The organism is Streptomyces sp. NPDC002144 (assembly GCF_053593695.1).
In genome coordinates, this window is record NZ_JBSFDB010000002.1 from 111,859 (window position 1) to 166,895 (window position 55,037).

Sequence of the window (55,037 nt, forward strand, 5' to 3'; positions counted from 1 at the left end):
CTGGGCGAGGCCGAGCGGATCCTGGCGCAGGTGCGGGCGGCGCACGAGGCGGTCGCGGCCGTGCAGGGAGTGCTGCGGGGCACGCTGTCGGTGGGGACCGAGCAGTGCATCGCGGGGGTGCATGTGGCACGGCTGCTGGCGGCGTTCCGGCACCGGCATCCTGACGTGGAGATCCGGCTGCGGCAGGCGGGCTCGGGGGAACTCGCCGAGGAGGTCGCGGCGGGACGGCTGGACCTGGCCTTCGCCTACCGTACGCAGGCGGACACCGACCAGCTGCGCTCGGTGTCGCTGACGGCCGAGCCGATGACCGTGCTGTGCCATCCCAGCCACCGCCTGGCGAGGGACGGCGCGGCGGTGACCCCGGACGATCTGGGGTGTGAGGTGTTCGTGGACTTCCAGCCCGACTGGGGCCCGCGCCGCACCACCGACGCGGCCTTCGCGGCGGCGGGTGTACGGCGCACGGTGGCGCTGGAGGTCAACGACGTGCACAGCCTGCTGGACCTGGTGGACGAGAACCTCGGCGTGGCCGTCGTCCCCCGGCACTTCCGGCACAAGCGCGAGGCGCTGACCGCCCTGCCCGTGAAGGGCACGGGCGAGACGGTCTACGAGACGGTGGCCCTGCTGCCGCCCGCCCAGGCGACCAGTCCGGCGGCGCGGGCACTGATGGCGCTTCTGGAACAGGCGACACAGGACGGCGTGTGATGCGCGATGGTGGAGTCATGCATGCAAAGGACATCCTCATCGACGGCCACAGCCGCATCCGGGAAGAAGTCCACGCCGTCGTCGAGGGGCTCGGCCCGGACGAGCTCAACGCCCGCCCCTCGCACGACGCCAACTCCGTCAGCTGGCTGATCTGGCATCTGACCCGCGTCCAGGACGACCACGTCGCCGACGCCTTCGGGCTGGAGCAGGTCTGGCTCACCCAGGACTGGTTCAAGCGCTTCGGCCTGGACCTGCCCCGCCACGACACCGGCTACGGGCACAGCTCCACGAGGGTCGGCAAGGTCCGGGTGGACTCCGGCGAGCTGCTGACCGGCTATTACGACGCCGTGCACGAACAGACCCTGGCCGTTCTCGGTGACCTGGCCTCGGGCGACCTGGACCGCGTCGTCGACGAACGCTGGGAGCCGCCCGTCACCCTGGGCGTCCGCCTGGTCAGCGTCCTGTCCGACGATCTGCAGCACGTCGGACAGGCCGCCTATGTGCGCGGGCTGCTTCAGAGCGCTGCCGCGTAGCCCGGCAGGACGACGTCCTCGATGAGGGCCTTGCGCTCGTCGAACGGGATGAACGCGCTCTTGACGGCGTTCACCGTGACGGTGCGCAGGTCCTCGGCCGTCCAGCCCGCCTCCTCCACCAGCAGGGACATCTCCCGGGTCATCGTCGTGCCCGAGACCAGACGGTTGTCGGTGTTGAGGGTGACCCGGAAGCCCAGGTCCTTCAGGGCCGTGATCGGGTGCTCGGCGATCGACGTGGCCGCACCCGTCTGGAGGTTGGAGGTCGGGCACATCTCCAGCGCGATGCGGCGGTCGCGCACCCAGCCCGCGAGCCGGCCGAGCTTGCCGTCGACGATGTCCTCGGTGAGCCGCACTCCGTGGCCGATGCGCTGCGCGCCGCACACCTGTACGGCCTGGTGGATGCTGGGCAGTCCGTGCGCCTCGCCGGCGTGGATGGTGAAGGGCACGCTCTCGCGGCGCAGGTGCTCGAAGGCGTCGAGGTGGTCGGCGGGCGGGAAGCCGTCCTCGGCGCCGGCGATGTCGAAGCCGACGACACCGGCGTCCCGGAACGCGACGGCCAGGTCGGCCGCCTCGCGGACCCGGTCGAACATCCGCATGCCGCACAGCAGGGTGCCCACCCGGACGGGGGTACCGGCGGCGGCGGCCTTCGCCATGCCGGCCGCGAGCCCCTCCTGGACGGTCTCGACGACCTCGCTGAGCGCCAGCCCGCCCCGGGTGTTCAGCTCGGGGGCGTAGCGCACCTCCGCGTAGACGACCCCGTCGGCCGCCAGGTCGAGCACGTACTCCTCGGCGACGCGCAGCAGGCCCTCGCGGGTCTGCATGACGGCCAGGGTGTGCTCGAAGGTGGCTATGTAACGCACCAGGTCACCGGAGTTGGCGGCCTCGAAGTACCAGGCGGCCAGCTCGTCGGGGTCGGTGGTGGGCAGGGTGTGACCGACCGCGGCCGCGAGTTCCACCACGGTGGCGGGGCGCAGGCCACCGTCCAGGTGGTCGTGCAGGACGGCCTTGGGGAGGCGGCGGATCACATCGACGTCTACGCGCGTAGCGGTCATGGCGGGCGCTTTCTACGACAGGCGGTTCTGGGGGGCGTGGGTTACTCGGCGGGCTGGAGCAGGTCCCAGCGGTTTCCGTACAGGTCCTGGAAGACGGCGACCGAGCCGTAGGGCTCGTGCCGCGGCTCCTCCAGGAAGGTCACGCCGCCGGCGAGCATCCGGGCGTGGTCACGGGCGAAGTCGTCGGTGTGCAGGAAGAAGCCGACCCGTCCGCCGGTCTGGTCGCCGACCCGGTCACGCTGCGCCTCGCCCTTCGCGCGGGCGAGCAGCAGGCCGGTGCCGTGGGCGTCGGCGCCGGGAGCGACGACCACCCACCGGGAGCCGTCGGGGCGCGGTGCGTCCTCGACGAGCCGGAATCCGAGGGCCTCGGTGTAGAAGCGGATCGCCTCGTCATAGTCGTCGACGACGAGGGTGACCAGGGCGATGCGACTCATCGGGGCCTTTCGGGGTGAGCGGTTGACGGGTGAGGTTATACGTAAAACCCGGGGAACGCCAGTCGGCGCCGGAAAGACCCTCCGGCCGTCCCGGCCCGCCTTCGCAGGACGGGCCGGGAGGCACCGGTGCGGCGGGCGGTCAGTCGCTCTGTCCGCGCAGGGCGCCCAGCCGGCGCAGTTCCTCGTCCGTCAGCCGCAACGCGCCCGCGGCGACGTTCTCGACGAGGTGGTCGGGGTTGCTCGTACCGGGGATGGCGAGGACGTGCGGGCCCTGGTGCAGGGTCCAGGCGAGCCGGACCTGAGCGGGACTGACGCCATGGGCCTCGGCGACGGCGCGCACCGCGGTGTCGTGGTGATCGGCGGCGGCGCGCGGACCGCTCTTGCCGGCGACGGCGTAGAACGGCACGAAGGCGATGCCCTGCTCGCCGCAGAGGCGCAGGACTTCGTCGGTGACCGGGTTCGGGTCGTCCAGCGCGTACCGGTTCTGCACGCTCACCACGGGCGCGATGGCCTGCGCCTCGGCCAGGTGGCGGGGCTCGACGTCGGACAGGCCCAGGTGCCTGATGAGGCCCGCCTCCCGCAGTTCGGCCAGGGCGCCGAAGTGCTCGGCGACGGACTCCTGCCGCATCCGGCGCAGATAGACCAGGTCGAGGTGGTCGCGGCCGAGCTGGCGCAGGTTCTCCTCGACGTGGCCGCGCAGTTGGTCGGGCCGGGCGGAGGTGCCCCACTCGCCGTAATAGTCGCGGAAGGGTCCGACCTTCACGGCGATGAGGAGGTCGTCCGGGTACGGGGCCAGGGCGCTGTTGATGATCTCGTTGGCGGAGCGCAGCTGGGAGAAGTAGAAGGCGGCGGTGTCGATGTGGTTGACGCCGAGCTCGATCGCCCTGCGCAGGACGGCGATCGAGCGGTCCCGGTCGCTGGGGGTGCCGAGGTGGAAGGCGGCGCTGCCCGTCAGCCGCATGGCTCCGAAGCCGATGCGGTTGACGGTCAGGCCGGCGAGCTTCCAGGTGCCCGCGGCGTCCGCGGTGATCGTTTCGGAGGTCATCGGCGGAGTCTCGCACAGCCACTGTGCTCCGCCGATCGTTTTACGGATACGTGTAGGAGTTGAGGGCGTCGACCGCCGAGGCGGGGTTGCCCAGGTCGTAGCGGTCCACGGCGAGGAAGTTGGGCTTCTTGCGGGCGGCCGGCTGGCAGAACCGCTGGGCGCGGTCGGCGAGTTTGGTGTTGTCCGTGCCGGCCGTGCCGGCGACGGCGGCGTCCCGGAAGTGGTTCATGACGAACAGGGGGCGGAAGCCGCTCTCCGTGCGGGTCAGCGGGACGTTGGTGTTCGCGTCGTACCAGCGGCTGTAGCAGGACCAGTCGGAGGAGCCAACGCCGGAGCCCATGGACCAGTAGTTCTCGACGGTCCACTCACGCTGGTACATCACGCCGAAGCTGTCCCGGGTGAGGCCGGCCGACTCGTCGGAGGAGCGGCTGTGATCGGTGAAGATCAGCAGCCGCTGGTTCGCGGCGATGAGGTCGGCGAGTCGGGGCCAGCCGTGCTGCCGGACGCCGGTGCGGTCGGGGCGGTACAGGACGTCGTACAGGCCGCTGACCCGGCTGAGTTCGGACCGCAGGACGCCCGGATCGACGTAGTCCTCGAGGAAGACGGTGACGACCTGGTCGGGGTGGGTCTTGAGGAAGTCGACCATGCGCTGGAGGTCGACCCAGAGGGCGACGGGCCTGCTGACCAGGGTGCAGCTGTCGTGGCAGAGGATCGCGCCGTCCGGGGTCTGGTGGATGTCCAGCATGAACCCCCGTACGCCGTCGGCGAGTTGCTGGTTGATGCCGCGCGCCTGATTGGGGAAGAAGTTGACGAACGGTGGCGCGAAACCGCCGTCGACGCCGTTGGCGTAGGCGTTGTGGGCGGTGAGGAACGTGACCTGGTCCAGGGTGCGTTGGTCCTGGGGCGGCATGGGCGCGGTCGGTGTGGTGACCGGGGTGAGGTACCAGCCGGACAGGTCGCCGGAGGCTCCGCCGGCCAGCGGGGCGGGGTAGTTGGCCCCGGAGGGCTTGGCGGCGACCGTCAAGTAGCGGTCCGTACCGGGTGCCTTGAGGGTGTACTGGTCTGTGCCGGTGGGGGCGATCTCCCACGCCGCGTCCGGGCTCGCGCAGGTGAGGGTTCTGGCCTGGTCGCCGGAGCGGCCGAGACAGCTGCCGACGGTGTCGGTGCTCTCCAGGAGGTACGACGATCCGCTCGCCGTCAGTCTCCACTGCTGGCGGTCCTCGTTGCCCTTGGGTCTGTGCTGTTCGACGGTTCCGGCGTTGTCGGCGGCGTTCAGCCCGGTCGTCGCGCTCTGGACGTAGTAGAGGCCGGGTGCCGGAGCCACCGCCGTCGCGTGGGCCGGGGGTGCCACGACCGTGGCGACGAGCGCCGCGGCCGTGGCGAGCAGGGCGTGGGGGGTGCGCATGGTGGTGCCCTTCGTCCGAGGTGAGCATCGGGTGATCAGGTGCATGACACCATGACGCGGGGGCCGCCGTCAGCAGGAGAGGTTGCCGCCGGGTGACACTCCGAGGATCTGAGTGAAGCGCCGGTAGGCGTCCACCCGGCTCTGCACCTGCGCGGGGTTCTTGCCGTCGCACTCCAGCGAGCCGTTGATGGAGCGGATGGTCTGTCCGAAGCCGGCGCCGTTGACCATGGCGTTGTGCGGGGTCATGGTGCCGGGTCCGGACTGTGTGTTCCAGTACCACAGGCCGGTCTTCCAGGCGACGGCCGAGCTGTTCTCCACCTGCCAGGGGTTGTTGAGCAGGTCGATGCCGAGCGCGTCGCCGGCCGCCTTGTAGTTGAAGTTCCAGCTGAGCTGGATGGGGCCGCGCCCGTAGTAGGCGGCCTGGCCGGCCGGGCAGCCGTAGGACTGGCTCCAGTCGCAGTAGTGCGGGTAGTTGGCGGTGTTCTGCTCGACGACGTACACCAGGCCGCCGGTCTCGTGGCTGACGTTGGCCAGGAAGGCGGCGGCCTCCTGCTTCCTCACCGTGTCGCTGCCGGTGTTGGCGAAGCCGGGGTAGGCCCCGAGCGCCGCGGTCAGTCCGCTGTAGGTGTAGAAGGAATTCCGGTTCGGGAACATCTGGTTGAACTGCGCCTCGCCGACCACGAAGCCGGCGGCGGAGGCCGTGGGGGCCGGCTGGAGCACCAGGGCGGCGCTTCCGAGGGCGAGCGAGGACAGGAGTGCGGCGATACGACGCCTCGACACGATCGGCTCCTTCGCGGAACACGGCCGTACCCGGTGAGGGGTACGGCCGCGGTGGGGGGTTGTGGAGCCACACTCAACTCCTTTGGTCTGTACCAGTCAAGGGTGTAGACCAGTCAACCCTGTTCCCGTTCCGGACGGTGCGCGCACGTGACGAACCCCGGTGCGAAGACACCGGGGTTCGTGGGGCTGTGATGGGCCGTCAGGCGAGCAGCCTGCGCTTCTGTTCCTCGAACTCGGCTTCGGTCAGGACGCCTTGGGCCTTCAGGTCGCCGAGCTGCTTGAGCTGGTCGATCTTGTTCGTCATGTCGTCGGCCACGGGTGTGGTGGGCGGGGGCGGAGTCGCCTGGTAGCCCTGCTGGGGTGCCTGGGGCTCCTGGTAGGCGCCCTGTTGCTGGGCCTGCGCCGCCCATCGGCCCTGCTGGCGGCGTGACACCCGATTGGAGACCGCGGTCGCCGTGCCCGCGACCACGGCGGTACGCGCAACTCCGCGAAGTAGACCTGGCATGGCAATCGCCTCTTACCCGAAGTCGATGGAAGACACCATGTCCATTGCACCATCACCCTCATCGGGCGGCATCTCGGCATGGCGTATGACGTGCGCGTTCCACGATTCCGCGCTGCTCACCTCAGGACGCCGCCTCGGCGGCTTCGAGGGCGGCGAGGACGGCCTGCACGTTCAGGCGTCCGGAGGCGACGAGCTGCGCGCCGCCGCGCCGCAGGGCGGTCGCGAAGGGTGCCGCCCACACGTTCTCGTAGACGAGCAGACCGGCCGAGTTGCCCGGCTCCACGGCCGCGGCCGCCTCTTCCAGGTCGTCCTGGCCCAGCAGGTCGGAGCTGGCGCCTTCGAACACGGCGAGGTCGAGATGACCGTCACCGGTGAGGTCGGCGATCTCCAGGGCGGTCACCGAGCCGTCCTCGTCCTTCCTGATGAACCTCAGGTCCAGGATGCGGATGATGCCCCGGTCCACGAGATCGACGAGCAGCGGGAAGGCCTCGCCCGTCATGCGGTTGCCGGGGAACTCCACGACCACGTAGTCGATGGGTCCCATGTCGTCGAACTGCTCGCTCATGGTGGTCACCTCTGGCAGGCCTGGACTCCCCCTGGTTGCCATTGCATCACCGGACATGGACCGGCGCACCTCGTGCCCGCGTCACTCCTCCGGGCCCTCCCGGCTCGCCCGGTGACCTCTCCCGGGATCTCCTCGGAGGCATGACGAGCAGCGACACGCCCCCGTCGGACCGCCCGAACGACGGTGAGCTGGAGGAACTGCGGCGCCGGGTCAGTGAACTGGAGAGCACCCGGCGCGAGCCGAAGCACCGGCTGCGGGCGCTCGGTTCGACCCTGCTGATCATTCTGGCGTCCCTGCTGGCCCTGCTCGCGGTGATCGCGGTGTGGGCGAACAGCATCATCCGGGACACCGACCGCTACGTCGCCACCGTGGCGCCCCTCGCGTCGAACCCGGACGTGCAGCAGGCGGTGACCAACCGGGTCACGGACGCCGTACTGCAACGGGTCGACGTGGACGGTCTCGTCAAGCAACTGAGCGACGCGGCGGCGCAGAAGGGCGTGCCGCCGAAGGTCGCGACCCTGGTCGGCAACCTGGACGGACCGATCACCAACGGCCTGAAGACACTGGTGAGCACCACGGTGCAGCGGGTGGTCTCCAGTCCCGCCTTCGAGACGGTCTGGAAGAACGCCAACCGTCGGGCCCACAGCGCCGTGAACAAGGCGCTCACCGGCAACAGCGACAGCGTCGTCCAGTTGAAGGACAACGCGGTCGCCATCGACGTGGGGCCGATCGTGGACCAGGTGAAGGAGCGCCTCGTCGCCTCGGGTCTGGGGGTCGCGGCGAACATCCCCTCGGTCCACACGGACTTCGTCGTGGTGCAGGGCAAGGACATCGGCAAGGTCAAGACGTATCTGCGCATCCTGCAGATCGTCGGCGACTGGCTGCCGATCATCGCGGTCCTCGTCGCCGCCGCGGGCGTGTTCCTGGCGTTCCACCGCCGACGGGCGCTGATCGGGGCCGCGATCGGGTTCTTCCTCGCGATGGTGCTGCTGGGTGTGACGCTCACTGTCTTCCGCGCGGTGTATCTGGACCATCTGCCGCCGGGCACCAACTCCGCTGCCGCGGGCGCCGTGTACGACGCGCTGGTGCGGTTCCTGCGCTCCAGCGTGCGGGCGGTGGGGGCGCTGGCCCTGGTCACGGCCATCGGCGCGTTCTTCATCGGCCCGTCCCGCCCCGCCGTCTTCACCCGGAACTTCTTCAGCAGGAGCATCGGCGCCGGGCGGGACGCGTCCCTCTCGGCGGGGCTGCGGCTGGGCCCGGTGGGCCGGTTCGTGCACCGCTTCAAGAAGTGGATCGGAGCGGCGATCCTGGCGGTGGCCGCGATCGTTCTGTTCACCTGGAGCTATCCGACCACGGCGGTGGTGCTCTGGACCGCCGTGATCGTGCTGGCCGTCTTCGCCATCCGCGAGTTCCTGGACGTCAGGACGTCAGGACGTCAGCTGACCGATGCTCCTGCTCACCAGGAACAGCCCGGCCACTAGTGCCACGGCCACGAGCGCCTGTTCCTGGTGGGTCTCGATCCAGGTGCGCAGCTTCCCGAGGCGCACCCTGGCCGCGTCCGGGGCGAACGTCGTGTAGACCTCCATCGCCAGCAGACTGCTCGTGGCGAGCAGGCAGTACCCGAACAGGGCCACATACGAGGAGGTCTGGGACAGGTCGGCGCCGACCACCGTCGCGGCGCCGGCCGCCACGAGCCCCCAGGGCTGGAGCAGCGGAGCCATCCCCGCCGCGCCCCACAGCGACAGCCGGTCGAGCCGCGACATCAACCCGCCGCCGGACGACTTGTGGCGGTGCCGGGTCCGCTCATGGTTGCCGTGCCGCGACCGGTGCCGGTACCAGCCGTACCCGACGAGCCCCACGCCGATGGCGAGCTTGACGGCGGAGGAGGCGGTGGAGGGCGGGGATCTGGGAGCGGGAGGTTTGCCGCCGGTGGTGAGCAGGACGACGGCCAGGACGGCCACGAAACAGGCGAGCCAGGCCAGGATGAAGACCAGGCCCTTCAGGATTCCGCGATCAGCCGACAGCACCAGGACGAACGCGGTCACCGACAGGGGGAACACGGCGATCGCGAGGCCGATGAACACCAGGTCAAGCACCATCGCGGCCCCCGCGCGATCCTGTCCGCCCGGACAGGGAACGGCTTTCGCCCATGACCTCAGTCTCGCCGCTGGGCGCACGGCACACCATTCGTCGACGGCGGGGCGGCTCACACGATCGCGTGGCCTCGCTTCTCGTTCGCCGCTGCTCACGCCGTTCTTGTCGACCCGTTCGGCCCTTCGGGGTGCGCCTGCCTGGGCCAAGCGGTCCCAGTGAGGGCACCCTGGCAGCATGCAGTCAGGGACAGGGACCGGAGAAAACAGCCCGGACCGCCCGTCGCGCCGGGCATCGCGCCGCAAACGTCTCGCCTCGACGCGGGCCCGGCTGATGGGACTGCGGACCCGGGCCGAGACCCGCTTCCCGGTGATCACGCATCTGCTGTCGCATCTGATCTCGGTGAACGTGCTCGACTCGGCGACCCGGCTGGCGGCCCAGACGTTCCTCACGGCTGTCCCGCTGCTGTTCGTGGTGGCGTCCATCGCCCCGCCGGCCCTGCGCGACCAGCTCGTCGACTCCCTGCACGACGCCTTCGGACTGTCCGGAAGCGCGAACGCCGAACTCAGCAAGGCCGTCCAGGGCACCGGTGCCCCGTCCGACGAGCTTCGGCAGACCACCGGTGTGGTCGGCGGACTGATGGTGCTCGTCTCGGCCACCGCGTGCAGCCGTGCCATGCAACGGCTGTGCCAGCGCGCCTGGAGCCTGCCCAAGGCGGGTGCACGGGTGGCTGCCTGGCGCTGGGTCGTCTGGCTCGCGGCCTGGCTGCTGATGTTCGCGCTGCAGGGGAGCCTGCGCAACGGCTTCGGCCTCGGTCTGTGGCTCGGTGTGCCCCTGCTGCTGGTCGCGGAGGTCGCCATCTGGTGGTGGACGCAGCATCTGCTGCTGGTGGCGCGTGTGCCCTGGCGGCCCCTGCTGCCGGGCGCGCTGCTGACCGGAACGGCCCTGGCCGTCCTCACCTCCGCCGCGCCCCTGTACGTGCCCAGGGCGCTCAACCACAGCCTGGACAAGTACGGCTCGCTGGGCGCCGTCTTCACCCTGCTGTCCTGGCTCATCACGCTCTGCGTGGTCGCGACCCTGTGCGTCACCGCCGGCGCCGTCATCGCCCGCGAACCCTGGGCGGCCCGCCGTCTGGGCACGCCCGGGCTGCCGGACGCGCCGCCCGACGACACGTAGAAGGCCGTTCCGAGGAGACAGCGCGTCAGTGGGCCGGCTGCTCGGCCGGCTGCTCGCCGACCGCTGGCAGGCTCGGGCCCTGCGGCAGCATCTGGACGACCACGAACGACACGACGGCGGCCAGCACGACGAGGGCCACCGTCTCCACGTTGCCCAGCAGCAGCACGACCAGGACGACGCCGCTCACCGGCAGCCGCAGGGCCGCGGTCACCGTGGCCGCCATCCCGACCGCCATCGCCGGAACCAGCCCCAGTCCGGGCAGAGGTGCCAGCAGCACCCCGGCCGCCCCGCCCAGGAACAGGGCGGGGAACACGGGGCCACCGCGCAGGCTGCCCAGACACAGCGAGTAGGCCAGACCCTTGAAGGCGAGTACGGCGATGAGCGCGCCCACCGACCAGGCATGGGGATCCTGTGCCAGCCGGGCCAGCGTGTCCTCACCGGACAGGGCCGCCTCGGCCGGTGAGCGTCCCGTGGCGAGTGCGTAGAGCGTGATGCAGACCGCGGCGCCGAGCGCGCAGAGGGTCGTGTTCCGTACCGTCCGGGTCGCCACGAAACGGGCCGCGAACCGTCCGCCCACGAAGATCGAGTAGATGAGGAACGCGAGGGCGGGGGCCAGCACCAGCACCCACAGCACGTCACCCCAGTCGAGGGGCGGCGGCTTGGGCAGGCCGATGTTCAGGCTTCCCGTCTCAAGGCCGGTCCAGTGGACGAATCCGGTGAAGATCAGGTCTCCCACGCCGCTGGCCAGCAGGGCCGGCAGCATCACCGCGAACAGTTGCGGCCCGCCCACCCCGGCGACCTCCATCAGCAGCACCGCGCCCACGATCGGGTTCCCGAAGAGCGCGGAGATGGCGGCCGCCGCCCCCGCCGCGCCCAGCAGCGCCGTACTCGCCTGGTTCTGCGGAGCTCGGACCAGGCCCGCGAAGAGCAGGGCGAGTCCGCCGCCCATCGCGATCAGCGGGGCCTCGGGTCCCAGCACGACACCGAGCGGAAGCCCGACAAGGGCGGCGATCAGGACACCCGGCAGCGCCCTGCTGGAGACGCCGCCGGAGTGCAGGCCCCCCGCCGGAAGGTGTCCGCCGCGCCCGGGAAACCGGGCGACCACCAGGCCGACGACGAGACCGGCCACCGTCAGCAGCGGAAGCGCCCACCACCAGGGCGCCTGTTTCCAGCCCAGGTCCTTGGGCCAGGTCGTCCAGAGCAGTTCCTCCAGCTGGCGCAGGGCCACCAGGAACCAGAACGCGATCAGGGCCACCGGAACGCCGATCAGTCCGCAGAACACCAGGGCCTTGCGGTACTCCGGCCGGCCCAGCATGGTCCTCAGCAGATCGGCTTCCGGAGGCTGGCTGCGCTCCGCGGCCTCCGAGCGGCCCTCCGACGTCGTTCCGGCGATGGGTCCTCCCGAGTTCGGCGCCACGCGCGGTGGCCGCTCCAACTATCGGAACATATCGGGACGAACATACCCGCGGGGGACAGCCCGGGCCACAGGTCCTAGCCCGTCCTGGCCCGTCCTGGCCCGTCCTGGCCTTAGTCGGGCTCACCGGCTCCGGTATAGGCGGCGATGGTGCGGTCCGCCGCCGCGCGCGCCGTCTTCTCGTCCTCGCCGCCCGCGAGGTTCGCCGCGTACCAGGCCTCGCTGCTGTCCGTCATGAACCGACGGCCCTCGTCCGAGCCCATCCAGCCCATGAACTTCCTCGGGTCGACGGGAGCGCCGCCGCTGCCCAGGTGCAGGGACAGGCCCCGGACCATCAGGTCCCAGCCGACGCCCACCGCACCCGGGCCGAACTCCGCCCACTTCGTGTCGTCGACGTCGGCGATGTGGTCGAGTTCGAAGCGTGTGCCGCCGCCGTCCTCCGGTGTCAGACGGAGTTCGATCCAGCTGACCTCTCCGCCGTACTCCCAGGTCGCCGTGAAGCCGCGTGGCGGGTCGCACCGCTCGATCACGCCGCCGGCGTTGCCCTCGAGCTGGTAGCGGCCGCCGAGGCGCAGCTCCCCCGACACCGGCAGCAGCCAGCGCGGGATGCGCTCGGCGTTCGTACAGGCGTCCCACACGTCCTCCAGCGGGGCGCCGTAGGACCGGGCCACGGTCACCACGCGGGCCTCGCCCTCCCGGAAGGCGCGCCGGCCGACCTGCCGGTGTACGTCGTTGATGTCGTGGGTCACGTCGGTCATGAGGTGCTCCTCGGGGTCTCGTCGGCGCCACCGAGCCGGCGCGCGCGCCTGCCGCGGGCCAGTTCGGTGGCGAGGGCGTCCAGGTGCGGGGTCCAGAAGCGGCGGAAGCGGTCGAGCCAGGCGTCTATGTCCTGCAGCGGCTCGGTGTTGACCGCGTAGAGCCGTCGGGCTCCTTCGGGGCGCACGGTCGCGAACCCGTTGTCCCGCAACACCTTCAGGTGCTGCGACACGCCGGGCTGCGAGATCCCGAACTCCTCCCCTATGACCTCGCACACCGCTCCGGAGGTCATCTCGCCGTCGGCCAGCAGTTCCAGGATCCGTCGGCGCACCGGGTCGCCGAGCACATCGAAGGCGTGCATGCGGCCAATGTATCAGCGATCGCTTATATAAGCAGCAGCCGATATCCGGTTTCAGCTCAGCGGCTTGCTCAGCACCGCCTTGCGGTGGCTGAAGGTCTCGATGGAGTAGCGGCCGTGATAGCTGCCCATGCCGCTCTCCCCCACCCCGCCGAAGGGCAGGTCCGAGACGGTGAGATGGGCGAGCGGCAAGCCGTGGCCAAGGCCGCCGGAGGAGGTCTCGGCGGCGATCCGGGCGCGGGTCTCCCCGGACCGGGAGAACACGTACAGGGCGAGGGGCTTGTCGCGGTCGTTGATGAAGTCGATCGCCTTGTCGAGGTCCGGCACGGTGATCACGGGCAGGATCGGCCCGAAGATCTCCTCCCGCATCAACGGCGATGCCGGGTCGACGTCGGCCAGCACGGTCGGCGCGATGTACTTGACCGTACGGTCGTGGTCGCCGCCCACGACGACGCGGCCAGAGTCCAGCAGGCCCGCGAGCCGGTCGAAGTGGCGTTCGTTGACGATGCGGCCGTACTCGCCGGAGGCCTTCGGGTCGGTGCCGTACAGGGCCTCGACCGCACGGCGGAGCGCGGGTTCCAGCGCGGCGGCCGTCTCCGGATCGGTGAGCACGTAGTCGGGGGCGACGCAGGTCTGGCCCGCGTTCAGGAACTTGCCGCGGGCCAGGCGGTCGGCGACGACCTCGAGGTCGGTGTCGCGGTCGACGAACGCCGGGGACTTGCCGCCGAGTTCGAGGGTGACCGGGGTGAGGTGTTCGGCGGCGGCGCGCATGACGACGCGGCCGACGGTGCCGTTGCCGGTGTAGAAGATGTGGTCGAAGCGCTCGGCGAGCAGGGCCGTGGTCTCGGGGACGCCGCCCTCGACGACGGCGACCGCGTCGGTGTCGAGGTAGGCGGGCAGGAGCCGGGCGATCGCGGCCGAGGTGGCGGGGGCCAGTTCGCTGGGCTTGGCGACCACCGCGTTGCCGGCGGCCAGCGCGCCGACCAGCGGGGCGAGCAGCAGCTGGGCCGGATAGTTCCAGGGGGCAATGACCAGGACGACACCGAGCGGGTCGTACTGCGTCCAGGCGCTCGCGTCGGCGCCGAGGTGGGCCGGGACCGGGGCGGGCTCGGGGCGCAGCCAGCCGGCGAGGTGGGCCAGGGTGTGGTCGATCTCGCGGATCGTGAAGTCGATCTCGGTGCGATGCGCCTCGGCGGCGCTCTTGCCGAGGTCGGCGTGGAGGGCCGCGGCCAGGTCGGGCCCGTTCTCCGTGAGCAGCCGGCGCAGCAGGCCGAGCTGGGCGGTGCGCCACTCGACGGGCTTGGTGCGGCCGGTGCGGAAGGTGGCGCGCAGCCGCGCGACGATCTCGGCGGGCTGCTCGGGGGTGGGGTGGTTCACGGTGCCTCGCTGCTGGTGTACGGCCTTGCGGCCCGGTCAGGTGTATATGCCAACCTTTCATACACCAAAATAAATTCCGCCCGCGAGACGGCTCCCTCCCGTCACGTCCGCAGGAGTTCCCGCCGACGCCGTTCCAAGTAGGCACGCTCGGCGGGGCTCTCGGCCCGCTCGACGGCCGCCTCGTACGCCCGCACCGCCTCGGTGTCGCGGCCCAGCCGGCGCAGCAGGTCGGCGCGGACCGCGTGGAAGACGTGGTACGCGTCGAGGTCGAGGGCGTCGACCAGTTCCAGCGCCCGGCGCGGGCCCTCGGTCTCGGCCACCGCGACCGCCCGGTTCAGCGCCACGACCGGGCTCGGGGTGAAGGCCGTGAGCTGGTCGTACAGCCTGAGGATCTGCCCCCAGTCGGTGGCCTCCGCGGTGGCCGCGTCACTGTGCACGGCCTGGATGGCGGCCTGGATCTGGTAGGGGCCGGGCCGGTCGCGGCGCAGACAGCGTCGGACGAGGGACTGCCCCTCGGCGATCATCTCCCGGTTCCAGCGGGCGCGGTCCTGTTCGGGCAGCGGCACCAGCTCGCCGTGCTCGTCCTGGCGGGCGTCCCGGCGGGAGTCGACGAGGAGCATCAGCGCGAGCAGGCCGACGGCCTCCGGCTCGTCCGGCATCAGGTCGACGAGCAGCCGGCCGAGCCGCAGCGCCTCCGACGTCAGTTCGGGTGTGCCCTCGTACCCCTGGTTGAAGATCAGGTAGACGACGGCCAGGACGCCCTGCAGCCGGTCCGGGAGGTCGGCGTCCCGGGGCACGCGGTAGGGGATCCGCGCGTCGCGGATCTTGGCCTTGGCGCGGACGATCCGCTGGGCCATGGTCGGCTCGGGCACCAGGAAGGCACGGGCGATCTGGGGTGTGGTCAGGCCGCCGAGCAGGCGCAGGGTGAGGGCGACCCGGGCCTGCGGGGCGAGCGCGGGATGGCAGCAGGTGAAGATCAGACGGAGCCGGTCGTCGCGCACGGGGCCCTCCTCGGCCGGTGCGTCGGGCGTGTGCAGCAGGGCGGCCTCGGCGTGCCGTGCGTCGCGCTTCGCCTCCCGGCGCAGCCGGTCGAGTGCGCGGTTTCTGGCGGTGGTGATGATCCAGCCGGCCGGGCTCGGCGGCACGCCGGTCCGCGGCCAGGTGCCGAGCGCCGTGGCGAACGCGTCCTGCACCGCTTCCTCGGCGAGGTCGATGTCGCCGAGGAAGCGGACGAGGACGGAGACCGCGCGCCCGTACTCGGCGCGGAAGACGGCCTCGACGTCGGCGGGCTGTGGCATCAGCCGTCGGCCTGGTGCAGGAACGGCCGCACCTCGATGGGCAGGGTGGTGGCGCGGGTCGCCTTCCTGCCCCACTCCAGGGCCGCGTCCAGGTCGGGCGCCTTGATGAGGCAGATGCCGCCCAGGTACTCCTTGCCCTCGGCGTACGGCCCGTCGGTGATCAGCACCTCGCCGTCCTTGGGGCGCAGCACGGTCGCCGTCTCGGGCCCGTGCAGCCCGCCCGCGAACACCCAGGCGCCGGCCTCGCGCAGCTCGGTGTGGAAGGTGTCGAGGTTGCGGCGGATCTCCGCCATGGCCTCGGGCCCGGGCGGCGTGCCGTCGGCCGGCGTGATCACGCTGAGCAGGTAGTACTGCATGACGTCCTCCTCGGGGTCGTGTCCTTCTCTCACCTCCTACACGAACGCCACTCCCCCGGATCGACACCGCGCACGACGAGATCGGGAGAATCTTTTCCATGACCACGGCACCGCACCCGGCCACCGCACCCCACCCGCTCGTCACCACCGCCCGCACCCTCGCCGGCACCCTCCTCGCCCCGCGGGCGGCGCGGGTCGACCAGGAGGGCGTGCCGGCGGGGCACATCGAGGCGATCAAGCGCTCGGGCCTGCTGGGCGTGAGCGCGCCGCGGGAGTACGGCGGTGCGGGAGCCCCCGACGCGGTGGCGCGGGAGATCATGGAGATCCTCGCCGGGGCCTGCTGCTCGACCTGGTTCGTCCAGACCCAGCACCACACACCGGTGAAACTGCTGACGCAGTCCGAACTGCCGGTCAGGGAGCGGCTGTTGCGGCCACTGGCCACCGGGGAGCTGCTGGCGGGCATCGCCTTCGCGCACGTGCGTGCCTTTCCTCGCGTCCCGGTCCGCGCGAGCGCCGAGCGCGGCGGCTGGCGCTTCGAGGGGACGGTGCCCTGGTACACGGGCTGGGGCCTGAACGACGTGATGCTGCTCGCCGGGGTGACCGGCACGGACGAGGTCGTGTTCGCCTTCACCGAGGCGCGCGAGCAGCCGGGGCTGCGCCCGTCACCGCCCATGCGGCTGGCGGCGCTCACCGCCGCCCGTACCGTCTCCCTGGAGCTGGACGGGCTGTGGCTGCCCGAGGAGTCGGTGGTACTGCGCACCCCGCAGGAGAAGTTCGCCCTGGTGGACCGGCCGCGCAACACCAACGCCTCCCCCGCCGTCTTCGGTGTGGCGTACGCCGCGCTGCGGGTACTGGAGGAGGCCGGGGAAGCGGAGACGGCACGACCTCTGCGCGGGCGCCTCGATGAGGTGCGACGACAGGTGTACGCCCTGGCCGAACACCCGGTCCCGCACGAGCGCGTCGAGGAACGCCTGGCACTCAAGACACGGTCGTACGACCTGATGCGCGCGGCGACGACCGCGGCGATCGTGGCGGGCGGCGGGCGCGCCATGGATCTGGCCGGGACCGCCCAACGCCTCGCCCGTGAGGGGATGTTCCTCCTCGTGCAGGGGCAGACGGCCGAGGTGCGCCGGGCCCATCTCGACGCCCTGGCCGCGCCGTGGGCCGACTGAGCTGTTCACTGGACATTCAGTCGGCGGCCACTTTCTCCGGCGCCGGATGAGCAGACTCGTTTCATGGCGATCGCACAGTCAATCGACAAGAACCCCGCCGAGCTCAAAGACGTCCCCGGCTGGTTCCCTCCGCTGGACCAGCTCCTGTTCACCTGGTTCCTGGAGCGGCAGGAAAAGGGCGGCTTCCGGGGCGATCTGGTGGAACTCGGCGTGTACATGGGCAAGAGCGCGATCCTGCTCGGCCAACACCGGCAGGACGGCGAGGAGTTCACGGTCTGCGACCTCTTCGGGGGTGAGGCGCCGGACGGCGCCAACCAGGCGGAGACGGCGAAGTCGTACTCCTCCCTCACCCGGCAGGCCTTCGAGCGCAACTACCTCTCGTTCCACGACACCCTGCCCCGGGTGCTGGAGGCCCCGTCCTCCGTGATTTCGGCGGAGGTGAAACCGGGCACCTGCCGCTTCGTCCACATCGACGCCTCCCACCTGTACGAGCACGTACGCGACGACATCGGGGCCGCCCGCGAGCTGCTGCTGCCGGAGGGCATCGTCGTCCTCGACGACTTCCGCTCCGAGCACACCCCCGGCGTCTCGGTCGCCACCTGGGAGGCCGTGCTCAACCGCGGGCTGCGCCCGATATGCCTCAGCACCCAGAAGCTGTACGGCACGTGGGGCGATCCTGAGCCGGTTCAGGAGGAGCTGCTGGCGATGCTGGAGGAGCGGACGGACATCGGTCTGAGCGTGCAGGACGCGGCCGGGCACCGGCTGGTGCGCACCCGCGCCAACAAGGGCATGCAGGCACCGCCCTTCCCGCACTCGCGGCACTACACGCCGCCGGAGCCGCAGCAGCCGGCGCCTCCCGCCCCGTCCTCGGTGCCCGCTCCCCGGCGCCCGCGCTCCCGTGCCCGGCGCATAGGCGTGGACCTGATGCCCCCGATCCTCACGAGGACGGTGCGCCGGGCCCTGGCCAACCGCTCCCGGTAGGGCGCCTCAGCTCGCGAACGGCACCTGGGCCGACGCTGCCGTCGGGCCGCCGAACGGGTGCCGCCACAGTCCCTGGGCGGCGAGGCGGGGCAGGACCCCCTCGCCGAACCAGTACGCCTCCTCCAGGTGCGGGTAACCGGAGAGGACGAACTCGTCGATGCCCAGGGCGTGGTACTCCTTGATCCGCTCGGCGACCTCGTCATGGCTGCCGACCAGGGCGGTGCCCGCGCCGCCGCGTACCAGGCCGATGCCGGCCCAGAGGTTGGGGTGGATCTCCAGGCCGTCCCTGCTGCCGCCGTCGTGCAGGGCGAGCATCCGCTGCTGCCCCTCGGACTCGCTGCGGGCGAGTCCGGCCTGGACGCTCCTCACCGTCTCGGGGTCGAATCCGTCCAGCAGGCGGTTGGCCTCCGCCCACGCCTGCTCGGCGGTGTCGCGGGTGATGACATGCAGCCGGATCCCGAAACGCAGGGTGCGCCCCTCCTGCGCCGCGAGCCCCCGGATCCAGGCGATCTTCTCGGCGACCTGCGCGGGCGGCTCGCCCCAGGTGAGGTAGGCGTCGGCATACTGCGCGGCGACCTGTCCGGCGATCGGCGAGGAGCCGCCGAAGTACACCTCGGGGACGGGATCGGGCAGCCGGGCCAGCCTGGCGTCCTCGACCCGAAGGTGCTCACCGTGCAGGTCGACGGTCTTGCCCTCCCACAACTCCCGTACGATCTGGAGGAATTCGCCGGTACGTCGGTACCGGGCGTCCTTGTCGAGGAAGTCCCCGTAGGCCCGCTGCTCGTGGCTCTCGCCGCCGGTGACGACGTTCAGCAGCAGCCGTCCGCCGGAGAGCCGCTGGAAGGTGGACGCCATCTGCGCGGCCAGTGTCGGCGAGACGAAGCCGGGCCGGAAGGCGACCAGGAACTTCAGACGGTCACTCGCCTGGGCGACCATCGCGGTGGTCAGCCACGCGTCCTCGCACCAGGCACCGGTCGGCGTGAGCGCACCGACGAAGCCCAAGTCCTCGGCGGCACGGGCGATCTGACTCAGATAGGCGACCGTCGGCGGCCGGTCCCGACCGGAGGCGGTCGCCGGCGTGCCGTGGCCGCCACCGACCACATGGCGGCTGTCGCCGTTGGTGGGCAGGAACCAGTGGAAGGTGAGGGACACGGGATCTCCGATCAGGCTGCGTGAGGAACGGCGGCCGATGGCGGGGGTCAGCTCGCCGCGGCCAGCACGCGGGGGCTGCCCAGGGCCGTCGAGAACTGGTCGACCACTTGGGTGAGCGCCTCGGTAGCGGGGGGTGCGACCGTCAGTGAGCCGTCCTCGTGCACGGTGATGTCCTTGTCGAGGGTGAACCAGCCCTGCACGATGTGGGCTGCGCCCATGGAGGACAGAACCGGCCGGAGCGCGTAGTCGATGGCCAGGACATGGGCGGTGGAGCCGCCGGTGGCCAGCGGCAGCACGGTCTTGCCGGCCAGCGCGTACTGCGGGAGCAGGTCGAGGAGCGCCTTGAGCACGCCGGAGTACGACGCCTTGTAGACCGGGGTGGCGACGACGACCCCGTCGGCCCGCTCGAACAACTCGCTCGCCTCGACGATGGCGGGGTGCCGGAAGTCCGCGCCCAGCAGAGCCTCGGCCGGCACGGTGCGCACGTCGAGCGGGATCACCTCGTGGCCCTGGGCGGTCAGCCGCTGGTCCAGGTGGCGCAGCAGTCGGTTGGTTCGGGAGGAGGCGGAGGGGCTGCCGGAGACGGACAGGACGGTGGCCATGGGTCCTCTTTCGGGGATGCGCGGGGGGCGCAGGGATGTGCACTCTCGGGAGCGGAGGCCGAATGTTTCCGGGCACGCCGAATTCGAGAAGGCCGCCTTTTCGGCGCAGGCGCGAGCGCGGTGAATTCAGACGTGGGAAGACAGAAAAACGCGGCGGATCAAGAAATCGATCAGGCCGCGAAGCAACAGGAGGCGCTGGAGACGCGTGCGAGGTCGACGTGGCGTCGCCGCGTGAGGTCCAGTCGCATCTTCATGTCGACGATCGTGGCAGCCGGTGCCGAGAAGCGTCAAGGAAAGCCGTGGTGATCTCGCATCGCGGACCCGAGACCTTTCCGGTTTCCGGTACGGCCACGTCGTAGGCCCCGTGGGCCTTTCGTTGGGCCGTTCGACCCTGCGATGAGGTCATTGGGCCGGGTGTGCCAGGCGCATCTGCGAGGAAAATGGGATGCTGAGCGATGGGGAGCGCTGCCCATGACCTGACTCGCAGTGGTGGTGAGCGCCGTGGCTGCTACCGAGGACCAACCGGTTTCGACCGGCCAGTGCGTCGATCCGCTCGGGGACCCATTCCTGCGTACACGTTTCGCCCTGCCCGCGAGACCTGGCACCTTCCTGCCGCGACACCGGCTCAACCAGCACCTGGACCGGGCACTGCGCACGCCGCTGGCCATGGTCAACGGTCCGGCCGGTGCCGGCAAGACGCTCCTGGTCGCGGACTGGGCGGCCGGTCTGGAGCAGCCGGTCGCCTGGCTCACGGTCGAGGCGGAGGGCAAACGGCCGGGCATGTTCTGGGCGTACTTCCTCCAGGCCGTGCGCGCCAGCGGCAGACACCTGCCCGACGGGCTCGGCGGTCCCACCGACGCGGACCACGTGGACCAGCGGGTGCTGTCGGCGATCGCCGAGGACCTGGACGCCGCCGGTCCGGCCCTGACCGTCGTGCTGGACGAGTACGAGCGCGTGACCGCGCCGGAGATCGCGGACCAGCTGGAGTTCGTCCTCCGGCATGCCGGGCAGGGGCTGCATCTGATCCTCGTCACCCGCACCGAGCCCATGCTCTCGCTGCACCGGTACCGGGCGGCGGGCGAGCTGACGGAGATCCGCGACGCCGAGCTGGCCTTCACCCCCGAGGAGACCGTCGCGCTCCTGGACCGGCACGGTCTGACACTGTCGGTCGCCGCCGCCCGGGCCCTGGTGGAGCGCACGCGCGGCTGGGCCGCCGGGCTGCGCCTGTGTGCCCTGGCCGCGCGCGAGTGCCCGGACCCGGCGGCCTACCTGAAGGAGTTCGAGGCGGACCGCAGCACCATCGCCGACTACCTGCTCGGCGAGGTGCTCAAACGGCAGCCGGAACAGACGCAGGACCTGCTGCTGCGCGTCAGCGTGCTGGACCGCTTCTGTCCCGATCTGGTGAACTCTCTGACCGGCCGCAACGACGCCGAACGCATCCTGACCGACCTGCACCGGGACAACGCGTTCGTGGAGCAGCTCGGGCACTCCTGGTTCCGTCTGCACCCGCTGTTCGGGGAGATCCTGCGGACCTATCTGCGCGTACACCGTCCCGGTCTGGAATCCGAGCTCCACCTGAGAGCCGCGCGGTGGCTGCGCCGGGCGGGCTCGCTTCCGGAGACCCTCGCGCACGGGGCCGCCGCCGGTGACTGGGACTTCACCGCCGGCGCCCTCGTCGACGACCTGGCCATCGGGCAGTTCTTCACCGGCCTGGGCTCCGACGACCTGACGGGGCTCTTCTCCGACATGGGGCCCGAGGCCACCAGCCCCGCCACCGACCTCGTACGGGCCGCCCGTGACCTGTCCCGCAGCGACTTCCGGCACGGCCTGGCCCATCTGCGCGACGCGGAGGCCAAGCCGGCGACCGGCGCCGGCGATCCTGCGGCCGTCCAGCTCAGCCGCGCACTGCTGGAGGCGCTCGCGGCCCGGCTGACCGGCTCGCCCGAGCTGGCGGAGCGGGCCGCCGAGACGGCCGAGGAAGCGCGGCCGGAACTTCCCCCGCACCTCTTGGACAAGCACCCCGAGCTTCCCGCCCTGCTGCTGACCCACCTCGGTTCGGCACGTCTGTGGGCGGGGAGGTTCGAGGACGCCCGAGCCGCGCTGTCCCAGGTGGTGGGCTCTCCCGGCAAGGCCTCCACCGTGCTGGCACGGGAGGAGTCGATGGGGCACCTGGCGCTGATCGACTATCTCAACGGCTGGCCGGCCCGGGCCGAGCACAAGGCCCTGGAGGCGGTGAGCGAGACGGAGCGCTACGGCCTCTCCCCGCCGTCCGGCTCCGGGATCGGGCAGGTGGTTCTGGCCGCCGTGGCCATCGACCGCAACGAACTGGGCCGGGCCAGGGCCCTCCTCGAGGAGGCCGCCGAGCTCTCCGTCGCGCCGCACGACCCGGTGACGGCCGCCGGACGGGCCATCGTGACGGCCCGGCTCCAGCTCGCCCAGGGCAATGCCCCGGCCGCCGTCGAGGCGGCGGACCCGGACGTCGCCGCCGCCGTGGCCTCGCCGTGGGCGGACAGCCACGAGACGCTGGTGACGTCGGCCGCCTACCTGGCCGAAGGCCGGCCCGAGCAGGCCGCCGACGTCCTGCGGCAGCTCACCGACGACCAGCCGTCGTGCGCCGTGGAAGCCGCTCGTATCCAGCTGGCCGTGGGCAACGAGGAGGCGGCCGTCGACCTTCTCGACTGTGTCCCCGCGGCCGGCCGGCCCGGCCCGGCGGTGACCGTCCGGGCGACTCTGGTCAGAGCCCAGGCCGCGGATGCCGCCGGGGACGCCGACGCCGCCCATCGGCTCGTCGCCCAGGCCCTCCTCGACGCCCGGCGCGAGCAGTTGCGGCGCCCCTTCCTGGACGCCGGGCGGTGGATCCGCCCGCTCCTGGTCACGGCACCGCTGAGCGAGCTGGCGGCGGGGTGGCTCACCCCCGGTGCCTCGACGCACCTGGGGTCGGCCGGGACTCAGCCGCTCCCCCTGCCGATCGTCGTGGAGGAGCTCACCACACGGGAACTCGAAGTCCTTCAGCGACTGGCCCAGATGATGTCGACCCAGGAGATCGCCGCGGACCTGTTCGTGTCGGTGAACACGGTCAAGACCCACCTCAAGAGCCTGTACCGGAAGCTGGCGGTCAACCGCCGCAGCGTCGCGGTACGCCGTGGCCGGGAGATGGGACTGCTGTGACCGGGCCTTCCTCGGACGAGCGGCGATCGGGACGACGGTTCACCTGTGCAGGGTGAGGCCGGGTGGGCCGAACGGCCGGACGATCTCAGTACGGGGCGCAGACCGCCGCACCAGGTCGCTCGCGGGAGCAAAGCCCATGCGCTACGAGATCCGGGTCGAGGGAAACATGTCGGAGACGCTGGCCAAGGCCTTTCCGGAGCTGGACCACGTCCTCATGTCGGGCCAGACGGTCCTGTTCGGTTCCGTCGTCGACGAGGCCCAGCTGTACGGGCTGCTGGCCCGCTGCCAGTCGCTGGGCCTGCGCGTCCTGGAGATGCGGCAGACGCCCGAGTGAGCGAGCCCGGCTCACAGCTCCGACGCGGTGATCCGGCCGGAGCGAGCCGCGGCCCGCAGCGCCTCGAAGTCCCGCTCGTTCCGGTCGGCGTAGGACTGCGCGAACTCGGCAAGCGCCCGGTCGAAGCGGTCGCTGCCGCCGAGGTACGCGGCGATGGCGACGGGGTCGCCGGACCGGGCGTGGGCCCGTGCCAGACTGGCGCCGCACAGTCGGCCGAAGAGGTTCAGCAGATCCGGGTCCATGGTCTGGGGCCTGGGGATGCCCTTCCACTCGTGCAGCTGTCGCACATGGAAGTCCCGGCCCTTGCCGTCCAGATCCACCGCGTGCGTCCAGCCCAGGAGGATGTCGCTCGTCGCCTGGATCAGCCGCTGCCCGTTGACCACCCGGCGGCCCTGGTTGTCGTAGCGGTCGCCGCCCATCTGAGCGGCCAGCACCGACTCCCGCGCCTCCTTGGCCTGCAGCAGCAGGGGATCGTCGTCGTTCCCGCCGAGCAGGAGCAGCATCCAGCAGCGGGTGCCGACGCCGGCGACGCCCGCCGTCTTCCGGGCGATGTCGACCAGGTGGTAGCGGCGCAACAGATGCCGGCGCTCGGGAGGCAGGGTGCGGGCGTATCCCTCCACCACGAGCCGCAGCATCTTCTCCTCCTCGTCACCCGACGAAGCGGACGCCAGGTCCCTCAGCGGAGTGATCAGCGGTGGGTCCGGAGTGATGCGACGGCCCTCGACCGTCGTGCGGGTGAGCTTCTCGAACGCCTGCAGGTGCGTGCGGGTGCGGGCCGGCGCCACGGCCCGGGCGGTCTGGCGCCCGGTGTCCTTGTCCGTCGCGGAGGCGAGCAGCCTGCGCAGCCGGTCCACGTCGTCCCGGGCGTACCAGACGTCGAGGGTGCGCATGTCGGCGAAGTCGCGCACCCGCTCCCGGTAGGCCCGCACGCAGGACCGTACGACCCGGTTCTGCTGCCTGAGGGAGAAGCCGTTCTCCCGGCCCGCGATCACCAGGCCGGCGGTCAGACGTTTGACGTCCCACTCGAACGGTCCGGGGAAGGTCTCGTCGAAGTCCTCTATGTCGAAGACCGGATGGCGTTCCGGTGAGACGAACAGCCGGAAGTTCAGGGGGTGCGCGTCACCGCAGAGCTGCACTCCCAGACCCGTGTTGGGGGTGGGCCCGAGGTCCGCGGCCATCACCGCCGCTGCGCCGCGGTAGAAGCACAACGGCGACTGAAGCATGCGGCCGTGGCGAACCGGCACCAACTCCGGCACCCAGGAAGCCGACTGACGTTCCATCATATCGACGGGATCGAACCGGTCGGGGTCGGCCTCGAACCACCCGTGGCACGAACGCGACGCGCGGACGCGGGCGTGCCGACCGATCGCGGCCCGCTCGGCGGTCGACAGGGCTGCGCTGAAGTTCGGTACGGTCATGGCCCGGCCTCCCTGAGATCGCTCGTTCCGCTGCGCGGCGTCGCGGCCTCCAGCCCACCGGCACGGCGACGCCGCCCGGATCACCCGGAACGGGTGACCCGGCCGCCGGTGCGGCGCAGGACCCTTGCCCTGAGGTCCCCGCACACCGCCCCGTCGGCGGTCCGGTGCCGACCCGCCCGACCCACGCGAGGAGGAGCCATGACCGTTCCGCGTGGTACGGCACCGCGTACCGGACCGCAGCTGAGTCCCGACGGGGCGGTCCGCGGGCAGGCGGACGGCACCGAGCGGGCCCTGGAGCAGCTCGGCCGCTCCTGGACCTGGATCCTGGGGTCCGCGGTCGCGACGCTCGTACCGGGCCTGCTGGTGCTGGTCTGGCCGGACGAGACCCTGCATGTCCTGGCCGTCCTCGTCGGCCTGTACCTGCTGGTGAACGGGGCGTTCCGATTCGTGGCGCTGTTCGCCGGGCAGGGGATCGGCGAGCGGATCGCCGGACTGCTCATCGCCGTGCTGTACGTGCTGGCCGGAGTGCTGTGCCTGCGCAACCCGCTGCAGACCGTGACCGCGCTCTCGCTGGTCGTCGGGGTCCTCTGGCTCGTGTCCGGGATCCTCACCCTCTACACGGCGATCACCGCCGAGGACCTGCCGCACCGCGGCTTCGTCCTGGGCGCGGCGGTGCTCGGCATCCTCGCCGGGGTCGTGGTCCTCGCCCTGCCGACCGAGTCGGCCCGCGCGCTGACCCGGCTGCTGGGTCTGTGGCTCGTCCTGCTGGGCCTGATGGAGCTGGTGCTCGCCCTCGCCTGGCGGGCGGCTCTGCGCAGGTCGGGCGTCATGGGCGGCCCGGGCCCCTCGTCGGCGACCTGACGCCCCCTGTTCACCCGCACCGGGTGAGGCCGTCCGCTTCTTGCCGTGGGCACGCTGAGAAGGCAGAGAAAGGCGGCCGTGCGGCCGCCCGGGACGGAGGAGAGCCATGAGCACGCCGACGTACCTCGCGTACGACTATCCGCTGCTGAGCGTCTTCTGGTCCATGCTGGTGTTCTTCCTGTGGATCATGTGGTTCGTCCTGCTCTTCCGGATCGTCGTCGACATCTTCCGCGACGACGACATGGGCGGCTGGGCGAAGGCCGGCTGGCTGGCGCTCGTCATCCTCCTGCCCTTCCTCGGGGTGTTCGTCTATGTGATCGCCCGCGGCAAGAGCATGGGCCGCCGTGAGGTGGCACAGGCACAGGCGCAGCAACGGGAGTTCGACTCCTACATCCGCAGGACCGCCGGAAGCGGCGGCGGGTCGAGCAGCGTGGACGAACTCGCCAGGCTGTCGGAGATCCGCGCCCGCGGCGACATCACCGACCAGGAGTACGCCAGGGCCAAGGACCTGGTGCTCAGTGGAACGAGGTACTCAGGATGACCGCCACGCACACCGCACACGCTCCCTCGACGAAGCAGAACTGGGCCGCCGGCCTGACGGCCTTCGCCGCCGTCATGCTGACGATCGCCGGCCTCCTCGCCATCTTCCGTGGGATCATGGCGATCGCCGAGGACGACGTCTTCGTCAACACCCGTAACTACGTCTTCCAGTTCGACCTCACAGGCTGGGGCTGGGTCCACCTCGCCCTCGGCGTGGTCGCCGTGATCGTCAGCATGGGACTGTTCGTGACGTCCACCTGGGCGCGTGTCGCAGGCGTGGGCGTCGCGGCCCTCGTCATCATCGCCAACTTCCTCTCGCTGCCGTACTACCCGGTGTGGTCGGTCGTGATGATCGCGATATCGGGGTTCATCATCTGGGCCCTGTGCGTGGTCCGGCGGGACGACACCTCCGCGATGTGACGGACGGGTGCGGACATGGGTCGGCACCGCGGCTCGGGCGCGAGCACGAGGCCTGCGGCGGACCCGCCCTCGGGCAGTGTCCTCAGGGCACGGGTCGCGCTGCTCGCCCTGCTGGGCAGCGTGCTCGTGCCGCTGATCGTCGCCGGTCTGCGCAGCGTGCTGTGGGTGCTGGTCGGCCTCGCCGGCCTGGCGCTCGCCGCCGTCGGCGTGTGGTGGACGCTGGCCCACACCGGTGTGCTGCGTGTCCTCGGGGTCGTGCTGTCGGTGACCGCGCCCCTGGCCGTGCTCGCGCTGTACGCGTCCTCCGGCATGCTGGGTCCCGCCCTGCTGTCGCTGGCCCTGTGGGCCCTGGCCGTCGCCGCGGCGCACACCGCGCTGGCACCCTCGCACACCGCCCGGCAGCCCAGGACGGCCGAGACCCCGCACAGCCCCTGGATCCTGATGAACCCGCGTTCCGGCGGGGGCAAGGTGGACCGGTTCCATCTCGCCGAGAAGGCGCGGGCGGCGGGCGCCCGGGTGGTGCTGCTCGAGCCGGGGCAGGACGTCGTGGAGCTCGCGCGCCGGGCCGTGGCCGAGGGGGCCGATCTGCTGGCCGTGGCGGGCGGGGACGGCACCCAGGCGCTGGTGGCCGAGGTGGCGGCGCATCACGACGTGCCGTTCGCCGTGATCCCCGCCGGCACCCGCAACCACTTCGCCCTCGACCTCGGTCTGGACCGGGAGGATCCCGCCGCGAGCCTGGAGGCACTCACCGACGGCGTGGAGCTCCGCGTCGACCTCGGGTTCGCCGCCGACCGGGTGTTCGTCAACAACGCCTCCTTCGGGACCTACGCGTCCGTGGTCGCCGACCCCGCCTACCGGGACGCCAAGGTGCACACCGCCCTGCAGACCCTTCCCGAACTCCTCACCGGCAAGGACGCGCCCGCGCTGCGCATGCGGGCCGGGGGCTCCGAGGCGGAGGGCCTGCAGGCGCTCCTGGTCAGCAACAACCCCTACCGGCGCGCGGTCGACTCGGCCCATCCGGGACGCCGGGAACGGCTTGACTCGGGACGGCTCGGCGTACTGTGCGTCCGCGTCGGCAACACCGCTCAGGCGGCCCGTCTGGTGCGCGGCCCGCGGTCCGGGTCGGTCCTGCGGCTGAACGCCGAGGAAGTCGTGGTCGATGCGGACTCGGACGCCGTGGCGGTCGGCATCGACGGGGAGTACGTCACGCTGCCGGCACCGGTGGTGTGCCGGTCCGCCCCCGCGGCACTGCGGGTGGTCGTGCCGCGTCACCGGCCCGGAGTGCCGGCGTCCGGCGGCCCCGCGGACTGGCCACGGGTGGCGAGGCTCGGGTTGGGCCGCCTCGCCCCGCACCGCCGACAGGGCGCACCCGCCACCTGACCCGAATCGGCCCGAGCGGCACGCCGGTTCGGTGTACGACTCGGGCCAACCCCCCTGACAACACGGGGAGCCGCGCCACAAGGGCCGACCGTACGGTCGCCCGACGGCCCCGCACACTCACCCCACGCGCCAAGGCCCGAACCGGGCCGCCCCGCACCGCACCACCGACGCGGCGCACCCGCCACCTCACCCGAATCGACCCAAGCGGCACGCCGGTTCGACGCCCCCCGGGCCAAACCCCCTGACAACACAGGGAGCCGCGCCACAAAGGCCGACCGTACGATCCCCGACGGCCCCGCACACTAACCCCGCCTGCCCCAGGCCCCGGGCCGCCCCGCCCCGCACCGCCGACGGGGCGCCCCGCCACCTGACCCGAATCGGCCCGAGCGGTACGCCGGTTCGGCGTACGGCTCGGGCCAAGCTCCCTGACAGCGCGGGGAGTTGTGTCACAGAGGCCGGTCGTGCGGTCGCCCGGCGGGCTCCTGCGCGGCGGTCAGGTCGTCGACGGTCTGGGTCGTCGCGAGGAGTTCGGCCGCCACCGGGGCGAGGGCTTCGGGCGTGAGGAACCCTTCCGCGAGGGGGAGGCCGCCCGCTTCACGGACGGCTTCGCGCAGGTGCTTGGCCCACAGGTGTTCCAGCAGGACGAACCCGGCCGAGGTGCCCGGAAGCAGTTCCCGGGTGAGAGACCTGAGGTCGTCCGGGGTGAACCCGACGTCCTTCGGTGCGGGGCCGTCCGCCTCCTGCCCCGCGCCGGCCTCCGCCCACGTCGCCTCCTCGAAGTGCGGGGCCAGCCCCAGCAGCGCCTCGATCATCTCGCCCATGCCCTCGGCCCGGTAGTCGAGTCCGACGGTGTCCCCTTCGCCGTCCTTCTGCAGGAACAGCACGTCGAGGACACGGATCTGCCCGCTGCTCTCCAGCGCTCCGAGCTCTTCGAGGACACGGCCCTCGAACTGCGCGTCCGGACCGAACCCGAGGGTCACCAGTTGCACGGGCCCGAGTGTCGTCATGGCGTCTCTCCTCTCCCCCGCCCGGGACTCATCAAGCCCGATCGGCCCCGCCCGCGCCTCACCCTCCGGAGGTGAGCCCGCCCGGGCCGCCGAGGCGGGGGCCGGTGCTGCCGTACCAGTCGTGTACGACGGTGGTGCCGACGACGAGGTCCTGGAGGGAGGCGCCGCGTCGGCTGACCGGGATCCACAGCAGCCCCAGGGGCACGAGCGCGCACAGCACGGCACGCAGGAGGGCCCTGCCCGGAGACATCCGTCGCCCCGAACGGCCGGTCACCCGCAGGCCCATCATCTGGTCCCCGACCGTGCGACCGCCGAGGAACCAACTGCCCGCGAGATAGGCGACGAAGAGGACGTAACCGAGGACGGCGGTGACCACGGGATCGGGGTCGGGGAACGAGAACGGAGGTCCCGTCAGCAGGAACCGCGCCGTCGCATAGCCGAGTTCGAGCAGGAGCAGGAGCGCGAGCAGGACGAGGACGTCCACGGCGGCGGCCACCGTACGCGACACGATCCCGGCCGGCAGTCCCTGGACGACCGGCAGGCCCCGCGGGCGCGTCGCCGCTGTCACAGCGCCTCCGCCCGGGGAACGGGCCCGGCGGCGGGCCGGTCGGTGGAATCCGTGTCCGCTCTGCGCAGCAGCCGGTCCGCGATGCGCTGCACGAGCCGGTCGGCGCGCGCGTTCTGTTCCCGGAACGCGTCCAGCGTCTCCGCCGTGATGCTTCCGCCCGTGTCCCGCACCACCCGGCCGATGTCCATTTCCTCCAGGACCAGTTCGGTGTACGTGACCAGGTCGACCCGGGCGAGCACCGCGTCGATGTCGATCCGGGAGGCGACACGATCGACGTCGAGCCGGGAGGCGACACGGTCGACGTCGAGCCGGGAGGCGACACGGTCGACATCGAGCCGGGACGCGACACGGTCGACATCCAGCCGGTCGGCCACCGCGTCGAGGTCGATCTCGTCGAGGACGGCCGCCGCCAGCACCTGTACGAGGCTCCGGGCCGCCGACAGCGCCTCGTTCCGCGCCCGCAGGCGTTCGGCAGCGCCACGCGCGCTCCAGTGGGCCACACGACGGCCGACGGCATCGGTGGCACCGGACGGCACGAGACCGCGCACGGCCGCCCGGGTACGGGGCGCGGTCCGTTCCGCGGCACCCAACAGGGCCGTGGACAGCCGGTGTTGGGCTTCCAGGGCAAGGCCGAGAGCCGCGTCGGAAGCGGCCGCGGCGGTCGGGTGCCGTTCGCGTACCCGGACGCCTCCTGCCCTCGCCGCGGTCCGTACGGCCAGGTCCGTCAGGCCCAGCGCCAGCCGGGTGGCGTGCAGGAAGGCGCCGTCGGGCGACGGCTCGGACGGGGTCGGGCTGTCGGGAACGCTCATCGCGCTCACCCCTCACCGAGTGCTGGCGTGGAGGCCCCGGCGGCCCACTCGGCTCCGGTGTGCCGGCGGAAGGCGGCCACGGCGGTCTCCACGGTGGGGTAGAAGTGGGCCGGATCGATGGTGCGGGTGAGCCCGTAGCGCTCGATCTTCCGCCGCACCGGGTCCTTGAGTTCGGCGAACACGAGATGCACGTGCCGGGCGTTGAGCGCCACGTCGAGATCGACCAGGACATCGGCGGCGGTCGTGTCCACGTCCGTCATGGGCTCCGCCGCGATCACGATCCAGCGCGGCGGCGGGCTGCTGGCGGACAGCCGGCGCACCTCGTCGCGGAAGGTCTTGGCGTTGGCGAAGAACAGCGGCGCGTCGAACCGGTAGATCACCAGCCCGGGCAGCCGCTCGGCCTCGGGATAGGAACGGATGTCGTGGTAGCCCTCGATGCCCGGGACCCTGCCCAGCACGGTGTCGTACGGCCACCAGGCGCGCCGGAAGACGTTGAGGACGGAGAGCGTGACGGCGATCGCGATGCCGGGCAGCACCCCGAGCAGGGCCACACCGAGGAAGGCCGCGACCGACAGCAGGAACTCCACCCGCCGTTGCCGCCACAGCCGTACGGTCCCGGGAAGGTCGGCCAGCGAGAGCGACGCGGCGATGACCACGGCGGCGAGGGCGGGTTGGGGGAGGTTGCGGAAGAGGCCCGGTACCAGGACCAGCATGAGCACGATCAGGGTCGCTCCGACGACCCCGGTCAGCTGGCTCCTGGCGCCCGCGCGCTCGGCGACGGCCGTACGGGAGCCGCTCGCGCTAACGGGGAAGCCCTGGAAGAGGCCCGCCGCCAGGTTCGCGACCCCGACCGCCGCCATCTCCTGGTTGCCGCGGACCTCCTGACCGGTGCGGGCCGCGAACGCCGAGGAGTTGGAGATGGTGTCGGCGAGCGACACCACGGCGATGCCCAGCGCACCGCCGAACAGCGGCGCGAGGTCATCGACCCTCACATGCGGCACCGTGAACGGCGGGAAGCCCTCCGGCAGCGGTCCGACGAGTCGGACGCCGTGCTCACCGAGGCTGAGAACCGAGGACGCGAGGATCGCCAGCGTGACCATCACGAGCACCGCGGGGACCTTCGGGAGGAACCGCTGCAGCACGAGGATGAGCGCCAGTCCGCCGATTCCGACGGCGGCAGCGGCCGGCACGGTCGCCCCGTCGGCGAGTTTGCGGACGAGGCCGGCGCATTCCCCGATGAGGCTGTCCGACTCGACCTTGAAGCCCAGCAGCTTGGGCAGCTGACCGACGAGGATCGTCAGGGCCAGACCGTTCATGTAGCCGATCATCGTCGGCTTGGAGATCAGGTCGGCGATGAAACCGAGCCGCGCCACGGAGGCGAGGATCATGATGCCGGCGACCATGACGGCGAGCATCGACGCGAGCGCCACCGCCCGGTCCGGATCGCCGCCCGCCGTGACCAGGGGCAGGACTGCGGCGGCGATCATCGGTCCGAGCGAGGAGTCGGGGCCCAGCACCAGGATCCGGGAGGGACCGCACACCGCGTAGCCGAGCAGGCAGAGGATCGTCGTGTACAGACCCGTGATGGGCGGCAGACCCGCGAGTTCGGCGTACGCCATGCCCTGCGGCACCAGCAGCGTCGTCAGGGCGGCCCCGGCGACCACGTCCTTGACCAGCCAGGGCCGCCGGTAGTCCGACAGCGTGCGCACCCCGGGGACCGCCCGCAACCGGTCCACCGCCCAGTGGGTGTCGCTGCCGGTGGTCACGGGCACTCCTTCCGGCGGGAGGCGTCATGCCCCGGTCGGCCGTACCCTCGCAGAATCGACCGTCCCGACGCCCACGGCCTCACCCCCAGCGGGTGACCGGAGCCGCAGAGGCCCGCTCAGTCCTCGTCGCCGCTCGGGATCACCACGAGGAACGCGTCGGACTTCAGGTCCATGACGACCGTCGCCGGTTCGCCCTCGGCACGGCGCCTCGCCGCGTACTCCTCTGCCGGCCACGATCCGCGCGGAGCTCCCGCAGGAAACCGCTCCAACACCTTCGCGCCCATAGCAGCAGCACCTCCAGTTTCAACCTCGACTTCCGACAACGGCTGCGTAGTGTTCGCGTGCCCCCTATCGGCGCGGACATGTCCACTGTTGACGGTTGGACCTGTCGGCAGGGGTGAGCGCGGGCGGCTGCGGAGGCGCTGCATCCGCGACGGCGGCGACAGTGGAAGTGATCTCGGGGAGGGCAACTTCCGCGGAGGGACTGGAGCCGATGAACGCTGACGAGGACGCACCGGGTCTGAGGTGCCTGGTCACGGGGGCGACGGGGTACATCGGCGGCAGGCTGGTGCCCGAGCTTCTCGCCGCCGGTCATCGCGTGCGCTGCCTGGCCCGGTCGCCGGGCAAGCTGCGCGACCACCCCTGGGCCGGCCGGGTGGAGGTGGTGCGGGGCGACGTCACGGACGCCGGCTCCGTCGCCGTGGCCCTGCGCGGAGTCGACGTGGCCTACTACCTGGTGCACGCCCTGGGCACGGGCGAGGGTTTCGAGGAGACCGACCGCCGGGCCGCCCGCCTGTTCGGCGAGGCCGCCCGGGCCGCGGGCGTGCGGCGCATCGTCTATCTGGGCGGTCTGACACCCTCGGGCGTCCCGGAGCGGGAGTTGTCGCCGCATCTGCGCTCCCGGGCCGAAGTGGGCCGGATCCTGCTGGACTCGGGGGTGCCCACCACCGTGCTGCGGGCGGCCGTCGTCATCGGCTCGGGCTCGGCGTCCTTCGAGATGCTGCGCTACCTCACCGAACGCCTGCCGGTGATGATCACTCCCAGCTGGGTGCGCACCCGTATCCAGCCGGTGGCCGTGCGCGACGTGCTGCGCCAGCTCGTGGGCAGCGCCCGGATGCCGGCCGACGTCAACCGCGCCTTCGACATCGGCGGTCCGGACGTGCTGACCTACCGGGAGATGATGCTGCGCTACGCGGCCGTGGCCGGCCTGCCCCGGCGGATCATCGTGCCGCTGCCCGTCCTCACCCCGGGTCTGTCCAGTCACTGGGTCGGGCTGGTCACGCCGGTCCCGGCGGGGATCGCGCGACCGCTGACCGAGTCGCTGCGCCACGAGGTCGTCTGCCACGAGCGGGACATCGTCCGGTACGTGCCCGACCCTCCCGGGCATCCCATCGGTTTCGACGAGGCCGTACGGCTGGCCCTGCAGCGGGTCCGTGAGGCCCGGGTCGCCACCCGCTGGTCCTCGGCGTCCGTGCCCGGTGCGCCCAGCGACCCGCTGCCCACCGACCCCGACTGGGCGGGCGGCAGCCTGTACAGCGACGAGCGGGAGGTGTTCGTCGACGGCTCCCCGGAGGCCCTGTGGCGGGTGATCGAGGGCATCGGCGGCGACAACGGCTGGTACTCCTTCCCGCTCGCCTGGGCGGTGCGGGGCCGTCTCGACCGGCTCGTGGGCGGTGTGGGACTGCGCCGGGGGCGCCGTGACGGGGCCCGGCTGCGGGCCGGCGACTCGCTGGACTTCTGGCGCGTGGAGGAGATCGAGCCGGGCCGTCTGCTGCGGCTGCGCGCCGAGATGCGCCTGCCGGGACTCGCCTGGCTGGAGATGCGCGTCGGGACATGTCCCGACGGCCGCACCCGCTACGTACAGCGGGCCCTGTTCCATCCGCACGGGCTGCTCGGGCACGCCTACTGGTGGAGCGTCTCCCCCTTCCACGCCGTCGTCTTCGGCGGCATGGCCCGCAACATCGCCCTCGCGGCGGCCCGCGAGCCGGTCACCCCAGCGAGGGAACACGCACCCAGCGGTTGACGGCCGCATCCGCCGTGTCCACAGCGTCGGAAGCATGTCACCGAAACGCCGTACACCCGCCCCCGGAGCACCACCATGAACGTCTCGATCGTCCTGTTCACCGCCGATCTCCGCCTGCACGACCACCCGCCTCTGCGGGCGGCGAACTCGTCCCGCGAGGTCGTACCGCTCTTCGTCCGGGACAGGGGCGTGACCGGCGCGGGGTTCGCCGCGTCCAACCGGCTCGCGTTCCTCGCCGACTGTCTGCGGGATCTCGACGGCGGGCTGCGCGAGCGCGGCGGCCGGCTGATCGTGCGCTCCGGTGACGTCGTCGAGGAGGTGTGCAAGGTGGCCGCCGAGACGGACGCCGACGAGGTGCACATGGCCGCCGACGTCAGCGCGTACGCGCACCGGCGCGAGTTGCGGCTGCGCCGCGCGCTGGAGGCGGAGGGGCGGCGGCTGCACGTCCACGACACCGTGACCACGGCCGTGCCGCCCGGGGCGCTGACCCCGGCTTCCTCGGACCACTTCGCCGTCTTCACCCCGTACTACCGGCAGTGGACCGGGGTGCACCTGCGTGAGGCGCTGGCGGCGCCGCGCGGCCTCCGCGTCCCGGACGGCGTCGGCTCCGAGGAGCTTCCCTCGCGCACGGGCCTTCAGGGGCTCTCGGCGGGGCTGGCCGAGGGCGGGGAGACGGCGGGCCGCAGGCTCCTGGCCTCGTGGCTGGGTGCCGGGATCGCGTCGTACGAGGACCGGCACGACGACCTGGCCGGCGACGGCACGTCCCGTCTCTCGCCGCACCTGCACTTCGGCACGCTCTCCCCCGTCGAGCTCGTCCACCGGGCGCGCGCGGCGGGCGGCCCGGGCGCGGAGGCGTTCGTACGGCAGCTCGCCTGGCGGGACTTCCACCGGCAGGTGCTGGCCGCGCGCCCCGCCGCCGCCGGCGCCGACTACCGCACCAAGCGCGACCGCTGGCGCTCCGAGCGCACCGCCCGCGAGGACGTGCGGGCCTGGAAGGAGGGCCGCACGGGCTACCCGGTGATCGACGCGGCGATGCGGCAGCTGCGCCACGAGGGCTGGATGCACAACCGCGGACGGCTGCTGACCGCGAGCTTCCTCACCAAGACCCTCTACGTCGACTGGCGGGTGGGCGCCCGGCACTTCCTGGAGCTCCTGGTCGACGGCGATGTGGCCAACAACCAGCTCAACTGGCAGTGGATGGCGGGCACCGGCACCGACAGCCGCCCCAACCGTGTCCTCAACCCCGTCACCCAGGCCAGGCGCTACGACCCCGACGGGGCGTACGTCCGCCGCTGGGTCCCCGAGCTCGCCGCCGTCGAGGGCCCCGCGGTGCATGAGCCGTGGAAGCTCCAGGGCCTGGACCGCGCCGCCATCGACGACTACCCGGATCCCGTGGTGGAGTTCTCCGCCGGTCTCGCCCGCTTCAGGCAGGGGCGCGGCGGCGACTGAGCGCTGTCTACCGCGGTGATTCGGTGCGGTGTGTGCCGGAGAGGACGGCGAGGGCGTCCTCGAGACTGGAGGGCCTGAGCATGCCGCGGGCCGACCGGCCGGACCAGCCGGGTCCGCCGAGTACCACCACGGGCCGACGGCGTGCGCCCTTCATCCCCCACTGGGTGCCGGCCAGATGACCGGCCAACGGCGCACTCGCGGTGGAGCGCGCCTGCGCCCACAGCACCACGGCCGACGGTCCCAGGCGCTGCACCGCCGCCGCGAGCGCCTCCGCCGGTACGGCGGCGCCGAACATCCGGGTGGGCACGTCGAGTTCGCCCAGCGCGGCGTTGAGCGCCTCGATCGGCAGGGTGTGCTGTTCGCCGGGTACGCAGGCCAGCAGCACGGGCCCGGTGACCGCTGCCTCGGCACTTGGTGCGGGGGGCCGGGTACTGCGCCGCAGGACGGTGGAGACATGCCAGGAGAGCAGGTGCTCGACCTCCACGTAGCGGTCGCCGGACGACGCCCACTTGCGGCCCACGGCGTGCAGGGTCGGCACCATCACCTCCTGCCACGCGACGACGACTCCGTACCGCGCCACCGCCCCGGTCAGCTGCTCCTCGACGGCCGGGGCGTCCAGGCGTACGGCGGCGCGGGCCAGCCCCCGGCACTCCAGACGCACGTCTCCGAGGGGCAGCGAGCCGGCGGCCTTCGAGCGTTCCGGTGCCGCCGGCTCCACGGGCTGCGCGGGTGTGTCCGAGGGCGCGCCGGCCGTCTTCTTGGCGGCGCGCGCGGCCTCGGCGGGCGGTACCCCCGACGAGGTCAGACGGCACATCGCCTCGAGCACCGCGACGTCCCGGGGGCTCCACCGCCGGTGCCGCCCGTCCGCCCGGACCTCGGGGCCGATGCCGTAGCGCCGGTCCCAGGAGCGCAGCGTGGTGGGCGACACGCCCAGCCGACGGGCCAGTGAACCGGTCGTCAGGGAAACGGGAGCCTGGCTCATGACAGGACTATACGAGGCAGAAACGACGCAAGTTCCCGGCCTCGTGGCATCTCAGGTCACCGGGCCGGTGTCCGGCCGGGCCGTGTGGTGCGGGTGGCCGCCGGTGCGTCGCTTCTCCTTCAGCTCGGCCTCGAAGAGATGGTCCTTGCCGTCGGCCAGCTCATCGCGCGCCTGGGACTCGATGGCCTTGAAGGGCTCGTAATAGGTCGAGTTGTAGGCCTCGACGACCTGGAACGTCCAGTGGCCCGGGATCACGTTGCGGCCCAGGACCTCCTGCCGCACGCGCTCCGCCCACTCACCGTGTCCCGCCTCGCGCAGCAGCTTCACGGCTCGGTCCAGTTCGAAGTCGGCACCACCGGTCAGCTGGTGGAAGGCGTACAGGTGGCCGCGTGCTCGCTCGGTGGTCTCCAGTGCTTTCGACAGGGCGCCCAGGGCGTCCACCGTGGTGTCGGAGACTCCGTCGGGGCGCCGGTGGGCCTGGTCAGGGCCGTCGGTGTGCTGGTTCATAGGCCTATGTGTGTCCCGGTCCGCGGCTTTTCCACCCATGCCCGGAATGTTCTAGACGCGAGCGCCCGCGTCGAAGGAGATCCACACGTCCGGCGGCAGGTCGGGGCGGTCCGGGACCGGGCGGGTCTCCTCGGTCCAGGCGTCCGGGGCGAGGGCGGCGGCGACGCGGCGCCAGAAGGTGACGGCGGGCTCGTTCTCGTATTGGAAGGCGATCTCCCACGGGCCGGGGTGGCGCCGCACCACCTCACGAACCGCGCGTGTCCCGATGCCCTCGCGGCGCGCGCCCCGCACGACGAAGAAGCTGTTCAGCATGCGTGTCGGGCCGTTCAGCCCGCGGACGAACGCGAACCCCACGGGCCGTTCGTCACGAAGGAAGAGGTACGGTGCCCACCCTTCCTCGGTGAAGGCGGCATCGACCCAGTCGCTGCGGAAGGTCCCGTCGGGGTTGGGCAGGACACCCATGAATCCGGACAGGTCATGACGGAACAGCAGCCATAACCGCTCGACGGTGGGGCGGTCCTCGGCGGTGGCGGGGCGGACGATCACGTCGGGCACGGGGCTCCTGCCTTTCAGGGGGCACGGGAAAAGCCTCCCCGGGCGGATGGTGGTCCGCCCGAGGAGGCTTCACGGATGACGAGACTCTAGCTCAGGCGCCGCACGGGCGCCGCGCCTTTTTCAGGTGGCCGCCGGCTCCGGTTCCGGCGGGGTCAGGTACTCCTCGGAGATCTCCTTCGGGCCGAACGGCCACACCTTCTCGAAGCGCGCCCACAGCACGTACGCGAGACAGCCGAGGGCCAGCCAGGCCAGCGACCACTCGATGGGATGGCGACCGGGCGAGTTCTTGTCGGCGTATCCGTAGATCACGCACCAGCCGACGAAGGCGACGATGCTCGGCACCGGGTAGAGCCACATGCGGTACGGCCGTTTCAGCGTCGGCTGCCGCTTGCGCAGCACCGTCAGGGCGATGATCTGGGCCAGCGCCTGGACGATGACCATCACCGTGGTCAGCAGCTGGATCAGGGTCGCGAGGTCGGTGTGCCGGCCGATGAGGAAGCCGATCGCCGTGAACACGCCCATGGTCGCAAGCCCCAGCATCGGGAAGCGGTGCTTGGGGTGCAGCTTGGCGTAGGGGCGGAAGAAGACCCGCTCACGGGCCGCGTCGTAGGGAACCCGCGAGCCGCCGAGCAGGCCGGTGAAGACGGAGGCGAAGGCCGTGATCAGGATGAGCACGGTGACCGTGTCGGCGGCCGCCTTGCCCCAGGTCTTCTCCAGCACCGCCGAGGCCACCGAGGTGGAGGCGATGTCCTTGGCGTCCGTCATCCGGTGCCAGTCGATCACACCCAGCGTGCCGATCTGCAGCAGCAGGTAGATCGTCATGATGCCGAGGATGGCGTAGATGATCGAGCGGGGCAGGACCCGGCCGGGGTCCTTGATCTCGGCACCCATGTAGGCCGTGGTGTTGTAGCCGAGGTAGTCGTAGATGCCGATGGTCAGACCGGCCGCGAAGCCGATCCAGAAGGTGTTGCTGCCCAGGTCGAAGGCGTGGGCGGGGTAGGTGAAGGCGAGGTGCGCGCTGAAGTCGGTCGCCGCGGCGAGGATCACCAGCACCACGGAGGCGATCATGACCGCCCACATCACCGCGGTGATCCGGGCGATGTTCTCGATGCCCCGCCACAGCAGGACGACCACGAGGACGATGACGCCGAGGCCGATCAGATCGCCCTGGGTCTTGGTCAGGTCCGGGGCCAGGTAGCCCAGGTACTGGACGAAGCCGACCACGCCGGTCGACATGATCAGCGGGATGAAGAGCATCGCCGTCCAGACGAACAGGAACGGCATCAGCCGGCCCGTGCGGTACTGGAATGCCTGGCGCAGATAGACGTAACTGCCGCCGGAACCGGGCATCGCGGCGCCCAGTTCGGCCCACACCAGTCCGTCGGCGAGGGCGAGGACCGCTCCCGCGACGAACCCGATCACCGCCTGCGGACCGCCGAAGGCGGCGACCATCAGCGGGATCGTGACGAACGGGCCGATGCCGCACATCTGGCTCATGTTGATGGCGGTGGCCTGGAACAGGCCTACGCGACGGACGAAACCACCATTGGGTGGCGGACTACCGGACATGGGGACTCCCGAGGCACCGGGCGCTGGGCAGCCCAAGGCTGGCCCGGCGAGGCTGACTGGCGGATAAAGTTAAGGAGCCTTACTTGATGCGTCAAGAGGGCCCAACGGATAAGTGAGAATGGTGCGATGCCCGCCAGTGACGCCGTAGACCAGCAGGAACAGCCCTGGAACCGCCGGCGGCTGCGCAGCACCAACGAGCGCCTGCTGCTCGACCGGCTGCGGGCCGCGGGGGCGGCCTCTCGTGCCCAGCTCGCGCGGGAGACGGGTCTGTCCAAGCCGACGGTGTCCAGCGCCCTCGCCTCCCTGGCAGCGGCGGGACTCGTGCACGAGGTGGGTACCCACGCACCGGAAAGAGGCCGCATCGCCGTTCTGTACGCACCCGACCCGGCGGCCGGCTACGCGCTCGGCATCGACGTCGGCCGCAGCTGGCTGCGGGTCGCGGTCGCCGACCTGGACGGCTCGGTGGTCGCCCGTTCCGAGGTGCGCAACCGGGCCCGCAGCTCCCGGGCCATGGCCGACCTGGTGGTGGCGACGGCCCGCCAGGTGGTCGCCGGTTCCGGGGTGGCGCCGGACGAGGTGGTGCACGCGGTGGTGGGCACGCCGGGGGTGTACGACGAGAAGCAGCACCGGGTGCGGTACGCGATGCATCTGCCGGGCTGGGGGCGGGCCGGGCTCTTCGACCGGATGCGGGAGGAGCTGGGCGTGCCGCTGGAGGTGCACAACGACGCCAATCTGGCCGCGCTCGGCGAGTACACCTACGGCGTCGGCGCGGGCAGCAGGCTGTTCTTGTACATCCTGATCGGCACCGGGCTCGGCATGGGCGTGGTCAGCGAGGGGCGGCTGTTCACGGGGGCGCACGGGCTGGCCGGGGAGATCGGGTTCCTGCCGTGGCCGGGACAGCAGAAGCCGGAGCGGCTGGAGGACGCGGTGTCGGGGGTGGCCGTGGTGGAGGCGGCGCGCCGGTTCGGGATGAGCGGGCAGCTCACCGCGAAGGCCGTGTTCGACGCGGCCCGGCGGGGGGACGAGGCGGCGGTAAGGGCGGTGCGGCTGGAGGGCGAGCGGATCGCGCACACCGTCGCGGCCGCGGCGGCCGTGCTCGACCCCGATCTCGTGGTGCTCGGCGGCGGAGTCGGCCACAGCGTGGACCTGCTGCTCAAGCCGGTGCGGGATCATCTGCGGACGCTGACCCCGCTGCGGCCGCGGATCGCGCCCAGCCGGCTCGGCGAGGACGCGGTGCTGCTGGGCGCGGTGGCGACGGCGCTCGGGACGGCCCGGGACGTGGTGTTCGAGCGCCGTTCGGCCGCGTCCTGAGCAACTCGCGCGGGCGCCACGGTGATTGACACGGCCCACGAGGCGCCTTAGCGTGACCCGCGTTAGTAAAGTTTCCTAACTTTACGAAAGGGCTGGAGACTCCGTGAACAGACACCGTCTCGCCACGGCCGCCGTAGTCCTGGGTCTGCTGGGTCCCCTGACGACCAGCGCCTGGGCCGACCCCCACCACCGGGCCGCCCCACCGGGCCGGCTCACCCGGGTCCCGTCCGCCGCGGGCAGTACGACCGCGTTATCCGGCTACGCGATCCAGTCGACGGCGAAGGTCTCCGACCCGGCGGCCGACGTCTCCTCGCCCGGCTATCCGGCGACCGGCTGGTATCCGGCCGGCCCCCGCTCCACGGTCCTCGCGGCCCTGCTCGCCGACGGCGTCCACGCCGACCCCTTCTACTCGACCAACCAGCAGAAGATCCCCAAGGCCGACTTCCAGGTCCCCTGGTGGTACCGCTCCGACTTCACGGTCGCCGACACCGCCGAGCGCACCTACCTCGACTTCAGCGGGGTGATCTCGGCGGCCGACGTCTACGTCAACGGCAAGCAGGTCGCCACCACGAAGGACGTCACCGGCGCCTACACCGACCACGAACTGGACGTCACGTCACTGGTCCGTCAGGGCACGAACACCGTGGCGTTCCGGATCCAGCCCAACGACCCGAACAAGAACCTCACCATGGGCTGGATCGACTGGCTGCAGCCGCCGCCCGACGAGAACATGGGCATCGTCCGTGACGTCGTCGTCCGGCGCGGCGGCCCGGTCGCCCTGCGGGACGCCCACGTGGTGACGAAGCTGGACGTCCCCTCGCTCGCCTCGGCCGACCTCACCGTCAAGGCGCAGGCCCGCAACGACTCCGACGCGCCGGTGACGGCCACGGTCTCCGGCAGCATCGGTCCGACGACGTTCACCCGGTCCGTCTCCCTCGCCGCGCACGAGACGAAGACCGTCACCTTCACCCCGTCCGACGTGCCCGGCCTCCACCTCACCTCCCCGAAGGTCTGGTGGCCGGCCGGCATGGGCGGCCAGCCCCTGTACGACCTGAACCTCACCGCGTCCGTCTCCGGCGCCCCCTCCGACACCGCGCACCAGAGCTTCGGCATCCGTGACGTCCAGGCGCCGCTGAACTCCGACGGCGCCCGCCAGTACCGCGTCAACGGCCGCAAGCTGCTGATCAAGGGCGGCGGCTGGTCGCCGGACGAGTTCCTGCGCTGGGACCGGACGTACGTCGAGGACCGACTGAAGTACGCCCTCGACCTGGGCCTCAACACCATCCGCCTCGAGGGCCACCTCGAACCCGACGAGTTCTTCGACCTCGCCGACCGCTACGGCATCCTCACGCTGCCCGGCTGGGAGTGCTGCGACAAGTGGGAGGGCCAGGTCAACGGGGGCGAGTCCGGCGACAAGTGGACGGCCGCCGACTACCCGGTCGCCCAGGCGTCGATGGCCGCCGAGGCCGCCCGGCTGCGCGACCACCCGAGCGTGATCTCCTTCCTCATCGGCAGCGACTTCGCCCCCGACGCGACGATCGAGAAGAACTACCTCGACGCCCTGAAGGCCGCCGACTGGAGCGCCCCCGTCGTGGCCGCCGCCTCCGACAACTCCTCACCGCAGCTGGGCAGTTCGGGCATGAAGATGACCGGCCCCTACGACTGGATCCCGCCCAACTACTGGTACGCCAAGCGCGAGGGCGGTGCGACCGGCTTCAACTCCGAGACCAGCGCGGGCCCCGACATCCCCACCCTCGACACGCTGCGCCGCATGATGAGCCCGGCCGAACTCGACACCCTGTGGAAGGACCCGGGCGCCAAGCAGTACCACCGCTCGCCGTCCTCCACCTTCGGCACCCTCAAGCTCTACGACAACGCCCTCACCGGCCGCTACGGCGCCCCGACCAGCCTCACCGACTACGTCAGCAAGGCCCAGCTCGCGCAGTACGAGAACGTCCGGGCGCAGTTCGAGGCGTACGGGCGCAACGCCACCGACGCCGCCAAGCCCTCGACGGGCGTCGTCTACTGGATGTTCAACAGCGGCTGGACCTCGCTGCACTGGCAGCTGATGGACCGTTACCTCGACCAGGGCGGCGCCTACTTCGGGGCCAAGAAGGCGAACGAGCCACTGCACGTCCAGTACAGCTACGACGACCGCTCGGTGGTCGTCGTCGACAACCGGCACGCATCGGCCTCCGGGCTCACGGTCCGGGCGACGCTGTTCAACCCCGACGGCACGCAGAAGTACGACAAGACGGTCACCGGGGTGAAGGTCAACGGCGACGGCGCGCACGCCTCTCCCCTCACCCTGCCCTCGTCGGTGAGCGGACTGGCGACGACGTATCTGCTGCGGCTGACCCTGACCGACGGCTCCGGCAAGGAGGTCGGCCGGAACGTCTACTGGCTGTCCAGCAAGCCCGACACGCTCGACTGGGCCAACACCGACTGGTACTACACGCCGACGACCAGCTACGCCGACCTCAAGGGGCTGACCTCGATGGCGCAGGTGCCGGTGTCGGCCACGGCGTCGACGGCGTCCTCGGGCGGTACGTCCACCACGACCGTGACCCTGCGCAACACCGGGAGCGGGAAGACGCCGTCGCTGCTCACCGACGTCCATCTCGTGGACGCGAAGGGGCAGCCGGTGCTGCCGGTCCAGTGGTCGGACAACGAGGTGAGTCTGTGGCCGGGTGAGTCGGCGACGCTGACCGTCACCTACCGGACGGCGGATCTGCGCGGTTCCGCGCCGGCCGTCAGGGTCTCCGGCTGGAACACGGCGGAGCGGACGGTTCCGGCCGGGGCGCCGGAACCGTCCGGTCGGCTCAGCTCACGTTGAGCGCGGTGTCGTCGATGACGAAGGACGTCTGGAGGGTCGACCCCTCGACGCCGGTGAACTTGATGGTGGCGGTCGTGCCGGCCAGCGAGGAGACGTCGAAGGACTTCAGGACGTATCCGGAGGTGGCGTTGAGGTTCGAGTACGTGGCCAGGGTGGTGGATCCGGCGGTGACCGTCAGTTTGTCGTAGGCGGTGCCGGTGGTGGTCTCCGCGGTGTCCACGTGCAGGTAGAAGCTGAGGGTCGCGGAGCAGCCGGACGGGATGGTCACCGACTGCGACAGGGTGTCGGTGTGGGCCGATCCGTAGCCGTCGAGCCAGGCCTTGTAGGAGCCAGTGCGGGCGGCCTCGCTGCTGGAGTTGGTGATGACGCCGCTGCTGGCGGCCCAGGTGGTGTTGCCCGACTCGAAGCCGTTGTTGCCGAGCAGCTGGGCGGCGGTGCAGGTGCCGGTGCCCCCGCCGCCTCCGCCGCCACTGCTGCTGCCGTCCCCGGCCAGCCACGCGGTGGCGTTCAGGGCGAGGGCGGCGTTGGTGGCGCCGGAGTCGTTCCAGCCGTCGTAGAGGGTGTTGCCGGACTGGCCGGTGCCGTCGTCGATCGGCGAGCTGTCGCCCCAGAAGGCGACGCGGCCGCTGCCGAAGGTGGACGTCAGGAAGAAGGCGCCGGTGTTGCCGGAGTAGCCGGAGCGGTAGACCAGGCCCTTGACGGAGGAGTTGTCGGACGGCTTGAGGGTGGCCGTCGTGCCGTCGGCGATGAGGCTCTTGGTGACCGTGCCGAAGGAGCCGTGCAGCACCGGGTCACTGCTGTCGCTGATCGCGGCCGGGTAGCCGGAGCTGATGTCCAGCGAGTCGATGGAGAAGCCGAACGGGTCGGTGGAGTCGACGCTGTTGTTGGTCATCAGGTCGTTGAGGATCTCGACCGCGTCCTCGCCGTCGTTGTTGCGGTCGGCGCCGGTGTGGTCGGAGATCATGAACAGGCCGCCGCCGTTCTTCACGAAGTTCATGATCGCCGTCTTCTCGGCGGACGTGAACAGCGTGTTCGGCTCCGGCAGGACCAGGGTGTCGAAGTTCGACAGGTCCGTGGACGACGAGCCGCCGTAGGTGAGGGCGCTGGTGGCGGTCTTCAGGCTGTAGCTGCCGGTCCTCTGCAGGGCGACGCCCCACGACGACAACGCGCCGGTCCAGTCCGTCTCGGCGGACGGGGAGGAGTCCTGGGCGAGCGGGTCGGGCTTGCTGGTGGAGATGATCCAGTCGGCGTTGCCGGCTTCCTCGGCGTGGCCGTCGTCGAACAGGACGCGGTGCGTGGTGGCCGCGTGGGCGGGCGTGGCCGGGGTGGCGACCTGGAGGGCGGCCCCGGTGACGAGCAGGCCGAGGCCGGCCAGGGCGGTGGTGAGTCCGCGGCGGGATCTTCTGGATCGGAGCATCCGTCGAACCTCCGTGAGGGGGTGGGGTAGAGGCGGTGCGGGCGCCAATCTGCGCGCGTAGATGGGGGGTTCGGACTTCTACACGCGTTGAACGCTTGAAAGGTACATGGCATGGCGGCCGTGTGAACAGAAAGTCCCGGCAATAACCGGCGTGGACTGCTTCCGCATTCTGGGGGCAGAGAGAAGGTGCGGGGGTACGGACGAAGAGGGGCAGAAATGGAGATCGCTGGCATCGTCAGTGCCATTCTCATCGGCATCGTCATCGGCGTGCTGGGTCGCCTCGTGGTTCCCGGGCGTCAGCGCATCGGCATTCTGTGGACCATCCTCGTCGGCATCGTGGCCGCGCTGATCGGCTCGGCGATCGCCGCCGGACTCGGGGTCCAGGACACCAAGGGCGTCGACTGGATCGAGTGGCTCATCCAGATCGGTCTGGCGGCGGTCGGCGTGGCCGCGCTGGACCGGGCGAAGGCACACCGCTGACGGCGGCCGGAAGACCGTAGGACGAGTGCGCGGGTCCGGACGGCCGTTGCTGCGCGACACCGAGCCGGGCCCGCCGATGCGGCTCCCCTCGACGATCGGCGGGCCCGCCGCCTCGACCGTGCGCCCCGAGCGGGAGAGTCGGGCGCCGGGAGGCTCTCCCCCGTAAGTCAGGTTCCCAGCTGCGGCCTTGCGTGGCGGGGGGCCGTTCGGCCTCCGGCTCCGGTCCGAACGGCCCTCGTCCGAACGGCCCTCGTCCGAACGGCCCCGGTCGACCGGTCAACGGTGCGCGGCCAGCGCTGCCAGACCGTCCCGGCAGGACGGGTGCACGGGCGTCCAGCCGAGCTCCCGCTCCGCCTTCGCCGAGGACACGCGCATGTTCGTCGCGAACATGGTGTGCGCGTAGGACATCGGGCGGGTCAGCCACCGTGGCACGGTCATCGGCCTGGGCAGGCCGAACTCCTCGGCCACGCACTGGACATGAGCGCGGAAACCGAACGGGGTGCGGTCGGTGATGTTGTACGCCTGGCCGGCCCGGCCGTGTTCGACGGCGGCGACGACCGCGCGGGCCGCGTCGGTCAGCTCGATCCACGGCAGCAGCCGGCCGTGGTCGGCGGGAACGGGCAACTGCCGCTTGCGCAGCATGGGCAGGATCGCGTCGGTGCCGCCGGGACCGTAGAACAGGCCGAAGCGCAGCGAGATGCCCGCCATCCCGGCGGCCTCGAAGGTGAGTTGTTCCTTGACGCGCATGCCCTCGACATGCCGCTCCAGCTGAGGGGTGGTGCCGCGCGGACCGAACACGTCGTCCTCGGTGATGACGTGGTCGCCGAAGTCCCCGTAGCCGTAGCCGAAGACCATCGACTCGCTGATCAGGCGCCGGGCGCCGGTGGCCTGTGCGGCCTCGACGAGATGGGCGGTTCCCTCGGTCCGCAGGGCGTCGGTGGCGTACATGTCGCGGTGGCGCATGGGCGCCTTGCGCAGGGCGGTGACGGCGTGGATGACGGTGTCGAAGTGCTGCCCGTCGACGGCGCGCAGCAGCGCGTCGCGGTCCATCAGGTCCGCCCGTACGCCGTTCGCCGGGCCGCGCCCGAGGCCGGTGACCTTGTGGCCCGCCTCGGTCAGCGCGCGCGTGATGTGACCGCCGAGGACGCCGCTGGCGCCCGCGAGGAGGATGCTCTGGCTCTTCTGGTTCGTCGTCATGCCCCTGCGACGGATCGAACCGCCGCGGATGTGACATCCGGTCCCTGGGCCGCGCCAGGGCCCTTCTGATGGATCTCCGCGGGGGAAGGAGCGGCGTCCGGTGCGTGCGATCGGCGTGCGGTGTGAAGGGTCATGTGGCGGAGCCACCTGTCCCTTCGCGCCGTGCGGCGAGCGTGCATGCCGGGCGCCGTGACGCCGCGGAGATCCATCAGAAGGGCCCTAAGGCACGTACGTGTACGGCGTCGTCGTGGTCAGGGGTGCGAAGCCGAGGCGTTCCAGGATGGGGCGGCTCTGGCTGGAGGCGTCGACCTGGAGGTAGCGGTAGCCGCGCTCCACGGCGGCGCGGGCGCGGTGGGCGACCAGGGCCCGGTAGACACCCCGGCCGCGCCAGCCCTCCACGGTGCCGCCGCCCCACAGCCCGGCGAACCGGGTGCCGGGCACCAGCTCCATCCGGGCCGCGCTCACCGGTTCGTCCCCGGCCAGCGCGACGACGGCGACGATCGTGTCCGGCTCCTCCGTCAGCCGGGCCAGCAGCTGGTGCCGCAGCCGGGAGCCGTCGGTGCCGAAGGCCTTCTCGTGTACGTCCGCCACCAGGTCGACGCCGGCCGCGTCGGTGACCGGCAGCAGGCGCACGCCCTCGGGCGGCCGGGCGTCGAGGTCGAGGGCGGCGACCTCGGCGATCATCAGCGTCTCCTCGGGCTCGGCCGTGAACCCCGCGCTCCGCAGCCGCTCCCCCAGGTCCACCGGCAGGTCGTGCCCGTACAGCTTCCACTCGAACTCGCGGCCCAGCCCGGAGAAGTAGGCGATCTGCGCGGCGATCACCTCGTCGGCGTTCGTCTCGTCCAGGTCGGACCACACGACGCCGTTCCAGCCGCGCGCCGAGGACACCTGGCGCACCACGCCGCCCACCCGCTCCACCCGCGCGTCGGGGCCGTCCGGCTGCGCCCCCTCGCGCATGTCCCGGTCGAAGAGGGCGAGCACCGCTGCGTGAACCATGTGATCACTCCAGCACCGGGGCGCGCACCCGGCAACCGCTTTACGCGCCCCGGTATGCCGCCGCCGCACCGGGCGGACTTTCCGGGCGCGCCGCGGCGCCCAGGGCCTGCCGCCAAAGTCCCGCCGTCAGCCCGGAGGGCGGGCCCTGCCGCGCCATGGGGGTCCCCCGCGCGAGGCTGTTCGAGCGTGGGGGCGTGCCGGGCGTCACGGGGCAGGCGGGACCTTCGCACCAGGCTCTAGGCTGCCCGCGAAGATCGCCACGCGAGGAGGGCCGTACGTCATGGTCGTGAGGGACGCCGAACTGCCGTATCTGCGCCGGTGTGTCGAGCTGGCGGAAGAGGCACTGGAGGCCGGGGACGAGCCGTTCGGGTCGGTGCTGGTGGGAGCGGACGGCACCGTGCTCGCCGAGGACCGCAACCGGGTGGCCTCCGGCGACCGCACCCGGCACCCCGAGTTCGCACTGGCCCGCTGGTCGACGGCCCGGCTCTCCCCCGAGGAGCGGGCGGCCGCCACGTTGTACACCTCCGGCGAGCACTGCCCGATGTGCGCGGCCGCGCACGCCTGGGTGGGCCTCGGCCGCATCGTGTACGTCGCCTCCTCGGAGCAACTCGCCGGCTGGCTCACGGAGTTGGGCGTGCCCGCGCCGCCGGTGCGCACACTGCCGGTCAACGACGTGGCACCGGGTGTAACGGTGGACGGCCCGGTACCGGAGTTGGCCGGGCAGGTGCGCGCCCTGCACCGGCGCTTTCACCACCGGGACGTCTGAGGCACGAAGCCGTCCGAGATGCAGCCCCGCGTCAGGGGTGCCTACGATCTGGGGTACCAGACCAGACGGACCGCCAGGTCTCCTCCCGTAGGGGAGGCGTTTTCCTTTGCTGCCGGCACAACGGCTGATGGCCGCTCATGGCACGCTGGTCGCTGTCGCCACGGTCGTGTACATGGCAGTACCGGCGGCACGCGCGCCTCTGTGGGCGCTCATCGGGCTTTCCAGCGCCGCAGCCGTGGTGGCCGGAAGCCTGGTCAACCGACCCGCCCACCGCTGGCCCTGGTGGGTGCTGGCCGCCGGGTTGCTCACCTTCGTCGCGGGGGACACGTACTACAACGTGCTGGAGCAGTACTTCCACGCCTCCAACCCCTTCCCCTCTCCCTCGGACGCCAGTTACCTGGCCACCTATCCCCTGTTCGCCATCGGCCTGTCCGGGCTGGTGCACTACCGCTGGGCGGGCCACGATCTGCCGAGCCTGCTGGACGCGATGATCTTCACCGCCGCCCTGGCCCTTCCGGTATGGGTCTACCTGGTGCAGCCGCTCACCCAGCTGGACGGGCTGACCTGGCAGCAGCGGGCCATCAGCATCGCCTACCCCCTCGGTGACGTACTCGTCCTCGCCCTGCTCGCCCGCCTGCTCACCCTGAGTTCGGTCGACGGCCACAACCGGTCGGTGCAGCTCCTGGTCATCGGGACCGTCACCCTGCTCGGCTTCGACATCGCCTACGGCATCCTGCAGCTCAACTCCCTGTGGCAGACCGGCACGGCACTCGACGCCGGCTGGATCATCTTCTACACCGCGTGGGCCCAGGCCGCGCTGCACCCGGACATGGCCCAGCTGACCGCGGCCGAACCGCAGCGGCGGGCGCTGCCGGCGCCCCGCCGACGCCTGCTGCTCCTGGCCGTGGCGACACTGATCGCGCCGGGCATCCTGCTGTACGAAGGGTTGACGCACACGGCCCACGACGCGTCCGTGATCGCCGCGTTCTCCGGCCTGCTCTTCCTCCTCGTGATCCTGCGGCTGTCGGCTCTGGTCGTCGCCCACCGCAGCGCCGTCACCCGGGAGCTGACCCTCCGCCGGGCGGCCGCCTCGCTGGTCTCGGCGGTACGGCCGGGGCAGGTCGCCCAGTCCTGCGAGGCGGCCGTCGACCGGCTGCTGGGCACGGCCGTCGGCCACCGGACGATGCTGCTGCCGGCCGAGCGGGCGGCGGAGCTGGCGCAGTACCACGGGCGGATCGTGGCCGCCCGCGAGCTCGACATCGACACCGGACCCGACGCCGCGGACACCGTCCTGGTGTGCCTGATGATCCCGCCCGACCGTCCCTACGGCGACGTCCCGGGCGTGCTGCTGGTCGCCGGACCGGTCGGCCCGCTGAGTGAGACCCGCAGCTCCCTGGAGATCCTGGCCTCGCACGCGGGCCTGGCCATGGAGCGGGTCTCCCTGCGCCAGGAGATCGTCCGCAGGGAGAGCGAGGCGTACTTCCGCACCCTCGTGCGCAACACCTCGGACGTCATCCTCATCGTCGAGGACGACGACACCATCCGCTACGCGAGCCCCTCGGCCGCCGGTGTGTTCGGCACCGCGGACGTGGTCGGCGCCTGTCTGCCGGACCTGGTCGACCCCCGCGACCGCAACCGGGCGGTACGCGAGCTGCGGGCCGTGCGGGAGTCCGGGCCGCGGGCCACCCACGACCACTGGTGGGTTCGGCGCCGCAACGGCCGGGTCGAGGTGGAGGTGCGGTGCAGCGACTTCCGGGACGAGCGGACCGTGAACGGCCTGGTGGTCACCCTGCGCGACGTGACCGAGCAGCGCCGGCTGGCGCACGAGCTGACCCAGCGCGCCTTCCACGACTCGCTGACCGGTCTGCCCAACCGGACCCTGCTGCTGGAGCGGATCGAACGCGCCCTGCTGCGCGGACGCCGCGAGTCCTCCCTGACCTGTCTGCTCTTCATCGACCTCGACGACTTCAAGCTGGTCAACGACACGCTCGGGCACTCGGCCGGCGACCATCTGCTCGTCTCCGTCGGCAACCGCCTCTCCAAGACCCTCAGGCGCACCGACACCGCGGCCCGGCTGGGCGGCGACGAGTTCGCCGTGCTGATGGAGGACGCCCGTGAACCCCTGGACGCGGAGCTGCTGGCCGCCCAGGTGATCCAGACCCTCACCCGGCCCTTCCACGTCGCCTCCGAGTCGGTGACCGTCTCGGCCAGCGTGGGCGTGGCCACGGCCCGCGACAGCACCGACGCGGAGGAACTGCTCGGCCACGCCGACCTCGCGCTGTACGCGGCGAAGGCGGCCGGAAAACGCCAGTGGCGCCGGTTCCAGCCCCTGCTGCACACCCGCATGGTCGAACGGCACGATCTGCAGAGCCGGCTGGCCCGCGCGGTCGAGGGCAACGAGTTCGCCCTGCGCTACCAGCCCGTCGTGGACATCACCGCAGGCGAGGTCGTCGGATTCGAGGCGCTGATCCGCTGGCCGCAGGCCCTGCCCCGGCCGGTGCCGCCGGAGCAGTTCATCTCGATGGCCGAGGAGACCGGGCACATCGCGGTGCTCGGGGCGTGGGTGCTGGAGAACGCGGTCAACGACATCGCCGGACTGCAGAGACTGCCCGGGCCCGCCGTCCCGCCGTACGTCAGTGTGAACGTCTCCGCACGCCAGTTCCGTGACGTGGGCTTCCTGGACCAGGTCGACCAGGCGCTGCGCACACCCGGCCTGGCGCCCGGGTCCCTGCAGCTGGAACTGACCGAGACCGTGCTGCTGCGCCGCGACACCCAGGTCCAGGCCGTGCTGCGCTCCCTGAAGGAACTCGGGGTGCACATCGCGGTCGACGACTTCGGGACCGGCTTCTCCTCGCTGCGGTATCTGCGGGACTTTCCCCTGGACGCGCTGAAGATAGACAAGACCTTCATCGACGACATCACCCGCGACGCCCAGCAGGTGGCGCTCGTCGAGGGCATCGTGCGGATCGCCGACACCCTGGGCCTGCAGGTGATCGCCGAGGGCATCGAGGACCAGGCCCAGCGCGATCTGCTGGCGAGCATGGGCTGCCGGTTCGGGCAGGGCTTCCTGTTCGCCCGGCCGATGACGGTGCAGCAGAGCGAGCGCGTGCTGCGGCAGCACCAGGGAAGGTGCCCCGCACCACCCGCCGCCGCGGGGCCGGCGCGCGTCCCGGCCGCACGGACCGAGGACGGGGAGCGGCGGGCGGCGCGGTGGGCGGACCTCGAACATCTGCGGCGGACCAGCCCGATGAGCGACGCGGTCCTCGACGAGGTGCGCGGCCGGCACATCCGCAGCCGCGGCCACTGGCTGATCGACTTCGCGTCCTGCAACTACCTGGGCTTCGACTGGGACCCGGAGATCATCGACGCCGTGGAACCGACGGTACGGCGCTGGGGCACCCATCCCAGCTGGTCCCGCCTGCTGGGCAGCCCGCGGCTGTACCCGGACATCGAGGAGCGGCTCGCCGAACTGCTGGGCGCCCCCGACACGCTGCTGCTGCCGACGCTCACCCTGATCCACTCGTCCGTGATCCCGATCCTGGCCGAGAGCGGCCATGTCTTCGTGGAGGCGATGGCGCACCGAACGGTGTACGACGGCTGCCTCGTGGCCCGCGGCCAGGGCGCCACCCTGCACCGCTTCCACGCCGAACGACCCGACGAACTGGAGGCCCTGCTGGCCTCGGTGCCGGCGGGCCTGCCGCGGCTGGTGTGCCTCGACGGCGTCAACAGCATGAGCGGCAACATCCCCGACCTGCCCGCGCTGGCCTCGGTGTGCCGGGCCGGGGGCGCGACGCTGTACGTCGACGACGCGCACGGTTTCGGGGTGATCGGGGAGCGCGGGCCTCTCGAGCCCTGTCCCTACGGCTCGCGCGGCAACAGCATCGTGCGGCACACCGGTGAGTCGTACGACGGGATCGTACTGTGCTCCGGGTTCTCCAAGGCGTACTCGTCGCTGCTCGCCTTCCTGGCGCTGCCGACCGAGCTGAAGAACCGGCTCAAGACGGCCGCAGGGCCGTATCTGTACTCCGGCCCCTCGCCGACCGCTTCCCTGGCGACCGCGCTGGCCGGGCTCGACGTCAACGAGCGCCGCGGCGACGCGCTGCGCGCCGATCTGTACCGCCGCACCGCCCGGGTCCTGGAACACCTCGGCGACCTGAACGTCGGCACGCTCAACCGGGACCGGCTGCCGATCATCGAGATCCCACTGGCGAACGCGGACGACCTGGACGCGGTGGCGGACTTCCTGTGGGAGGAGGGCATCTATGTGACGCTGGCCTCGTATCCCCTCGTACCGCGTGACCGGGTGGGGTTCCGGGTGCAGATCACGGCCCTGAACTCGGACGAGGACATCGACGTGCTGACCGGCGCGCTCAGTCGGCTGGCCGCGCGCTTCCCGCTGAAGGCGAAGGGCTGAGCCGGCCGTGACCACGCACAACGACGACGTGGACTGGGACCGGTGGCCGATCGCGGACTACCTCGCGGAGAACTACCGGGACCTGCATCCGTCGGACGCCGCGGTCATCGCCCACCACTCGGAGTTCTACCGGCGGCTGGCACCGGGCTGCGTCGAGCGGTCGGTCGAGTTCGGCGCGGGGCCCAATCTCTACCCGCTGATCCTCGCGTCCGCCGCGAGCCGCCGTATCGAGGCGGTGGAGGCGGGGGCGGGCAACGTCGCCTATCTGGAGCGTCAACTGCGGCACGGGCCCGACGCGAGCTGGCTGCCGTTCCACGCGCTGTGCCGCCGGCTCAATCCGGACATCCCCGCCACGCTGGCGGGAGCGCTGGCCTACGTCGACGTCGTCCACGCCGACGCGCGCGGGCTGGAACCCGGGGCGTACGGCCTGGCGTCCATGCACTTCGTCGCGGAGGGCGCCACGGAGGACCTCGCGGAGTTCGCCGACTTCTGCCGCGCCTTCGTGCGCTGCGTCGCACCGGGGGGCTATCTCGTGGCGGCCTTCATGGAGAACATGCCGACGTACCGCATCGGCCCGGCCTCCATCTGGCCCGGCTGCCCGGTGAGCCCGAAAACGGTCACCAAGGTCTTCACCCCTCTGACCCAAACCCTTTCCGTCACCCGAATCGACACGGACCCAACACTCCCGAACTACGGCGACTCGGGAATGGTCCTGCTGACGGCCAGGGCTCGCTGAGCCGGCTCCTCCGGCGGGCGACCGGCTCCGACACCGGAAAGCCCGCCCGCCCCGGTCGCCACGTCGGCCGGGCTTCCGCCCGTGGATTCCTCGGTTCAGCGGTCCGTGCGGGAGCGAGAGCGGCGGTAGACGGCTGCTCCCGTCAGGATCAGCGCGGCGCTCGTCGCTGCCGCCGGCAGGGTCGCGTCCGTGCCCGTGTGGGCGAGGGACGCGGCGGCGTGCTCGGGGGCGGCCGGCGGAGCCGGGTGGGGCTTGGGCGGGGTGCGGTGGGTGGGGTGGTCGGGCCCGTTGTGGGAGGGCGGCGCGGAGTGGTTGTTCACGGCCGCGTTGCCGACGCCGCCCACATTCACCGTGTTGCCGCTGACGTTCAGGGGGAGGTGCACGGGGAGCTGCAAGCCGTTGCCGGACAGGACGCCCGGTGAATCCTTTCCTCCGCCGTGTGCCCGGCTGCCGTGGGCCACGGGCGCGCCCGGCGCCCGGTGACCGCCCTCGTCGACGCAGCGGTTGCCGGACGCGGGGTTGAGGAGCCCCACGACGTTCACGGTGTTCCCGCAGACCTCGACCGGCACCTGCACCGGCAACTGCACGGTGTTGCCGGAGATCAGCCCGGGCGAGCCGGCCGCGGCGCCGTCCGCCGAGGAGCCGGCATGGGCGGGAGCCGTCAGCGCCATCGCGCCGGAGGCGGCGGCGACGGCGATCACACCGTTTCGGGTAACCCTTCTCATGGCTTCGCTGCCTTCCAGACGGGGTCGCGGGCCACCGCCCGCGCCGGGGAGACGGGCAGGTGCCCGCACCGCGTAAAACGCCGGGCGAAGGATCCGAGTTATGGCTTAGCGGCCTTTCACCCCATCGAGCGGCACGGTTGTCGAACTGGCTGTAAAGCCGTCCGATCACTGCCGGCGCGGCGGGAGCGTACGGCACCCCGGTCACTCCCGCCCGTCCGGAGGCGCGCGTTCCGGGGTCCGCTTATCGTGAGCGAGGGCGCCGTTCTCCCGCTCCGCGACGGGCGCCCATGGAGGCATCGATGCTGGCCAAGATGTCGACGCGGCCCGCGGTGCGGCGCTGCGCGGTGACCGCGACCGCCGCCGCGACCCTGCTCGCCGCGGGGCTGCCGACGGCCGCCGCCGAACGCGCCGGCCCCGACCTGTCCCGCTTCTACGGGCAGAAGATCCACTGGACCCGGTGCAAGGGCGCGGACGTGCCGGCGGATCTGCAGTGCGGCAAGGTCACCGTCCCGCTCGACTACGCCCGCCCCCGCGCCGGCAGGCTCGACCTCGCGCTGGCCCGCTACCGTGCGACGGGCCCGAAGCGCGGCTCGGTCCTGCTGAACTTCGGTGGACCCGGCGGGTCGGGCGTGAGCGAACTCGCGGGCGGCGGCAAGGACTTCATGGGCCTGACGAACGCCTACGACGTGGTCACGTTCGACCCGCGCGGCGTCGGCCGGTCCTCCCCGGTCAGCTGCGGCAACGGTGTCGACGAGGCGTCGGTCGCGGAGGCGGGCGATCCGAACCTGGTCCATCCGCAGGACGTGCTGCGGCAGTTGCGCAAGGCCGCCGCCGAGTGCGCCAGGCACTCCGGGCCCGTTCTGCCGTACATAGGCACGATGTACGCCGCCCACGACCTGGACGTGATGCGTCAGGCCCTGGGCGACAAGAAGCTCAACTACCTTGGTTTCTCCTACGGAACCCGGCTCGGCGCCGTGTACGCGGCCCAGTTCCCCAAGAAGGTCGGCCGGTTGGTGCTCGACGGTGTCGACACCCTCACCGAACCGATG

The 55,037-nt window shown here is 71.7% G+C and carries 52 protein-coding genes (2 of these 52 only partly in view); 21 read left to right on the plus strand and 31 right to left on the minus strand.

Annotated features, from left to right (window positions below; all coding sequences use genetic code 11):
• Positions 1-702, plus strand: partial view of a LysR substrate-binding domain-containing protein gene (locus tag ACWCQ1_RS02955; RefSeq protein ID WP_133048649.1) — the 3' portion only. Its footprint begins 192 nt before the window's first position; only the last 702 of its 894 coding nucleotides appear in the window; its start codon lies off the left edge, out of view; the stop codon is at positions 700-702.
• Positions 703-719: 17 nt separating this feature from the next.
• Positions 720-1,235, plus strand: coding sequence for a mycothiol transferase (locus tag ACWCQ1_RS02960; RefSeq protein WP_133048648.1), 516 nt, complete (start codon positions 720-722; stop codon positions 1,233-1,235).
• Here the strand turns inward: ACWCQ1_RS02960 and ACWCQ1_RS02965 are convergent.
• The 7 genes from ACWCQ1_RS02965 to ACWCQ1_RS02995 all read right to left on the minus strand — a co-directional run bounded on the left by ACWCQ1_RS02965 (position 1,217) and on the right by ACWCQ1_RS02995 (position 7,021).
• The gene (locus ACWCQ1_RS02965; protein WP_451025705.1) at positions 1,217-2,287 is read right to left on the minus strand and encodes an adenosine deaminase; all 1,071 of its coding nucleotides are present in this window, start codon (positions 2,285-2,287) and stop codon (positions 1,217-1,219) included. The two genes, ACWCQ1_RS02960 and ACWCQ1_RS02965, sit on opposite strands and share 19 nt — an antisense overlap.
• Before the next feature lie 41 nt (positions 2,288-2,328).
• Positions 2,329-2,721 carry a VOC family protein gene (locus tag ACWCQ1_RS02970; protein ID WP_358600049.1) on the minus strand — a complete coding sequence of 131 codons (393 nt, stop codon included), beginning with the start codon at positions 2,719-2,721 and terminating at the stop codon, positions 2,329-2,331.
• A gap of 139 nt (positions 2,722-2,860) precedes the next feature.
• Positions 2,861-3,766 (minus strand): aldo/keto reductase, encoded by a 906-nt coding sequence (locus ACWCQ1_RS02975; protein WP_358600052.1) that lies wholly within the window; start codon positions 3,764-3,766, stop codon positions 2,861-2,863.
• Between the two features lie 40 nt (positions 3,767-3,806).
• The gene (locus tag ACWCQ1_RS02980) at positions 3,807-5,171 is read right to left on the minus strand and encodes a phospholipase (protein WP_451025706.1); all 1,365 of its coding nucleotides are present in this window, start codon (positions 5,169-5,171) and stop codon (positions 3,807-3,809) included.
• 69 nt (positions 5,172-5,240) lie between these two features.
• Positions 5,241-5,951, minus strand: coding sequence for a chitinase (locus ACWCQ1_RS02985; RefSeq protein WP_133048643.1), 711 nt, complete (start codon positions 5,949-5,951; stop codon positions 5,241-5,243).
• Between the two features lie 199 nt (positions 5,952-6,150).
• Complete coding sequence (locus ACWCQ1_RS02990; protein WP_358600059.1) at positions 6,151-6,456, minus strand: SHOCT domain-containing protein; 306 nt, start codon at positions 6,454-6,456, stop codon at positions 6,151-6,153.
• Between the two features lie 121 nt (positions 6,457-6,577).
• Positions 6,578-7,021: a DUF6325 family protein gene (locus tag ACWCQ1_RS02995; protein ID WP_451025707.1), complete on the minus strand. Its 444-nt coding sequence runs from the start codon at positions 7,019-7,021 to the stop codon at positions 6,578-6,580.
• Positions 7,022-7,161: 140 nt separating this feature from the next.
• Between ACWCQ1_RS02995 and ACWCQ1_RS03000 the strand changes: the two genes are divergently transcribed.
• Entirely contained in the window at positions 7,162-8,502 is a 1,341-nt protein-coding gene (locus ACWCQ1_RS03000; protein ID WP_451025708.1) for a hypothetical protein, read from the plus strand.
• Here the strand turns inward: ACWCQ1_RS03000 and ACWCQ1_RS03005 are convergent.
• A complete protein-coding gene (locus tag ACWCQ1_RS03005; RefSeq protein ID WP_133048641.1) occupies positions 8,449-9,120 on the minus strand; it encodes a GAP family protein in 672 nt (223 codons plus the stop codon). The genes ACWCQ1_RS03000 and ACWCQ1_RS03005 overlap by 54 nt on opposite strands.
• A 325-nt stretch (positions 9,121-9,445) precedes the next feature.
• Here ACWCQ1_RS03005 and ACWCQ1_RS03010 point away from each other — a divergent pair, with 325 nt between their 5' ends.
• Positions 9,446-10,288, plus strand: a complete 843-nt coding sequence (locus ACWCQ1_RS03010) for a YhjD/YihY/BrkB family envelope integrity protein (protein WP_451025865.1) — start codon at positions 9,446-9,448, stop codon at positions 10,286-10,288.
• Positions 10,289-10,313: 25 nt separating this feature from the next.
• Here ACWCQ1_RS03010 and ACWCQ1_RS03015 read toward each other — a convergent pair whose 3' ends face one another.
• The 6 genes from ACWCQ1_RS03015 to ACWCQ1_RS03040 form a co-directional block, all read right to left on the minus strand.
• A complete protein-coding gene (locus ACWCQ1_RS03015; protein ID WP_451025866.1) occupies positions 10,314-11,603 on the minus strand; it encodes a chloride channel protein in 1,290 nt (429 codons plus the stop codon).
• Positions 11,604-11,815: 212 nt separating this feature from the next.
• Complete coding sequence (locus ACWCQ1_RS03020) at positions 11,816-12,460, minus strand: SRPBCC family protein (protein ID WP_358600075.1); 645 nt, start codon at positions 12,458-12,460, stop codon at positions 11,816-11,818.
• Positions 12,457-12,819, minus strand: a complete 363-nt coding sequence (locus ACWCQ1_RS03025; protein ID WP_133048515.1) for an ArsR/SmtB family transcription factor — start codon at positions 12,817-12,819, stop codon at positions 12,457-12,459. Before ACWCQ1_RS03025 ends, ACWCQ1_RS03020 begins: the two co-directional genes overlap by 4 nt.
• Before the next feature lie 51 nt (positions 12,820-12,870).
• Positions 12,871-14,193 carry an aldehyde dehydrogenase family protein gene (locus ACWCQ1_RS03030; RefSeq protein WP_358600079.1) on the minus strand — a complete coding sequence of 441 codons (1,323 nt, stop codon included), beginning with the start codon at positions 14,191-14,193 and terminating at the stop codon, positions 12,871-12,873.
• Between the two features lie 101 nt (positions 14,194-14,294).
• Positions 14,295-15,491, minus strand: a complete 1,197-nt coding sequence (locus ACWCQ1_RS03035) for an RNA polymerase sigma factor (RefSeq protein WP_358600082.1) — start codon at positions 15,489-15,491, stop codon at positions 14,295-14,297.
• Positions 15,491-15,847 (minus strand): YciI family protein, encoded by a 357-nt coding sequence (locus tag ACWCQ1_RS03040; protein WP_133048512.1) that lies wholly within the window; start codon positions 15,845-15,847, stop codon positions 15,491-15,493. Before ACWCQ1_RS03040 ends, ACWCQ1_RS03035 begins: the two co-directional genes overlap by 1 nt.
• A 98-nt stretch (positions 15,848-15,945) precedes the next feature.
• Between ACWCQ1_RS03040 and ACWCQ1_RS03045 the strand changes: the two genes are divergently transcribed.
• Positions 15,946-17,019: an acyl-CoA dehydrogenase family protein gene (locus ACWCQ1_RS03045; protein WP_133048511.1), complete on the plus strand. Its 1,074-nt coding sequence runs from the start codon at positions 15,946-15,948 to the stop codon at positions 17,017-17,019.
• A gap of 63 nt (positions 17,020-17,082) precedes the next feature.
• A complete protein-coding gene (locus ACWCQ1_RS03050) occupies positions 17,083-18,000 on the plus strand; it encodes a class I SAM-dependent methyltransferase (RefSeq protein ID WP_358600086.1) in 918 nt (305 codons plus the stop codon).
• Between the two features lie 6 nt (positions 18,001-18,006).
• On the opposite strand, the gene ACWCQ1_RS03055 is transcribed toward ACWCQ1_RS03050, so the two are convergent.
• The 3 genes from ACWCQ1_RS03055 to ACWCQ1_RS03065 form a co-directional block, all read right to left on the minus strand.
• Complete coding sequence (locus tag ACWCQ1_RS03055) at positions 18,007-19,152, minus strand: LLM class flavin-dependent oxidoreductase (RefSeq protein WP_358600089.1); 1,146 nt, start codon at positions 19,150-19,152, stop codon at positions 18,007-18,009.
• A 47-nt stretch (positions 19,153-19,199) separates the two neighbouring features.
• Positions 19,200-19,754: an NADPH-dependent FMN reductase gene (ssuE, locus tag ACWCQ1_RS03060; RefSeq protein WP_358600092.1), complete on the minus strand. Its 555-nt coding sequence runs from the start codon at positions 19,752-19,754 to the stop codon at positions 19,200-19,202.
• Positions 19,755-19,924: 170 nt separating this feature from the next.
• A complete protein-coding gene (locus ACWCQ1_RS03065) occupies positions 19,925-20,008 on the minus strand; it encodes a putative leader peptide (RefSeq protein WP_356764168.1) in 84 nt (27 codons plus the stop codon).
• Positions 20,009-20,240: 232 nt separating this feature from the next.
• Here ACWCQ1_RS03065 and ACWCQ1_RS03070 point away from each other — a divergent pair, with 232 nt between their 5' ends.
• Positions 20,241-22,922 (plus strand): LuxR C-terminal-related transcriptional regulator, encoded by a 2,682-nt coding sequence (locus tag ACWCQ1_RS03070; RefSeq protein ID WP_358600095.1) that lies wholly within the window; start codon positions 20,241-20,243, stop codon positions 22,920-22,922.
• Between the two features lie 136 nt (positions 22,923-23,058).
• Positions 23,059-23,256 (plus strand): hypothetical protein, encoded by a 198-nt coding sequence (locus ACWCQ1_RS03075; RefSeq protein ID WP_133048506.1) that lies wholly within the window; start codon positions 23,059-23,061, stop codon positions 23,254-23,256.
• A gap of 11 nt (positions 23,257-23,267) precedes the next feature.
• Here the strand turns inward: ACWCQ1_RS03075 and ACWCQ1_RS03080 are convergent, their stop codons facing one another.
• Positions 23,268-24,674 (minus strand): DUF2252 domain-containing protein, encoded by a 1,407-nt coding sequence (locus ACWCQ1_RS03080; RefSeq protein WP_358600099.1) that lies wholly within the window; start codon positions 24,672-24,674, stop codon positions 23,268-23,270.
• A 198-nt stretch (positions 24,675-24,872) separates the two neighbouring features.
• On the opposite strand from ACWCQ1_RS03080, the gene ACWCQ1_RS03085 reads away from it, so the two are divergent.
• The 4 genes from ACWCQ1_RS03085 to ACWCQ1_RS03100 all read left to right on the plus strand — a co-directional run bounded on the left by ACWCQ1_RS03085 (position 24,873) and on the right by ACWCQ1_RS03100 (position 27,875).
• Positions 24,873-25,535, plus strand: a complete 663-nt coding sequence (locus ACWCQ1_RS03085; RefSeq protein WP_133048504.1) for an HdeD family acid-resistance protein — start codon at positions 24,873-24,875, stop codon at positions 25,533-25,535.
• A gap of 106 nt (positions 25,536-25,641) precedes the next feature.
• Entirely contained in the window at positions 25,642-26,076 is a 435-nt protein-coding gene (locus tag ACWCQ1_RS03090) for an SHOCT domain-containing protein (RefSeq protein ID WP_133048503.1), read from the plus strand.
• Entirely contained in the window at positions 26,073-26,495 is a 423-nt protein-coding gene (locus ACWCQ1_RS03095; RefSeq protein ID WP_133048502.1) for a DUF7144 family membrane protein, read from the plus strand. The genes ACWCQ1_RS03090 and ACWCQ1_RS03095 overlap by 4 nt, the downstream gene beginning before the upstream one ends.
• Before the next feature lie 15 nt (positions 26,496-26,510).
• Positions 26,511-27,875: a diacylglycerol/lipid kinase family protein gene (locus ACWCQ1_RS03100; RefSeq protein WP_451025709.1), complete on the plus strand. Its 1,365-nt coding sequence runs from the start codon at positions 26,511-26,513 to the stop codon at positions 27,873-27,875.
• 446 nt (positions 27,876-28,321) lie between these two features.
• Here the strand turns inward: ACWCQ1_RS03100 and ACWCQ1_RS03105 are convergent, their stop codons facing one another.
• The 5 genes from ACWCQ1_RS03105 to ACWCQ1_RS03125 all read right to left on the minus strand — a co-directional run bounded on the left by ACWCQ1_RS03105 (position 28,322) and on the right by ACWCQ1_RS03125 (position 32,309).
• Complete coding sequence (locus ACWCQ1_RS03105) at positions 28,322-28,882, minus strand: DUF1269 domain-containing protein (RefSeq protein ID WP_451025710.1); 561 nt, start codon at positions 28,880-28,882, stop codon at positions 28,322-28,324.
• A gap of 58 nt (positions 28,883-28,940) precedes the next feature.
• On the minus strand, positions 28,941-29,450 hold the full coding sequence (locus ACWCQ1_RS03110; protein ID WP_451025711.1) for an RDD family protein: 510 nt from the start codon (positions 29,448-29,450) through the stop codon (positions 28,941-28,943).
• Positions 29,447-30,259 carry a hypothetical protein gene (locus ACWCQ1_RS03115; protein WP_451025712.1) on the minus strand — a complete coding sequence of 271 codons (813 nt, stop codon included), beginning with the start codon at positions 30,257-30,259 and terminating at the stop codon, positions 29,447-29,449. Before ACWCQ1_RS03115 ends, ACWCQ1_RS03110 begins: the two co-directional genes overlap by 4 nt.
• 5 nt (positions 30,260-30,264) lie before the next feature.
• The gene (locus tag ACWCQ1_RS03120; protein ID WP_358600117.1) at positions 30,265-32,025 is read right to left on the minus strand and encodes a SulP family inorganic anion transporter; all 1,761 of its coding nucleotides are present in this window, start codon (positions 32,023-32,025) and stop codon (positions 30,265-30,267) included.
• Between the two features lie 116 nt (positions 32,026-32,141).
• Entirely contained in the window at positions 32,142-32,309 is a 168-nt protein-coding gene (locus ACWCQ1_RS03125; protein ID WP_165955108.1) for a hypothetical protein, read from the minus strand.
• 209 nt (positions 32,310-32,518) lie between these two features.
• Between ACWCQ1_RS03125 and ACWCQ1_RS03130 the strand changes: the two genes are divergently transcribed.
• Positions 32,519-34,048, plus strand: a complete 1,530-nt coding sequence (locus ACWCQ1_RS03130; protein WP_358600120.1) for an SDR family oxidoreductase — start codon at positions 32,519-32,521, stop codon at positions 34,046-34,048.
• 75 nt (positions 34,049-34,123) lie between these two features.
• Complete coding sequence (locus ACWCQ1_RS03135) at positions 34,124-35,497, plus strand: cryptochrome/photolyase family protein (protein WP_358600122.1); 1,374 nt, start codon at positions 34,124-34,126, stop codon at positions 35,495-35,497.
• A 7-nt stretch (positions 35,498-35,504) separates the two neighbouring features.
• Here ACWCQ1_RS03135 and ACWCQ1_RS03140 read toward each other — a convergent pair whose 3' ends face one another.
• From ACWCQ1_RS03140 to ACWCQ1_RS03155, 4 genes are all read right to left on the minus strand, one after another.
• Entirely contained in the window at positions 35,505-36,479 is a 975-nt protein-coding gene (locus ACWCQ1_RS03140; RefSeq protein WP_358600125.1) for a MerR family transcriptional regulator, read from the minus strand.
• 51 nt (positions 36,480-36,530) lie between these two features.
• A complete protein-coding gene (locus ACWCQ1_RS03145) occupies positions 36,531-36,986 on the minus strand; it encodes a hypothetical protein (protein WP_358600128.1) in 456 nt (151 codons plus the stop codon).
• A gap of 51 nt (positions 36,987-37,037) precedes the next feature.
• Complete coding sequence (locus ACWCQ1_RS03150) at positions 37,038-37,541, minus strand: GNAT family N-acetyltransferase (protein WP_451025713.1); 504 nt, start codon at positions 37,539-37,541, stop codon at positions 37,038-37,040.
• A gap of 120 nt (positions 37,542-37,661) precedes the next feature.
• Positions 37,662-39,110, minus strand: a complete 1,449-nt coding sequence (locus ACWCQ1_RS03155) for an APC family permease (RefSeq protein ID WP_358600131.1) — start codon at positions 39,108-39,110, stop codon at positions 37,662-37,664.
• A gap of 126 nt (positions 39,111-39,236) precedes the next feature.
• Between ACWCQ1_RS03155 and ACWCQ1_RS03160 the strand changes: the two genes are divergently transcribed.
• Together ACWCQ1_RS03160 and ACWCQ1_RS03165 are read left to right on the plus strand one after the other, a co-directional pair.
• On the plus strand, positions 39,237-40,421 hold the full coding sequence (locus ACWCQ1_RS03160) for an ROK family protein (RefSeq protein WP_451025714.1): 1,185 nt from the start codon (positions 39,237-39,239) through the stop codon (positions 40,419-40,421).
• 103 nt (positions 40,422-40,524) lie between these two features.
• On the plus strand, positions 40,525-43,257 hold the full coding sequence (locus ACWCQ1_RS03165) for a glycoside hydrolase family 2 protein (RefSeq protein ID WP_451025715.1): 2,733 nt from the start codon (positions 40,525-40,527) through the stop codon (positions 43,255-43,257).
• Here ACWCQ1_RS03165 and ACWCQ1_RS03170 read toward each other — a convergent pair.
• Positions 43,244-44,674 (minus strand): hydrolase, encoded by a 1,431-nt coding sequence (locus ACWCQ1_RS03170; protein ID WP_358600140.1) that lies wholly within the window; start codon positions 44,672-44,674, stop codon positions 43,244-43,246. The two genes, ACWCQ1_RS03165 and ACWCQ1_RS03170, sit on opposite strands and share 14 nt — an antisense overlap.
• Positions 44,675-44,890: 216 nt before the next feature.
• On the opposite strand from ACWCQ1_RS03170, the gene ACWCQ1_RS03175 reads away from it, so the two are divergent.
• On the plus strand, positions 44,891-45,154 hold the full coding sequence (locus ACWCQ1_RS03175; RefSeq protein ID WP_358600143.1) for a GlsB/YeaQ/YmgE family stress response membrane protein: 264 nt from the start codon (positions 44,891-44,893) through the stop codon (positions 45,152-45,154).
• Between the two features lie 276 nt (positions 45,155-45,430).
• Here ACWCQ1_RS03175 and ACWCQ1_RS03180 read toward each other — a convergent pair whose 3' ends face one another.
• Together ACWCQ1_RS03180 and ACWCQ1_RS03185 are read right to left on the minus strand one after the other, a co-directional pair.
• Positions 45,431-46,351 (minus strand): NAD-dependent epimerase/dehydratase family protein, encoded by a 921-nt coding sequence (locus ACWCQ1_RS03180; protein ID WP_358600146.1) that lies wholly within the window; start codon positions 46,349-46,351, stop codon positions 45,431-45,433.
• 219 nt (positions 46,352-46,570) lie between these two features.
• On the minus strand, positions 46,571-47,347 hold the full coding sequence (locus ACWCQ1_RS03185) for a GNAT family N-acetyltransferase (RefSeq protein WP_451025716.1): 777 nt from the start codon (positions 47,345-47,347) through the stop codon (positions 46,571-46,573).
• A gap of 280 nt (positions 47,348-47,627) precedes the next feature.
• On the opposite strand from ACWCQ1_RS03185, the gene ACWCQ1_RS03190 reads away from it, so the two are divergent.
• The 3 genes from ACWCQ1_RS03190 (at position 47,628) to ACWCQ1_RS03200 (ending at position 53,263) form a co-directional block, all read left to right on the plus strand.
• Complete coding sequence (locus tag ACWCQ1_RS03190; RefSeq protein WP_451025717.1) at positions 47,628-48,113, plus strand: nucleoside deaminase; 486 nt, start codon at positions 47,628-47,630, stop codon at positions 48,111-48,113.
• Positions 48,114-48,240: 127 nt separating this feature from the next.
• A complete protein-coding gene (locus ACWCQ1_RS03195; protein WP_451025718.1) occupies positions 48,241-52,527 on the plus strand; it encodes an aminotransferase class I/II-fold pyridoxal phosphate-dependent enzyme in 4,287 nt (1,428 codons plus the stop codon).
• A gap of 7 nt (positions 52,528-52,534) precedes the next feature.
• A complete protein-coding gene (locus ACWCQ1_RS03200) occupies positions 52,535-53,263 on the plus strand; it encodes a class I SAM-dependent methyltransferase (RefSeq protein WP_358600158.1) in 729 nt (242 codons plus the stop codon).
• Between the two features lie 95 nt (positions 53,264-53,358).
• On the opposite strand, the gene ACWCQ1_RS03205 is transcribed toward ACWCQ1_RS03200, so the two are convergent.
• Positions 53,359-53,964 (minus strand): chaplin, encoded by a 606-nt coding sequence (locus tag ACWCQ1_RS03205; RefSeq protein WP_451025719.1) that lies wholly within the window; start codon positions 53,962-53,964, stop codon positions 53,359-53,361.
• A gap of 323 nt (positions 53,965-54,287) precedes the next feature.
• Here ACWCQ1_RS03205 and ACWCQ1_RS03210 point away from each other — a divergent pair, with 323 nt between their 5' ends.
• On the plus strand, positions 54,288-55,037 hold the 5' portion of the coding sequence (locus ACWCQ1_RS03210; protein ID WP_451025720.1) for an alpha/beta hydrolase. Its footprint extends 825 nt past the window's final position; only the first 750 of its 1,575 coding nucleotides appear in the window; the start codon lies at positions 54,288-54,290; its stop codon lies beyond the right edge, outside the window.

Excerpts from the sequence above, each read along its gene's own strand:
- ACWCQ1_RS02960 (WP_133048648.1), top strand. The coding sequence starts at position 720 with ATGCATGCAAAGGACATCCTCATCGACGGCCACAGCCGCATCCGGGAA.
- ACWCQ1_RS02965 (WP_451025705.1), bottom strand. The coding sequence starts at position 2,287 with ATGACCGCTACGCGCGTAGACGTCGATGTGATCCGCCGCCTCCCCAAG.
- ACWCQ1_RS02970 (WP_358600049.1), bottom strand. The coding sequence starts at position 2,721 with ATGAGTCGCATCGCCCTGGTCACCCTCGTCGTCGACGACTATGACGAG.
- ACWCQ1_RS02975 (WP_358600052.1), bottom strand. The coding sequence starts at position 3,766 with ATGACCTCCGAAACGATCACCGCGGACGCCGCGGGCACCTGGAAGCTC.
- ACWCQ1_RS02980 (WP_451025706.1), bottom strand. The coding sequence starts at position 5,171 with ATGCGCACCCCCCACGCCCTGCTCGCCACGGCCGCGGCGCTCGTCGCC.
- ACWCQ1_RS02990 (WP_358600059.1), bottom strand. The coding sequence starts at position 6,456 with ATGCCAGGTCTACTTCGCGGAGTTGCGCGTACCGCCGTGGTCGCGGGC.
- ACWCQ1_RS02995 (WP_451025707.1), bottom strand. The coding sequence starts at position 7,021 with ATGAGCGAGCAGTTCGACGACATGGGACCCATCGACTACGTGGTCGTG.
- ACWCQ1_RS03000 (WP_451025708.1), top strand. The coding sequence starts at position 7,162 with ATGACGAGCAGCGACACGCCCCCGTCGGACCGCCCGAACGACGGTGAG.
- ACWCQ1_RS03005 (WP_133048641.1), bottom strand. The coding sequence starts at position 9,120 with ATGGTGCTTGACCTGGTGTTCATCGGCCTCGCGATCGCCGTGTTCCCC.
- ACWCQ1_RS03010 (WP_451025865.1), top strand. The coding sequence starts at position 9,446 with ATGGGACTGCGGACCCGGGCCGAGACCCGCTTCCCGGTGATCACGCAT.
- ACWCQ1_RS03015 (WP_451025866.1), bottom strand. The coding sequence starts at position 11,603 with ATGCTGGGCCGGCCGGAGTACCGCAAGGCCCTGGTGTTCTGCGGACTG.
- ACWCQ1_RS03020 (WP_358600075.1), bottom strand. The coding sequence starts at position 12,460 with ATGACCGACGTGACCCACGACATCAACGACGTACACCGGCAGGTCGGC.
- ACWCQ1_RS03025 (WP_133048515.1), bottom strand. The coding sequence starts at position 12,819 with ATGCACGCCTTCGATGTGCTCGGCGACCCGGTGCGCCGACGGATCCTG.
- ACWCQ1_RS03035 (WP_358600082.1), bottom strand. The coding sequence starts at position 15,491 with ATGCCACAGCCCGCCGACGTCGAGGCCGTCTTCCGCGCCGAGTACGGG.
- ACWCQ1_RS03040 (WP_133048512.1), bottom strand. The coding sequence starts at position 15,847 with ATGCAGTACTACCTGCTCAGCGTGATCACGCCGGCCGACGGCACGCCG.
- ACWCQ1_RS03045 (WP_133048511.1), top strand. The coding sequence starts at position 15,946 with ATGACCACGGCACCGCACCCGGCCACCGCACCCCACCCGCTCGTCACC.
- ACWCQ1_RS03050 (WP_358600086.1), top strand. The coding sequence starts at position 17,083 with ATGGCGATCGCACAGTCAATCGACAAGAACCCCGCCGAGCTCAAAGAC.
- ssuE (WP_358600092.1), bottom strand. The coding sequence starts at position 19,754 with ATGGCCACCGTCCTGTCCGTCTCCGGCAGCCCCTCCGCCTCCTCCCGA.
- ACWCQ1_RS03065 (WP_356764168.1), bottom strand. The coding sequence starts at position 20,008 with ATGAAGATGCGACTGGACCTCACGCGGCGACGCCACGTCGACCTCGCA.
- ACWCQ1_RS03075 (WP_133048506.1), top strand. The coding sequence starts at position 23,059 with ATGCGCTACGAGATCCGGGTCGAGGGAAACATGTCGGAGACGCTGGCC.
- ACWCQ1_RS03080 (WP_358600099.1), bottom strand. The coding sequence starts at position 24,674 with ATGACCGTACCGAACTTCAGCGCAGCCCTGTCGACCGCCGAGCGGGCC.
- ACWCQ1_RS03085 (WP_133048504.1), top strand. The coding sequence starts at position 24,873 with ATGACCGTTCCGCGTGGTACGGCACCGCGTACCGGACCGCAGCTGAGT.
- ACWCQ1_RS03090 (WP_133048503.1), top strand. The coding sequence starts at position 25,642 with ATGAGCACGCCGACGTACCTCGCGTACGACTATCCGCTGCTGAGCGTC.
- ACWCQ1_RS03095 (WP_133048502.1), top strand. The coding sequence starts at position 26,073 with ATGACCGCCACGCACACCGCACACGCTCCCTCGACGAAGCAGAACTGG.
- ACWCQ1_RS03100 (WP_451025709.1), top strand. The coding sequence starts at position 26,511 with ATGGGTCGGCACCGCGGCTCGGGCGCGAGCACGAGGCCTGCGGCGGAC.
- ACWCQ1_RS03105 (WP_451025710.1), bottom strand. The coding sequence starts at position 28,882 with ATGACGACACTCGGGCCCGTGCAACTGGTGACCCTCGGGTTCGGTCCG.
- ACWCQ1_RS03115 (WP_451025712.1), bottom strand. The coding sequence starts at position 30,259 with ATGAGCGTTCCCGACAGCCCGACCCCGTCCGAGCCGTCGCCCGACGGC.
- ACWCQ1_RS03125 (WP_165955108.1), bottom strand. The coding sequence starts at position 32,309 with ATGGGCGCGAAGGTGTTGGAGCGGTTTCCTGCGGGAGCTCCGCGCGGA.
- ACWCQ1_RS03130 (WP_358600120.1), top strand. The coding sequence starts at position 32,519 with ATGAACGCTGACGAGGACGCACCGGGTCTGAGGTGCCTGGTCACGGGG.
- ACWCQ1_RS03135 (WP_358600122.1), top strand. The coding sequence starts at position 34,124 with ATGAACGTCTCGATCGTCCTGTTCACCGCCGATCTCCGCCTGCACGAC.
- ACWCQ1_RS03140 (WP_358600125.1), bottom strand. The coding sequence starts at position 36,479 with ATGAGCCAGGCTCCCGTTTCCCTGACGACCGGTTCACTGGCCCGTCGG.
- ACWCQ1_RS03145 (WP_358600128.1), bottom strand. The coding sequence starts at position 36,986 with ATGAACCAGCACACCGACGGCCCTGACCAGGCCCACCGGCGCCCCGAC.
- ACWCQ1_RS03155 (WP_358600131.1), bottom strand. The coding sequence starts at position 39,110 with ATGTCCGGTAGTCCGCCACCCAATGGTGGTTTCGTCCGTCGCGTAGGC.
- ACWCQ1_RS03160 (WP_451025714.1), top strand. The coding sequence starts at position 39,237 with ATGCCCGCCAGTGACGCCGTAGACCAGCAGGAACAGCCCTGGAACCGC.
- ACWCQ1_RS03170 (WP_358600140.1), bottom strand. The coding sequence starts at position 44,674 with ATGCTCCGATCCAGAAGATCCCGCCGCGGACTCACCACCGCCCTGGCC.
- ACWCQ1_RS03175 (WP_358600143.1), top strand. The coding sequence starts at position 44,891 with ATGGAGATCGCTGGCATCGTCAGTGCCATTCTCATCGGCATCGTCATC.
- ACWCQ1_RS03180 (WP_358600146.1), bottom strand. The coding sequence starts at position 46,351 with ATGACGACGAACCAGAAGAGCCAGAGCATCCTCCTCGCGGGCGCCAGC.
- ACWCQ1_RS03185 (WP_451025716.1), bottom strand. The coding sequence starts at position 47,347 with ATGGTTCACGCAGCGGTGCTCGCCCTCTTCGACCGGGACATGCGCGAG.
- ACWCQ1_RS03190 (WP_451025717.1), top strand. The coding sequence starts at position 47,628 with ATGGTCGTGAGGGACGCCGAACTGCCGTATCTGCGCCGGTGTGTCGAG.
- ACWCQ1_RS03195 (WP_451025718.1), top strand. The coding sequence starts at position 48,241 with ATGGCCGCTCATGGCACGCTGGTCGCTGTCGCCACGGTCGTGTACATG.